The sequence below is a fragment of the Curvibacter gracilis ATCC BAA-807 genome (genome assembly GCF_000518645.1).
Classification (GTDB): Bacteria; Pseudomonadota; Gammaproteobacteria; order Burkholderiales; family Burkholderiaceae_C; genus Curvibacter; species Curvibacter gracilis.
In genome coordinates, this window is the sequence record NZ_JADZ01000006.1 from 396,781 (window position 1) to 443,766 (window position 46,986).

Here is a 46,986-nt window from a genome sequence, read left to right on the forward strand (position 1 = left end):
CACGGCCCGCCCGCCCTACGACTACGACAACCTGCGCGTGGCGGTGAACGACATGCCGCCCGTGATCCGCGCCTCGTGGCTGCGCGGCGTGTCGGCCCTGCCCAACTCCTTTGCCCACGAGAGCTACATCGACGAGCTGGCCACCGCGGCCGGTGTCGACCCGGTGGCCTTCCGCCTGCAGCACCTGAGCGACCCGCGCGCCATCGAACTGGTGCAGGCCACGGCGCAAAAAGCCGGCTGGCAGCCCCACACCGCCCCGCGCCTGCAGGCCGACCCCGAGCAGCCCGACTGGCTGCACGGCCAGGGCTTTGCCTACGCGCGCTATGTGCACAGCAAATGGCCCGGCTTCGGCGCCGCCTGGGCCGCCTGGGTGGCTGATGTGGACGTCAACCGCAAGACGGGCGAGGTGCATGTGCGCCGCGTGGTGGTGGGGCACGACGCGGGCCTCATGGTCAACCCCGCCGGCATCGAGCGCCAGGTGCATGGCAACGTGGTGCAGACCACCAGCCGGGCCCTCAAGGAGCAACTGCAGTTCGAGACCCCGACCGCCCCGCTGACCGGGCCAACACTTGCGCCGGCACCCGTGCTCTCCAGCCGCGACTGGGGCAGTTACCCCATCTTGAGCTTCCGCGAGGTGCCGGTGGTCGAGATCGTGCACATGCCGCGCCCCGGCGAGCCAGCACTGGGCGCGGGCGAGTCGTCCTCGGTGCCCGGCACGGCGGCCATCGCCAACGCCATCTTCGACGCCACCGGCGTGCGCTTCCGCGCGCCGCCTTTCACGCCCGAGGTGGTGCGCGCCGCGCTGAATCCCTTGCCCCCCGCCGCCCAGGGCGCAGACGCCGAAGCACCGCCCCAGGCCTTGCCGGCGCCCGTGCCCGCCGGCCTGCCGCCGGACGCGCTGCTGCCGCGCCAGCGCCGCCCCTGGGCCCGTGTCGGGGCGCTGCTGGCGGCGGGCGTTGGCATCGGCCTCGGTGTGCTGGGCTGGCGCCCCGCCATCGCGCCGGTTCAGAGCGCGGGCGGGGCATCGGTCTACAACGCCGCCACGCTGGAGCGTGGGCGGCTGTTGGCCGCAGCCGGCGACTGCGCGGTGTGCCACACCGCGCCCGGCGGGGCCGTCAACGCGGGCGGCCGCGCCATGGACACGCCCTTTGGCCGCCTCTACACCAGCAACCTCACGCCCGACCCCGAGACCGGTCTGGGCCGCTGGTCCTTCAGCGCCTTCCAGCGCGCCATGCGCGAGGGCCTGTCGCGCGACGGCCATCATCTGTACCCGGCCTTCCCCTACACCGCCTTCGCCAAGATGAGCGATGACGACCTCACCGCGCTCTACGCCTGGCTGATGTCGCAGCCCCCGGTGCGGGCCGAGACCCCGGCGCCCGAGATGCGCTTTCCCTTCAACCAGCGCTGGCTCATGGCGGGCTGGAACGCGCTCTACCACGACCCCCGGCCCTGGACCCCCGAGACCGGCCAGAGCCCCGAGTGGAACCGGGGCGCCTACCTGGTGCAGGGCCTGGGCCACTGCGGCGCCTGCCACACCCCGCGCAACGCGCTGGGCGCCGAGCAGGGCGGGGCGGCATTTTTATCCGGCGCGCTGATCGATGGCTGGGAGGCCCCGGCCCTCACCGGCCTGTCGCGCGCCCCCGTGCCCTGGACGGCCCAGGCCCTGTACCACTACCTGCGCCACGGCCACAGCGCCCAGCACGGCGCCGCCCTGGGCCCCATGGCCCCGGTGGTGCGCGAGCTGCAAGCCCTGCCCGACAGCGACATCCGTGCCATGGCCACCTACCTGGCCAGCTTCAACCTCTCCGTGCCCGATGCCCCCGAACAGGCGGCCCGACAGGTCGCCACCGCTGCCGCCCAGGCCCCCGCCCCGGGCCGCGTGCAGCGCCTGTTCGAAGGCGCCTGCGCCGCCTGCCACCACGACGGCGACGGCCCGCGCCTGCTGGGCGCCAACGTGCCCCTGGCCCTGAGCAGCAAGCTGCACAGCGAACACCCCGACAACCTGCTGCGCACCCTGCTGCACGGCGTGCGCGAGCCCGCCACGGCCGAGCTGGGCTTCATGCCCGCCTTCGACCAGGCCCTGAGCGACACCCAGCTCGTCGAGCTGGCCGGCTGGATGCGCCAGCGCTACGCCCCTGGCCAGCCCGCCTGGGCGGATCTGCCGGGGGCGCTGGCGCGGCTGAGGGCGGCGCCTGGGCATCCGTGACGGCTCAAGGCTTCTCCTCCACCGTCACCAGCACCGCCCCATAGGCATCCGAGCAGGCCTGGCCGGCCTGAGGCCGGCAGGCCCCTGCGGCGGCATGGCCCAGCAGGGCCCCCAGGCGGGCGCGGCCCTGCAGGTCATTGAGGCTGCGGGCAAAGGGGCTGCCGGGGTCTTTGGGCAGGGCTTTCCAGTGGCGTGGGGCGTCGGCCACCATCACCAGCAGGGTGTCGGTGCCGGCCGGACCGGCGGCCTTCACGGGCCAGTTTGGGCGGGGCAGCAGCAGCTGCTGGTCTTTCTCGATCCGGTTGTTGCTGTCGAGCTCGTTGGGGAACAGCAGGGTCAGTGACTGGTTGTCCGAACCCGCCAGCGCCACATAGACGTAGCCGCTGCGGTCGGACAGCACGGCCAGGTCCAGTGCGTCCTGGCCGATGCGCAGGGTGCCTTGTCCGAGGCGGGCCCGCACCTGGCGCTTGCCGTCGCGCTGTTCATACAGCTGGGCCAGCGCCTGGGCGCCGGTCAGGCGGACGGGGGCCGCGACCGGTGTCTGGGGCGGCGCCAGGGCGGCCGGGGGGAGTGCCGGGGTGGCCGCGGGCGGCGTCACGGGCGGGGTCTGAGCCACCGCATTGAGCACCCCGGTGGTGGGGGCACCGGGCACCTGCTGGGTGGGCAGGGCCTGGCTGAACCAGGCAGGCACGAACTTGCGGTTGCCCGACAGCAGCAGATGGTGCGGGGTGAACAGGCTGTCGTTCTTCAGGCGCTGGTTGATCTTGCTCTGGGCGCATTGCTGGATCTCGTCCATGCTGATGGCACCTGAGCCGTCGAGGTCGACCGCCTCGCGCAGCAGACAGTCGCGCACGAACTGGGTGGCCAGGCCGCCTTTCTTCTGGTCTTCCAGGCTGACCTCATCGGGCCGGGCCGCCGACAGGAACACCACGTCCTGCGGCAGGGCGCCCTGTGCGGTGGCCTCGTCGAGCAGGCTGCGCGTGCGCACATTGCTCGGCCGGGCGCAGCTCTCGCTGGTCTCGGCGAAACGGCCTCGCAGGGTGTTCTCCCCCGCAACCTCGCCCCGGTCCCCGCCCGTGCTGCGGGGCTTGGGCAACTGGCTCAGCAGGCCGCCGGAGTGGCAGGCGTCGTACATCACGAACAACTTGTCGGTCTTGCGCACGATGGGTTGCAGCAGCTGGGCCATCTCCTTGTGCAGCACGATGCCTTTCCAGGTGCCGCCGTCATGGGTGGACAAGGCCTCGGCGCAGCCACCGGTCTCGGGATCGGGGAAGCGGGTGCCGTGGCCCGAGTAGTGCACGAACACCCGATCGCCGTCCTGCACCCGGGTGTTGAGGGCCGCGAGGGCCCGGCGGATGTTGTCGCCGGTGGCCTGCTCGTCTTGCAGGTAGGTGATGTTGCTGTCGGGCACCTGCATGGCGCGGGCGATCTCGGTGGCCGATTTGCGGTCTTCGGCCGCCCCCGGCAGTGGCGACATGCGGGGGTCGGCAAAGCGGCTGATCGAGATGATCAGGGCGTGGCGGCTGCTGTTGCCGGCCAGGGCCCGAGGCTGTGCGGGCACCGTCTCGGACCCGGCATGGCCCAAGGGCAGCAGCGAGGCCAGCAGGCAGGCCCAAAGAGAAGGCAGTCTTCGAGGGGGCATGGGGTTTCCTTGGGCGGGCGCCCGGGCCGGGGGTCAGCGTTTGTCCGCCGTCTGGGCGCCGGCGATCTCGTAGCTGGTCAGCTCATTGCGCTTGAGCGTGGGCGCGTCTTTGCCCGAGCGCCAGGTTTCATCAAGCGCCACGTAGTAATGCAGTGACGGCACATACCAGTAGACGATTTCCTGGTGGGCTTGCCAGCTGTCGTTGCCATTGGTCTGGGTGCCTGTCACCGTGGCCACGCGCTCCACGCGGAATGCCGTGAACTCGCCCGCGGGCACCTTGATGCGTTCCTGACCCTTGACCTTGAGCGTGCCCTTGAACACCTGCTCGAACTCCTTGCCATCGGAGCGCCGCGAGCGCTCCTGGTAGCTGAAATCCTCCTGGTGGCCGGTCTCCATCTTTTTCGGGAACAGCACCTCCACCTCGGAGTAGACGCGGCTCGGAAAGCGGTTGTTGGTCAGCTGCCGCAGGTTGCCGTTGGGGCTCATCACGGTGGAGCCGCTCAGCAGGTCGCCATTGGGCAGGATGCGGCTGATCCGGCGGTTCCAGTTGGAGATCACCTCGCCCTTGTACTTGTCGATCTGCTGGTAGCTCCAGCGGTCGCCGACACTGAAGCCGAAGGGGTTGGCGCCGACCGCCAGGGAGGCTGGCTGGGCTGGCGGGGAGGGCTGGGTTGGCGGGGCTGTTGGGGCTGTTGGGGCTGTTGGGGGCGGTGCGGCGATCGCCGTTGGCGCTGGCGGGTTCTGTTTCAACCGGGCCAGGGCCTCGGCCGCGTGCACGCTGTTGGGAAAGCGGGCCACAAAGGTCTTCAGGTCCAGCGCATCGCCCGAGGCCCTCACCAGGGCCCACATCGATTCTTCCAGTGCGGCGTTGGCCGAGGGGGCGGTGTCGCTGGGGGCCGTGAAGTAGAAGTCGCCTTCCAGCGAAGTGGCTTCCCAGGGCACCTGCTTGTCTTTGGATTCACGACGCACGGCCGATCGCACGCGTTTGAACACGTCTTCGACCTTGGCACCGGGCTCTCGCATGGCGCTCAACAGGTGGTGGGTGTAGAGGCCGTTGCTGCCGCGACCGTCGCTGGCGACCGAACCCGGGGCGGTGGCAAACGCCACCAGGGTGCCCACCGGCGCGTCCATCTGGGCCAGGCCCTGCTGCGAGCTGCGGAAGCTGCGGGCAAACGGGTTGTTGCGGCACGCATCCAGAATCATGATGTTGGTGCCGTTGCCGGCGGCCTCCATCTTGTCCAGGACGGCCTGGGCATCCACCGCCTGGTAGGCCACCTCGTCTTCGCGCTGGATCACGCTGTTCACCGGGATCAGGTAATTGCGGCCCTTGATCTGCATGCCGTGGCCGGCGTAATAGAACACCCCGACCCCACCCTTGCGCAACTGGTCGCCAAAGCGGCGGATGCTGGTCAGCATGCCCTGGATGTCGGTGTCCACCTGCAGCGTGACGGCAAAGCCCGACTCCTTGAGGGCCTGGGCCATGGCCCGCGCATCGTTGGGCGGGTTGTTCAGGGGCGCGTCGCGGTAGGCCCCATTGCCGATCACCAGGGCCACCCGTTGCGAGGCGGTGGCCACCGCCGCCGCAGGTGCACCGATGACCAGGTTGCGCTCGTCCTTGTCCCGGGCCGCCAGCGCCGGCCCTGCGAGGGCGCCGACCAGTGCCAGGCCCATGGCCAGGCTTGTGCTCACCCGGGCCGCCGTTGCCGCGATCGAAGTGTCTTTTTTCATGTCTGTTGTTCTGATGGCTTGTCTCTGCCTGGGGCAAGGTGACTGGCCTCAAGGCCTCTTCGTTGTCCTCTCGAACACCACGCGCTCGATGAACACCTCGCCGCCCGCAGTCTTGTTCAGCACCAGCCTGGCCTGGTGGCCGCCCGCCGCCTGCAACACCTGGGAGTCTTTGATTTCGCCCCAGGTCTTGAGCGCTGACCACAGCCCGCTGACCAGGCCCAGCAGCAGCGCCGGGTTGCGTGGCGTCACATCACCGGGCGGGGGCGAGACGTCGAGGCGCCCACCGGACTGCTCGATCGCGGTCAGCCATTTCTGCAGTCGCACCGGCACATCGTTGGGCGTGACCTTGCCGTAGAAGCTCACCCCGACCTCGGCCTGGTCGGCTTGGAGGGCCTCGGCCAGCTCCTTGTCGAAGCGCGGCAGGTCCAGAAAGGGGATGGCGGGCCTGGCCACCGCGGAGGCCTCGGTCTGAGCCACGGCCTGTCCCAGGCCGCCCAGCAGGGCAGCAGCCACGATGACGGGTAGAAAGATTCGCATAGCCTCTGATTCTGCAACAGCGTCGCCGCCAGCAGCAGGATGTCAGGGGACGGTGCTTGGAATTGCGGCCGCTGGCCCGGCATGGAGGGGCTGCACCGTGGGGGATCCTTCTTGCAGCAGACGCTCAAGAAGAAGCAGAAGAGGGAACAAGGCAAAGGGCCGGCCCCTTGTCGGAGGCCGGCCCTTTGCAGGCGAGAGCCGCGAGCCGATCAGTTCAGCTGCAGCGCATTCGTCAGGTCACCCATGACGGAGGCGCCATTGGCCTTCAGGGCGGCGTCGCGCGAGGCCAGGCCGGGCAGGGTGTCCAGGCCGAAGGTGCGGGTGATCAGGCGCAGCACCGAGGCGGTGTCGTACTGGGTGTGGTCCACGGTGCCCTTCTTGGCCAGGGGCGAGATCACCAGGGCCGGGATGCGGGTGCCGGGGCCGATCAGGTCGCCCTTGGGCGGGGCCACGTGGTCCCAGGTGCCGCCGAACTCGTCATAGGTCACCACCACCACCATGTTGTTCCACTGCGGGCTGGCCTGCAGTTTGGTGATCAGGTCGGCGATCTTGCTGTCGGCGTCCTTGATGTTGGCGTAGCCCGGGTGTTGGTTGTACAGGCCTTCGGGCTTGTAGAAGGTCACGGCGGGCAGGGTGCCGGCGGCGGCGTCGGCCACCAGGTCGTTGTAGTCCTTCAGGTGGTTGGTGCGGTAGGCGGCGCCGGTCACCGGGTCGGCCTTGGCGTAGTAGTTGAAGGGCTGGTGGTGCGGCTGGAAGTCCATGTTGGCCGTGGTGGCCACGCCAAAGCTGTTGCCGGCGTAGATCACCGAGCGGGGGGCGGTCGGGTCTTGCACACCGTCGGCCAGGGCGCTGTTCCAGGCGCCGCTGTACCACTTCCAGCTCACGTTCTTGGCATCCAGCAGGTCGCCGATGTTCGTGGCGGTCTGCGGCGGCAGGGTGGTGGCCTTGGTGGCGTTGGCGTACAGGGCGTTGCTGCCGGTCACGTTGGCGGGGGCGTTGCCGCTGGGCTGGTAGGCCGGTTGCATGGTGTTCACGGCGTAGAACTTGCCGTCACCAAAGTAGTTGGCGGGCGTGATGTTGCCGCTCAGCACATAGCTGGGCGCGCCGTCCAGGGCCGAGGCTGGGCTGGTCGACTTGGTGGTCAGCGTGGAGGTGTACTTGCCGCTGGCGTCCTTGTTCAGCACCGCGATGGTGGGGGCGGCGGCGGCGGTGTCGGCGTTCGGGTACTCGGGGGCGCAGGCGCACACCAGGTACTGGTGGTTCAGGAAGGAGCCACCGAAGGCGCCCTGGAAGAAGTTGTCGGCCAGCACGTATTGCTGGGCCAGCTTGTACATGGCGCTGCCGCTGGTGTCGAAACGGCCCATGGTCAGGCCGCCCGCGTCGGACCAGGCGGCAAACATGTCGTTGGCGCCGCCGTTGATCTGCATCTGGTTCTCGAAGAAGCGGTGGTACAGGTCACGTGTCACGGTGGCCGTGGTCAGCACGGCGTTCGAGGCGGCCTGGAAGGCGGTTTCGATCGAGAACGGGGCGTTGGGCAGGCCTGCGCTTTGCGCCTGGGTCACCACCGGGGTCACGCCGCCGGCGGTCACACCGCCCCAGGTCTGGGGCAGGGTGGCCAGCACGTTGCCGTTGCGGTCTTTTTGCGGCACGTAGGCCGAGGTCAGCTTGCCATTGGCGTCGTACAGGCTGCTGATGCCGTTGGCGCCAGGGAAGTTGCCATACAGGCCGTCGAACGAGCGGTTTTCGGCATAGATGACGACCACGTTCTTCACCTTGGAGCGCAAGGCAGTGGTGGTGTCGACGCTGTCGTCGTTGCAGGCGCTCAGCGCGAGGGCGGCCAGCACGGTCAGGGGAAAGACAGCAAGGCCTTTCAGCGAGGGACGGTTTTTCATGGTGGAGTGATCCCGGTGGTTGGAAAGATGGGCAAGCCAGTGTTCCGAGCCGCTGTGACAGACCGTTTACATACCTCCGATCAGGCTTTTCTTTACCCAGTCTTTGCAATCGAAGCATGGGTGCTCGACCCGGTAGACGGTCAGGTGCCGGGCTGTCATCGCATTGCCATCAGGCGGCGGTACAAGGGCGGCCTCTGATGTTGAAAGCCGCGCCCGTGAGTCGTCTGTCTTCTGCTTTTTCTGCCGCCGTGCTGTCGTGGTGTGTGGTGGCCGGCCCGGTGTGGGCCGGGTCGCCACCGCCCGCTCAACCGGCGCAACCCGCCCAGCCCTTCTATGCCACCCGCTTCGAGCGCCAGCCCAAGCCGGCGGAGCTGACCGAGCTGGGGCGGCGCCTGTTCAACGAGCCGGCGCTGTCGGCCTCGGGCCGCATGAGCTGTGCCTCGTGCCACAGCCCGCAACATGCGTACGGGCCGGCCAATGCCTTGTCGGTGCAGTTGGGCGGGCCCGATGGGCGCCTGCAGGGCTTGCGTGCCGTGCCTTCATTGCGTTACCGGCAGGCCACGCCGCCTTTCAGCGAGCATTTCAATGACAGCGATGGCAACGACAGCATCGACCAGGGCCCCACCGGGGGGCGCACCTGGGACGGGCGCGCCAATTCGGCGCATGAGCAGGCCGAGATGCCCTTGCTGTCGCCGCTGGAGATGGCCAATCGCAGCCCGGCGGACGTGATTGCACGGCTGGCGGCCTCGCCCAGCGCCGGTGCTTTTCGCACCACCTTCGGGCCCCAGGCGCTGAGCCAGCCCGACACGGCCTGGAAAGGCCTGCTCTGGGCGCTGGAGGTGTTCCAGCAGAGCCCGGCTGATTTCTACCCCTACAACAGCCGTTACGACGCCTTTTTGCGCGGCCAGGCGCAGCTCAATGCGGCCGAGCGCCGTGGCATGGCGGTGTTCAATGACCCCAACAAAGGCAATTGCCTGCAGTGCCACCCGGGCGCGGTCAAGCGCGGCGCCTTTCCCGAGTTCACCGACCACGGCCTGATCGCGCTGGGCGTGCCGCGCAACAAGGCCATCACTGCCAATGCCGATCCGGCCTGGTTCGACCTGGGCCTCTGCGGCCCCCTGCGCACCGACCTGAAGGACCACCCCGAGTACTGTGGTCTGTTCAAGACCCCCAGCCTGCGCAACGTGGCCGTGCGCCAGGCCTTTTTCCACAACGGGGTCTACCACCGGCTGGAGGATGCGGTGCGCTTCTATGCCGAGCGCGACACCCGGCCTGAGCGGGTCTTCCCGCGCGGTCGCGATGGCCGCGTCAAAAAGTACGACGATCTGCCGGCCAAGTACCCATCCAATGTGAACACCGAGGCCCCCTTCGGCACCGACCCTGGCGGTCGGGCCCGCCTCAGCGAGGCCGATGTGCGCGATCTGGTGGCTTTCTTGCGCACCTTGACCGACAGCGATCTGCCGGCGGCACGGCGCTGAAGCCGGCGTTCCGTGCGGTTTGCGTCGATCTGGACACGTTCTCAGGCGCGGGCCGGGCTGGGCGTTCTGACCCCCAGCACTTTGCAAAGCGCCCGCTCTATCTCGGCCAGGTCATCGTTGGCCATGTCGGTGACGTAGCTAGGCGGGGCTTGGCGATGGACAGCACGGACGGTTATGGGGCAGCGCCTGCTCGATTCGCAAGGGCTTTGTGATATCCAGGACTTTCGCCGTGTTGGGAGGGCGGGAGAGGGCATTCCGTGGGGCAAAAGGCAAGACGTGACCCCCGGAGTTCAAGCGTGGGCTAAAGGTGCCGCTCAGCATCCTGCCATTGGTGCAGGAGTCACTGTGCCCTATGCCCGCTTGGCCAACATCACCTGCGGGAGGCTCAGGGCCACCCTGTGATTCAGGCCGTTGTGGAAGAAGTTCGAGGGCGTGGTGCCCGGCGCCTCAGCGCCGCACCACCAGGGGCCGGTACTGCGCGGCTTCGGCCAGGTGTTCGGCCTGCACGGTGTCCGAGTCGGCCAGGTCGGCCACGCTGCGGGCCACGCGCAGCACCCGGTGCACGCCGCGGGCCGACCAGGCCCATTGGCGGCTCATGGCCTGCAGCAGGCCGGCCACGCCCTCGCCCAGCTGCAGGTGCTTGTCCAGGGCCTGGCCTTGCAGATCGCGGTTGGGGCCGCCCTGGCGCCGCAGGGCGCGGGCCCGGGCGCGCGCCACACGCTCGCGCAGCTCGGCGCTGTCGGTGGTGAGCGGGCTGGGTGATGTGGGTGATGTGGGTGAGGGGGGGCTCATGCCGGGCAGCAACTCCAGGGCCGGCACGGCCGTCACCTCCAGGTGCAGGTCGATGCGGTCGAGCAGGGGGCCGCTGAGCCGGCCCTGGTAGCGCGCGATCTGCTCGGGCGAGCAGCGGCAGGCGCGCACGGTCGAGCCGTGGTAGCCGCAGGGGCAGGGGTTCATCGCACCCAGTAATAAGAAGCGGGCCGGGAAGTTGGCCCGTCGCCCGGCCCGAGAGATGGTGATTTCGCCGGTTTCCAGCGGCTCGCGCAGGGCCTCGAGGGCGGCACGGGGAAATTCGGGCATCTCATCGAGGAACAGCACGCCGTGGTGCGCCAGCGAGATTTCGCCGGGGCGCGGCGGCGAGCCACCCCCCACCAGGGCCACGGCGCTGGCCGTGTGGTGCGGCTGGCGGGTGGGGCGCCGGCCCCAGTCGCTGATGTTGAAGCGCCCCTCCAGGCTGGCCACGGCCGCGCTTTCCAGGGCCTCGTCCAGGCTCATCTCGGGCAGCAGGCCGGCAAAACGCTGGGCCAGCATCGACTTGCCCGAGCCCGGTGGGCCGCTCATCAGCAGGCTGTGGTGGCCGGCTGCGGCGATTTCCAGTGCGCGCTTGGCGGCGGCCTGGCCCCGCACCTCGCTGAGGTCCGGGCCGGTGAAGGCCGGGCTGCGGGCGGGCGCATGCACCCGCACCAGGCCGGTGCCAGGTTCGGGATCAGCTGCCGGGCCTTCGCTGGGTGTCCAGGCAAAGGCCTGCACCACATCCAGCAGGTGGTTGGCGCGCCAGACTGGCATGTCGGGCACCAGGGCGGCCTCTTCGGCGCTGCCGGGGGGCAGCACCAGTTGCACCGGCTGGCCGCCCTGGCGGTGCAGGGCCAGGCTCATGGCCAGTGCCCCGCTGACCGGGCGCAGCTCGCCAGACAGCGACAACTCGCCCGCGAACTCGTGGCCAGCCAGGCGGGCCGGGTCGATCTGTTCGCTGGCCGCCAGCAGGCCCAGGGCGATGGGCAGGTCAAAGCGGCCCGAATCCTTGGGCAGGTCGGCCGGCGCCAGATTGACGGTGATGCGCTTGTTGTGCGGGAACTCCAGACCGGCGTTCTGCAGCGCCGAGCGCACGCGCTCGCGCGCCTCCTTGACCTCGACCTCGGCCAAGCCCACCAGGGTGAAGCTGGGCAGGCCGTTGGCCAGATGCACCTCAACGGTCACCGGCAAGGCCTCGAAACCGAGCAAAACACGGCTTTGCACCAAAGAAAGACCCATTTTCATGCGCTCCTGTTCATCTGGTCACCAGAAGAGTGCATTGGGAGGCCGATCGGCGTAGGCTGCACGTGTTTGCACCAATTAGGTGCTTCTCTAACAAGTTTGAAACAAAAAACAGTGCGCTCTTCCTGGGCGTTCCGCTGGTGGCAACGGGGATTTGCGCAAAGGGCGGTAAAAGTTGGCACACAACCTGCATAAGTGCAGCGTCAACCCGATGATTTTTTTTAACAGGAGAACTCCGTGAAATTCGACGTCAAAAAAACAATGATCCTGGCTGCTCTGACCCTGGCTGCCTCGTCCTCGTTTGCCCAGACTGCTGCCCCGGCTGAAGCTCCGGCCGCCGCACCTGAAAACACGCTGGCCTTCAATGCCAGCCTGGCCTCCGAATACCGCTACCGCGGCATTTCGCAGTCGCGCTTCCTGCCGGCTGTGCAAGGCGGCGTCGATTTCACCCACACCAGCGGCTTCTACGTCGGTGCCTGGGCTTCCACCATCAAGTGGATCAAGGACGGCGGCACCGTGGCCGGCGTCAATGCCAAGGGCCCGGTCGAGCTCGACCTGTACGGCGGCTACCGCGGTGAAGTGGTCAAGGATGTGGCCTACGACGTGGGCTACCTGCGCTACGAATACGTGGGCAACAGCTACAAGAACGTGTCTGGCGTCAATGCCAACACCGATGAAATCTATGGCGCCCTGACCTACAGCGTGGTCACCGCCAAGTATTCGCACAGCGTGTCTGATCTGTTCGGCACCCCCAACAGCAAGAACAGCGGCTACCTCGACGTGTCGGCCACCTTCGACCTGGGCAATGGCCTGAGCCTGGTGCCTCACGTGGGCCGTCAACTGGTCAAGAACAACGGTCTGTACAGCTACACCGATTACGCCCTGACCCTGAACAAGGACCTGGGCAATGGTTTCGTCGTGTCGGGCGCCGTGCTCGGTACGGACGCCAAGAGCGGCGCTTATGTGTCCCCGTCCAACAAGAACCTCGGTCGTGACGGTGTGGTCCTGAGCGTCAAGTACAACTTCTGATCAGCGGCCCTGGCCCCTAGGAGAACGCATGAAACTCGTAACTGCCATCATCAAACCCTTCAAGCTGGACGAAGTGCGTGAAGCACTGTCCGCCATGGGTGTGCAAGGCATCACCGTCACGGAAGTGAAGGGCTTCGGTCGCCAGAAGGGCCACACCGAGCTCTACCGCGGCGCCGAATATGTCGTCGACTTCCTGCCCAAGGTGAAGATCGAAGCGGCTGTGGCCGACGACCTGGTCGAACGCGTCATCGAAGCTGTCGAGTCCGCAGCCCGCACCGGCAAGATCGGCGACGGGAAGATCTTTGTGTACGACCTCGAGCAGGTGGTCCGCATCCGTACCGGCGAGACCGGTAAAGAGGCCCTGTAAACGAGCCCTCGGTCACGTCCGAAAGAAAGTCACAACCATGAAAAAGCTATTCGCAACGATTGCACTGGGTTTCAGTCTGATGTTTGCCGGCGGCGCCGTGCTGGCTCAGACCCCCGCAGCGCCTGCTGCCGAAGCACCGGCCGCTGCAGCGCCTGCTGCCGAGGCCAAGGCCGCTGACGCCAAGCCGGCCGATGCCGCAGCGCCTGCTGCCGCTGCCGCCGCACCGGCCGACGCCGCTGCTGCCGCTGCACCGCAGCCGGTTCCCAACAAGGGCGACACCGCCTGGATGATGGTCTCCACCCTGCTGGTGATCCTGATGACCGTGCCCGGCCTGGCCCTGTTCTACGGCGGCCTGGTGCGCAGCAAGAACATGCTGTCCGTGCTGATGCAGGTGATGGTCACGTTCTCGCTGATCGTCGTGCTGTGGTTCATCTACGGCTACAGCCTGGCCTTCACCGAGGGCGGCTCCTTCATCGGCGGCTTCGACCGGCTGTTCATGAAGGGCATCTGGGACAACGCCGCAGGCACTTTCGTGAATGCCGCCACCTTCAGCAAGGGTGTCGTGATTCCTGAAATCGTGTTTGCCGCCTTCCAGGCCACCTTCGCCGGCATCACCTGCACGCTGATCGTGGGCGCCTTCGCTGAGCGCATCAAGTTCTCCGCCGTGCTGATGTTCATGGTGCTGTGGTTCACCTTCAGCTACGCACCGATCGCCCACATGGTCTGGTTCTGGATGGGCCCGGACGCCTACACCGGCAAGGACGTTGTGGATGCCATGAACGGCAAGGCCGGCATGATCTGGCAATGGGGCGCGCTGGACTTCGCCGGCGGTACCGTGGTGCACATCAACGCCGCTGTGGCTGGCCTGGTGGGTGCTTTCATGGTCGGCAAGCGCATCGGCTACGGCAAGGAATCGATGGCGCCTCACAGCCTGACCCTGACCATGGTCGGCGCCTCGCTGCTGTGGGTGGGCTGGTTCGGCTTCAACGCCGGCTCCGCTCTGGAAGCCAACGGTTTCGCCGCCCTGGCCTTCATCAACACCTTTGGTGCCACCGCCGCCGCCGTGCTGGCCTGGTCCGTGGGTGAAGCCCTGCACAAGGGCAAGGCCTCGATGCTGGGTGCTGCTTCTGGTGCCGTCGCCGGCCTGGTGGCCATCACCCCGGCTGCCGGCAACGTCGGTATCGGCGGTGCCCTGGTGATCGGCCTGCTGGCTGGCTTCGTCTGCCTGTGGGGCGTGACCGGTCTGAAGAAGATCCTCGGCGCTGACGACACCCTGGACGTGTTCGGCGTGCACGGCGTGGGCGGCATCCTGGGTGCCATCCTGACCGGCGTGTTCAACTCGCCTTCCCTGGGCGGCCCCGGCTTCGTGGCTGACTGGGTCACGGCCACCGGCATCACCGCTGCTGACTACTCCATCGCTTCCCAAGTCTGGATCCAGACCAAGGCTGTCCTGGTCACCGTGGTCTGGTCGGGCGTGGTCTCGTTCGTGTCCTACAAGGTGGTCGACCTGACCATCGGCCTGCGCGTCAGCGAAGAAGACGAGCGCGAAGGTCTGGACATCACCTCGCACGGCGAAACGGCTTACAACCGTTAAAGGCCATGCCGGAGGGGCCGTAGCTGCCCTGCGACCCCTCCGAGGTTTTTTTCATTGAGAGTCTCCCTTGGATATTGGGCCCGCTTCGGCGGGCCCTTTTTTTTGTGCGGGGCATGGCGGGCCGAGGGCACAATCCGGGGTTCCGTTTTTCGCTGCCTCGGCCGCCAAGGTGAATGCCATGCCCCATGCCCCCGCCCTGATCCTGGACAACACCGCCGCCGGCGGTGATCTGCGTTGTGCGGTGCGCCCCGACCTGGGCGGCTGCCTGGCCGGTCTGTGGTGGCGAGGTGAGCCCGTGCTGCGCCTGCCGCCACCCGAGGGCCTGGCCCAGGCGCGCCAATCCGGCAGCTACCCGCTGGTGCCGTATTCCAACCGCATCGGCCATGCCGTGCTGCACTGGCAGGGCACCGGCCATCCCCTGGTGAACAACAACGCGCCCGAGCCACACGCCATCCACGGCGTGGGCTGGCAGGCCCCGTGGCAGGTGCTGGAGCAGGGCCCCGAGCACCTGCTCATGGCCTTCGAGCATGCCGCCGATGGCGCCTGGCCCTTTGCCTTTGACGCCTCCCAGACCCTGCGCCTGCGCGGCAACACCCTGGAGCTGACGCTCGGCATGACCAACCAGTCGCCCCACCCCGTGCCCGCGGGCCTGGGCTGGCACCCCTGGTTCGTCAAGCGCGCCGGCGCCCACCTGGCCTTCGAGGCCACCGCTCGCTGGGAAATGGGCCCCGACAAGCTGCCCACCCACCGCACCCCATCCACCGGGCTGCACGCCGATGCCAAACTGCTGGACCTGGACCACTGTTTCGAGGGCTGGAGCGGCCTGGTCACCCTGCGCGATCCGGTCATGACCGTGCGCGTTCGCAGCAACACCCCCTACCTGGTGGTGTGCACCCAGCCTCAACGAGACAGCGTGGCCATCGAGCCGGTCAGCCATGCCAACAACGCCATCAACCTGCAGCACGCGCAGGGCCGCGCCCCGGCCGAGCTCGGGGTGCGCACGCTGGCCCCTGGCGAGTCGCTGACCCTGCAGATGAGCATTGAAATCAGCCATGACGAAGGAGACCCCGCATGAGCACCACCCTCCACCTGAACTGGCAGGCCATCAGCCCCGAGCGCAGCAAACTCGGGGAGTCGCCGTTCTGGCACCCGCACGAGCAGATGCTGTACTGGGTCGACATCCCCGGGCGCGAACTGCTGCGCTGCAACGTCTTCACCGGCCACATCGAGCACTGGGCCCTGCCCAGCGAGCCCGGCTGTGTGGCGCCGGCCCGCGCTGGCGGCCTGGTGCTGGCGCTGCGTGATGGCGTGTACCGGGCCCGCGACTGGGGTGGCGCGCTGCAGCGCCTCGCCGGCTTCAGCCACGACCCGCGCACCACCCGCTTCAATGACGGCCGCTGCGACCCGCAGGGCCGCTTCTGGGCCGGCACCATCTATGAGCCCCGCGACCGCCGCCTGGGCGAGCTGTTCAGCGTCGATGCCCGCGAGGGCGGCAAGCCCACGCTGGCCTTGCGGGCCATCAACAACGTGGTGTCCAACGGGCTGGCCTGGTCGCCCGATGGCCGCACCCTGTACTGGGCCGACACCCAGGACCACCGCATCGACGCCTGGACCTTCGACCCCACCAGCGGTGCCCTGCGGCGGCACCGCCTGTTTGCCCAGCTGCCCCCCAAGCCCGAGGGCTTCCGGTCCGACGACATGGCCGCTGCAGCCGCCTATGGCGGCCGCCCTGACGGCGCCGCAGTCGATGTGGAGGGCAACTACTGGAGCGCCCAGTTCGAAGGGGGTCGCCTGCTCAAGTTCTCGCCCGCGGGCGAGCTGCTGGCCGAGGTGCCGCTGCCGGCCCGCTGCCCCACCATGCCCTGCTTCGGGGGCGATGATGGCCGCACCCTGTATGTGACCACCGCGTCCAACGGCCGCCCGGCGGCCGAGGCCGAGCGCTGGCCCGACAACGGCCGTGTGCTCGCGGCCCGGGTCGATGTGCCGGGCCTGCCGGTGAATTTCTTCGCCGAGGGCTGAGCGCCGGCCTGGCTCCAGCCCTGGCGGGTCGGTCGTCCGGGCCCGCCAGGGTGGCCTGAAATTGCCCTGGCTCAATTTTCTGCATGCCGGGCGTTCAAAAAAATCACGGGGCCGCCTATCGCACCGGTCGGGCCCTGGGCGTACCATTTGCGCCCATGGAGACCGCCTTGCAAACCCTCATCGAGCGCATTCGCGCCGCCGCCGCCGCTGCCACGCCCTTGCGCATCCGCGGGGGTGGCACCAAGGATTTCTATGGCCAGAGCCTGCACGGGCAGGTCCTGGACACCCGCAGCCTGTCGGGCATCAGTGCCTACGAACCCAGTGAGCTGGTGATCACCGCCGGTGCCGGCACCCCGCTGGTCGAGCTGGAGGCCGCGCTGGCGGCCCAGGGCCAATGCCTGCCCTTCGAGCCCCCGCATTTCGGCCCCGGCGCCACGGTGGGCGGCATGGTGGCCGCCGGCCTGGCCGGCCCGGCCCGGGCCGCCGTGGGCAATGTGCGTGATTACGTGCTGGGGTTGGAGCTGGTCAACGGCCGCGCCGAGCACCTCACCTTTGGCGGCCAGGTCATGAAGAACGTGGCCGGCTACGACGTCTCGCGCCTGCTGGCGGGCTCGCTGGGCACGCTGGGGCTGATCACCTCGGTCTCGCTCAAGGTGCTGCCGGTACCGGTGGCCGAGGCCACGCTGCGCTTTGAATTCGACGAGCCCACCGCGCTGGCCCGCCTCAATGCCTGGGGGGGCCAGCCCCTGCCCGTGAACGCCTCGTGCTGGCTGGCCGGCGTGCTCCACCTGCGGCTGCGCGGCGCCCAAGCGGCGGTGCAGGCCGCCTGCCAGCGCCTGGGTGGCGAGCTGTTGGCGCCCGAGCCGGCGCAGGCCTTCTGGCAGTCGCTGCGCGAGCAGACCCACCCCTTCTTCCAGCCCCAGGCCGATTTCAGCCTGTGGCGCCTGGCGGTGCCCGACACCGCGGTGCCCCTGCAACTGGGCCCCACCCTGATCGAGTGGGGCGGCGCCCAGCGCTGGCTGCACGCGCCGTCCGAGCAGGCCAAGCGGCTGCGCCACCACGCGGTCAGCGTGGGCGGGCATGCCACCCGCTTTCGTGGGCCCGATGCCGCGCTCGACGTGTTCACGCCCCTGTCGCCCGCACTCGATCGCATCCAGCGCGGCCTCAAGCAGCAGTTCGACCCGGCCGGCGTGTTCGGCCACGGCCGGCTGTACCGCGGCTGGTAAGCCCGCATCAGCGCCTCGACCGCCGCCTGCCCATGCGCCGCCTGCGACACCTCACCGGCCTGCACCGCACCCCGGCCACCAACCGGCTGCTGGGCTTTTTGCTGGCCTTCAATGCCGGCGCCATCAACGCCGGCGGCTTTCTGGTGGTGGGCATGTACACCTCGCACATGTCGGGCTTTGTGTCCATGCTGGCCGACAACCTGGTGCTGGGCAATGTGCTGCTGGTGGCCTCGGCCTGCGGTGCCTTGCTGTCCTTCACGGCGGGTGCGGCCCTGACGGCGGTGCTGGTCAACTGGGGGCGGGTGCATCATCTGCGCAGTGGCTATGCGCTGCCCTTGCTGCTGGAGGCCGTGCTGATGCTGCTGTTCGGCCTGATCGGCAGCACCTTCAATCGCCAGACCCCGTTTGCCGTGCCCTTCACCGTGCTGTTGCTGGCCTTCATCATGGGCCTGCAGAATGCCCTGGTGACCAAGATCTCCTCGGCCCAGATCCGCACCACGCACATGACCGGCATCGTCACCGACCTGGGCATCGAACTGGGCAAGATGCTCTACTGGAACGGTGCCGCCACCGGTGCCACCCCCCAGGTGCGCGCCAACCGTGCGCGGCTCAAGCTGTTTGCCTCGCTGCTGGGCCTGTTCACCGTGGGCGGCATCGTGGGGGCGGCCGGCTTCAAGCACATCGGCTTCATCTGGGTGCTGCCCCTGGCCACGCTGCTGCTGTCCCTGTCGCTGCCGCCGCTGTTGGGCGATCTGCGGCGCCTGGGACGCATGCTCGAACGCGAGCCGGCTGCCGATTGACTCCACCCACCTGACCGACCCGACAGATCCATCCAGGCGGCTGGCCGCCGTGACGCATTTCACCTTCGCTTTCAACCATGCAAACCCATCTCGCCCCCCAGTACCAGGACAGCGCGGCCGGCCGTGAGGCCGAGGCCATTTTGCGCAAATGCGTGCACTGCGGCTTTTGCACCGCCACCTGCCCCACCTACCAGTTGCTGGGCGATGAGCTCGACGGGCCGCGCGGCCGCATCTACCTGATCAAGCAGGTGCTCGAGGGCGAGGCCCCCACCCGCAAGACCCAGATGCACCTGGACCGCTGCCTGACCTGCCGCAACTGCGAAAGCACCTGCCCCAGCGGCGTGCAGTACGGCCACCTGGTGGACATCGGGCGCCAGATCGTGGATGAGCAGGTGCCCCGCCCCGCTTCTGAGAAGGCCGTGCGCTGGCTGCTCAAGGAAGGCCTGCCCTCGCCCTTGTTCGCCCCCGCCCTCAAGCTGGGCCAGATGGTGCGCGGGGCCCTGCCGCCCACGCTGCGTGCCAAGGTGCCGCTGCCCCAGTCGGCGGGCCGCTGGCCCAGCGCCAGCCATGCCCGCAAGGTGCTCACCCTGGCCGGCTGCGTGCAACCGGCCCTGTCGCCCAACATCAACAGCGCCACCGCCCGGGTGCTCGATGCGGCCGGCATCGAATGCGTCACCGCGCCCCAGGCCGGCTGCTGCGGGGCGGTCAAGTTCCACCTCAACGACCAGAGCGGCGGCCTGGGCCAGATGCGCGCCAACATCGACGCCTGGTGGCCCCTGCTCAGCAGCGACCAGGTCGAGGCACTGGTGATCAATGCCTCGGGTTGCGGTGCCACCATCAAGGATTATGGCCACCTGCTGCGTGACGACCCGGCCTACGCCGAGAAGGCCGCCCTGGTGAGTGCCAAGACCCGCGATCTGAGCGAGCTGCTGCCCGATCTGGTGCCCCTGCTCAAGCCGCGCCTGAAAAGCGCCCCCCAGGGCGTGGTGGCCTTCCACCCGCCTTGCACCCTGCAGCACGGCCAGAAGCTGCGCGGCGGCGTCGAGACCCACCTGGGCGAGCTGGGCTTCACCGTGCAGGTGGCGCGCAACGAGGCCCATCTGTGCTGCGGCTCGGCCGGCACGTATTCGGTGCTCAACCCCGACATCGCCTACGAGTTGCGCGACCGCAAGGTGGGCCACCTGGAGGCCCTGCAGCCCGAGGTCATCGTCAGCGCCAACATCGGTTGCATCACCCACCTGCAAAGCGGCACGGCGACGCCGGTCAAGCATTGGGTGGAGGTGCTCGATGAGGCCTTGCAAGCCTGAGCCGGCCAAGGGCTGGCATGATGGCGGGTTTGTCCCTTTTGCGAAATCCGTTCTGTCATGACTGAATCCGTGTCCGAAACCGCTGGCGTACCTCCCTTGGCCGATGCCGCGTCGGCGTTGCCGCAGGCCGCCGCATCCGACGTTCCGACCGGTGCCGTCACCGCGCAGGAACCCGCTGGCGAGGCTGGCACCCCGACCGAGCGCGGCGCGCGACGCGGCCGACGTGGTGGCCGTGGGCGCTCGCGCCCCGAGGGGGGGGAGGGCACGGCCCTTGCCGCCCAGCCGCCAGCCGCTGGCCGCGGTGGTCGTGACGGAGGCCGCCAAAATGGTCGCGATGGTGGCCGTGATGGTGGCCGCCGCCCGCAGCGCCAGCCCGGCGCCGAGCGTGCCGAGCGCAGCGCTGCAGCCCCCCAGTCGCCCAAGCCCGCCCGTCCGGCGCGCAGCCACCCGGTGCTCGATCAACTGGCCGCGCTGTACCCGGCCCTGTTCGGCGAGCAGCCGCTGCCGCTCAAGCGCGGCATCTTCCAGGACCTGCAGGACGCCCACCCCGAGGTGTTCGAGCGCGAAGCCCTGAAGGCCGCGCTGGCCCTGCACACCCGCTCCAGCCGCTACCTGACGGCCGTGGCCGCAGGTCAGCAGCGCCATGACCTGCAGGGCCAGCCGGTCGAGGCCATGGCGCCTGAGCACGTGCACCACGCCTTGCTGGAGGTGTTCCGCCGCCGCCAGCAGCGCCCGGGCGCCGAAGACCTGCGCCCCAAGCTGCGCCGGCGCATCGTGCAGGCCTTCGAGGCCTCGGGCCTGAGCTCCGAAGCCTATGCGGCCCGTGTGATCGGCCGTGACGAAGCCGCCAACGCCGTGCTCGACGAAGCCCTGGCCGAGGCCGCCGAAGCCGCCGCCCGCGACGAGGCCCGCCTGCGCGCCTTCGAAGCCAGCGGCCAGACCGTGCAGGCCTTTGCCGACATGTACGGCTTTGACCCGCGCGACGCCGCCCGCACCGTGGAGCGCGCCCAGCGCCGCCGCCAACTGGCGGCCGATGCCGCTGCCGCTGCTGCTGCCTCCGCAGCGGCCGAGGTGGCCCCGCCTGAGGTGGCTGACGACGTGCCCGCAGCGTCCGAGCTGCCCGAAACCCCCGCCGCCTGAGCCGGCCCGCTGCGGCCCCGCGCCGCAGGCTGCTGACACCCCGTTGTCAGCAGCCCCCCCGCACCATGGCGTCCTTCACCCACTTTCTTGAAGGACAAGACCATGAACACCTCCACTGCCACCCCCAGCCGCCACGCGATCACCTGGTTCGAGATCCCCTGCGCCGAGCTGGACCGCGCCCAGGCCTTCTATCAGGCCGTGCTGGCCCGCCCCATGCACCGCGAAGACTTTGGCGGCGGCCCCATGGCCGTGTTCTGCCACGACAAGCCCGCCCCGGGCGGCTGCCTGGTGGCCGGCCGCCCTGTGGCCCCCGGCGCCGGGGTGCGCCCTTACCTGGATTGCGCCCCCTCGCTGGGCGCGGCCGTGGCCCGTGTGGCGGCGGCCGGCGGCCAGGTGATCGATGCCTGCATCGAGCTGCCGCACGGCATCGGCTTCATCGCCCATGTGCACGATACCGAGGGCAACCTGGTGGGCCTGCACAGCGTGCAGCGCTGAGCCGGGGCACGCCATGCAGGCCTTGTCACTGTTCCCGGACGATCCCTCGCCACCGACCCGCCCGCCGCGCCACTGGATGGCCGTGGCCAGCGCCGAGCATGCCCGCCGCGGGCGCGACCAGGCCCCGCAGGGCTTCATGCAGGTCTGCCACGGCAAGCGCGGCCCGCTGGCGCGCCTGCAGCCCGGTGACTGGGTGGCCTATTACGCGCCCAGCACCCGCATGGGCGGCTCCGACCGGCTGCAAAGCCTGGTCTCGATCGGCCGGGTGGCGCCAGGGCTGCCTTATGCCTTCGACATGGGCGGCGGCTTTGTGCCCTTCCGGCGCGATGTGCACTACCTGCAACAAGCCCGCGAAGTGCCCATTCATCCCTTGCTGGACCACTTCGAGTTCGTCGAAGACCGCCAGCGCTGGGGGGCGCGGTTCCGCTTCGGCCTGTTCGAGCTCAGCGCCCACGACATGGGCCTGATCGCCCGCGCCATGGGCGTGGCGGGGCCGGTCTGAGCCCTTCAGGCCGAAAAGTCGATGTCGGCGCTGGCCAGCACCCGCACCCGGGGCCCGAAGCTGGTGATCTGGCTCAGCGTGATGTTGTGGTGCGTCACCACCTGCTCCGCGCTCAGCGCGGCATTGCCGGCCGAGCCATGGCCATCGGCCGGCAGCGTCACCGGGTAGCCCAGGGCCAGGGCGCGCCGGGCCGTGGTGTCCACGCAGAACTCGGTGTGCATGCCGCACAGCACCAGGGCCTCGATGCCCAGCGCGTCCAGGCGCAGCTTGAGCCCGGTGCCATGGAACGAGTCGGCGGTGCTCTTGCCCACCCGCAGGTCCAGCGCGGTGGTGTGCAGCCCGTCGGCCAGCTGCCAGCCGCGCGAGCCGTGCGCCAGGGGGCTGCCCGGGCTTTCGTGCTGCACGAACAGCACCGGCACCCCGGCCTGCCGGGCCCGCGCCGTCAGAGCGTTGATGCGATCGATCAGGGCCGGGGCCTGCCAGACGGCGCCTTCGCCCTCGCACAGGGCTTGTTGCACATCGATCACGATCAGGGCGGTTTTCATGGGGGCGCTTCCGGGCAGGGATGGAACTGGCATCATCGCCGATCCGGGGCCCGGCCCGCCTGGCCCTGATCCTCCGCCCCTGTCAACCGACTCCACCCACACCCATGCGCCGCGCCGACCGCCTGTTCCACATCGTCCAGCTGATCCGCGGGCGCCGCCTCAGCACGGCCGCCTTCCTGGCCGAGCGGCTGGAGGTGTCCGAGCGCACCATCTACCGCGACGTGGCCGACCTGCAGCACCAGGGCGTGCCCATCGAGGGCGAGGCCGGCGTGGGCTACCGCATGGGCGCGGGCTTTGAGTTGCCGCCCCTGATGTTCACCCAGGCCGAGGCCGGGGCCCTGCTGGCGGCGGTGCGTCTGGCCCAGGCCTGGTTCGACCCGGCGCTGGCGCGCGAGGCCGAGCAGGCCCTGGGCAAGATCCTGTCGGTGCTGCCGGCCGGCGCCCGCGCAGCGGCCGAGTCGCAGGCCGTCTACGCCCCCACCCTGGGGCAGGACCCCCAGGTGCAGCAGCACCTGCAGCAACTGCGCGAGGCGGCCCAGACGCGCCACAAGGTGCGGCTGCGCTACCACGCGCTGTCGGACGAGCACAGCGAGCGCACGCTGCGCCCCCTGGGCTGCTTTTTCTGGGGCCAGGTCTGGACGCTGGCGGCCTGGTGCGAAACCCGGCAGGCCTTCCGCAGCTTCCGGCTGGACCGGATGACGCAGCTCGAACGCCTGGACGAGCGCTTTCGCGATGAAGCCGGCAAGACCCTGGCCGACCTGCTGCGCGAGGTGGGGGCGCAGGCCCGCCGCGCGCGCGCCTGATGCACTTGGGGCAGGCGGGGTTTTTGTTCATATTTCACAAAGTGCAAAGCAGCTTGTCGCACACTGAGGGCTTTGCAATCTGGCGCCCTGGCGCAGTTTCCCCATGACCACCTTGTCTCCTGCGAAAAACGTGCTGGGCACGGAGCTGATGGCCTGCTCCTACGACCCCTTGACCGGTTATTTCCGTGACGGCTGCTGCCAGACCGACGCCAGCGATGCCGGCAGCCACCTGATCTGTGCCCGTGTGACGGCCGACTTCCTGGCCTTCTCGCTGAGCGTGGGCAATGACCTCAGCACCCCCCGCCCCGAATACCGATTCACCGGGCTCAAGCCGGGCGACCGCTGGTGCCTGTGCGCGCTGCGCTGGCGCGAGGCACTGGAGGCCGGCGTGGCCCCGCCCGTGGTGCTGGAGGCCACCCATGAAAGCGCGCTGCAGTTCGTCACCCTCGAATCGCTGCAGCAGCACGCCTGGCGCCAGTCCAGCCGGTCCTGAGCCTTGTCCAACCCGCCTGCCTCCATGGTCGATGCCGGCCTGCTGGATCGCCCCAGTGGCGTGCCGCAGGCCTTTGACTCGCCGCGCGACCGCGCCCTGTACCGGCGTGTGCCGCACCGGGCCGGGGTGGAGTTGTACCGGGCCGAGATCGTGGACCACGCTTTCGCCCCGCATGCCCACGATGCCTTTGGCATCGGCGCCGTCGAGTGGGGGGTGGAGCGCTTTCGCTACCGTGGCAGCGATCACCTGGCCGGCCCGGGTTCGCTGGTGTTGATGGACGACGACGAGCTGCACACCGGCCGGGCCGACACGGCCCAGGGCTGGCGCTACCGCATGGTCTACCTCGATGCCCCGCTGCTGGCCGAGCTGTGTGGCCAGCCCGTGCAGCGCTTTGCCCAGCCTGCGGTGGACGACCCGGCCCTGGGCCAGCGCGTCACCGCCGCGCTCGATGGGCTGTGGGCCTGCGCCGACCAGCCGCTGGCCTTTGACAGCCTGCTGGCCACGCTGGCCAGCGAACTGGTGCAGCGCCACGGCCGGGGCCGGGCGGCTGAGGCCCCAACGGCCGGCCTGGCGCCGCCGGTGCTGGCGCGGGTGCGTGATTACCTCGAGGCCCATCTGCACCAGACCTTGCGGCTGGAAGACCTGGCCCGCGAGGCCGGGCTGTCGCCCTTTCATTTTCTGCGCCGCTTCCGGCAAAGCACCGGCCACACGCCCCAGGTCTTCCTGCAGGCCCGCCGAGGCGCCCGCGCCAAGGCCTTGCTGGCCCAGGGCGAGGCGCCGGCCGAGGTGGCGGCCAGCGTGGGGCTGGTGGACCAGTCGCACCTGAACCGGCTGATGCGCCGCCTGTACGGCATCACGCCCGGGGCCTACCAGCGGCAACTGGGCCGGGTGCCATTGCGTTCCTGAAAGGCGCAATCCGGTACAAGACCGGTCAGCCCCCCTGGGGCACACTGCAGGCCTCCTCCACCCCCGAAGTCACCCGCTTTCACGTTCCATGGCCGCAGCAGATCTGTTCCGAGGGGTGGCCTATGCCCTGGCCGCCGGCCTCATGTGGGGGCTGGTGTTCGTGGCCCCGGCCCTGCTGCCCGACTACCCGCCGGCCGCCCTGGCCTTCGGGCGCTACATCGCCTTTGGCGGCGTGGCCTTGCTGCTGGCCTGGCCCGACCGCAGCCGCCTGGCGGCGCTGCGCCGGGCTGACTGGGTGGAGGCCTTCAAGCTCTCCCTGGTGGGCAACATCCTGTACTACCTGTTCCTGTCGGCCGGCATCCAGGCGGCGGGCGTGCCCCTGGCCAGCGTGCTGATCGGCACCCTGCCGGTGGTGATCGCGGTGTGCGCCAACTGGCACGACCGCTCACTGCCCTGGGCCCGGCTGATGCCCTCGCTGGGCCTGATCGCGGGCGGCATTGCCTGCGTCAACCAGTCGGAGATGGCCCGCCTGGGCGGGGGCGAGGGCCACGCCTACGGGCTGGGCGCCGCCCTCACCGTGGTGGCGGTGGCCGCCTGGACCTGGTACCCCATCCGCAACGCCCGCTGGCTCAAGGCGCACCCAGGCCTGTCGGCCACCACCTGGACCACCGCGCAAGGCCTGACCACGCTGCCGCTGGCGGCGCTGGGCTGGCTGCTCTGGGGCCTGTGGCAGGGTCGCCTGCCTGGGCACAGTTGGTGGATGGGCCTGGGCGCGCAGCCAGGGCGCTTTGTGTTGCTGATGCTGGCCATGGGCCTGTTTGCCTCCTGGGCCGGCACCCTGGCCTGGAGCCGCGCCAGCAAGCTGCTGCCCACCTCGCTGACCGGCCAGCTGATCGTGTTCGAGACCCTGTCGGCCCTGGCCTACGGCTTTCTGCACCGCGGCCAGTGGCCCGGCTGGCTCACCGGGGCCGGCATCGGCTTGCTGATGGGCGGGGTGATGATGGGCGTGCGGGCGTTCCAGCGGCCCGCGCCGCACTGAGGCCCTAGGCCGCCAGGGCCTGTTCAATGTCGCCCGCCAGCTTGGCGGGGGCATCCTGCGGTGCGTAGCGGCGGAGCACGCGGCCATCCTTGCCCACCAGGAACTTGGTGAAATTCCACTTGATCATCTTGCTGCCCAGCAGGCCCGGGGCTTCGGCGGTCAGCCAGCGGTACAGCGGGTGGGCGTCGGCGCCGTTGACCTCGATCTTGCTCATCATCGGAAAGCTCACGCCGTAGTTGAGCTGGCAGAAGCTGGCGATCTGCTCGTCGCTGCCCGGGTCCTGGTGGCCGAACTGGTTGCACGGAAAGCCCAGCACCACCAGGCCGCGCGCGCCGTAGCTCTGGTGCAGCGCCTCCAGCCCGGCAAACTGCGGCGTGAAACCACAGGCGCTGGCGGTGTTCACGATCAGCAGCACCTGCCCCTCGAATTGTTTCAAGGGCACGGTCTGGCCGTCGATCTGCTGGGCTTCGAAATCGTAAACGCTGGGCATGCAGGGCTCCGCTGGATGGTTGTGGGGTGGGCCATGCTAACGAGGAGGCAGAAGCCACACCGTCAGAAGTGCGACATTCCGGGCACCCGGCCACGGCGTCGGCACCACCGGGCGGGAGGGGCGGGGCCGGCGTGGGGCCAGGTTGGGATTCAGTGGCCGGATCCGTCTGCGTCGGCACCCGGCGTCAGCGCCTGCCAGGCCGCCGCCGCCAAGATCAAGGCGCCGCCCAGCCACACCCGCAGCGGCAGTTCGGCCGCCCCCAGCAGCACCGAAGAGGCGCTGGCAAACAGCACCTCCGACAGCATCACCAGCGAGGTGGTGCTGGCCGCCAGGCGCGAGGCGCCGTACTGCAGGGCCACATTGCCCAGCAGGTAGGCCAGGCTCAGGCCCGCAGCCAGCAGCAGCCAGCCGGGCGCCGCAGCGGGCAGGGGGCTGATGTGGCCCTGGGCCACCCCCAGCGCCGCCGTGGCACACGAGAGCACCGAGCCGCCGCCGAACATGGCCAGCACCCGCGATTCGGCCGGGGCGCCGCTGTTGCGCTTGAGCAGCACATTGGTCAGGGCAAAACTCGCGCCACCGCCCAGGGCCAGCCAGTCGGCCATCGATTCGGGCACCGGCCAGTCCACGCCCGGCGCCTTCAGCACCACCGCCACCCCGGCCAGGGCCAAGGCCATGCGCAGCAGCGAGGCCAGGCGCGGGCGCTCGCCCAGCAGCCACCACGCCAGCAGGGCGGACCACACCGGCATCAGGTAGAACAGCAGCACCACGCGCACCACATCGCCCACCGTCACGGCCCAGTTGAAGCACACATTGGTCATGCCCGCCCCCAGCGACAGCAGCCACAGCCCGCGGTGGCGCAGCAGCCCGCCGAGTGCCCCGGGCTTCAGTGCCAGGGTCACCGACAGCGAGAGCAGATAGATCAGGGCCGTGGCCCACAGCGGGTGCAAGCCGGCCTGCTCCAGCTGGCGCAGCGGCCACCACGACACGCCCCAGACGAAGGCGTTGAACATCAGGGCCAGCACGCAGGGCAGGGCTTGCAGAGGGGCGTGGTTCAGGGGGCTGTGCAGGGCAGGTCGGTTCATGGGCTGGGTCAGGGCCAGTGGCGGGCCGTGTGCACCAGGGCCAGAATCCAGACCGTGTCGCTGTGCACCTCGTAGACCAGGCGGTAGTTTTCGTGGGGGATCAATTCACGCGTGCCCGGTATCTTGCCCGACTTGCCCAGCAGCGGGTGTTCGGCCAGTCGGTCAGCCCACTGGGCAAAGAACTCATCCATGCGGATGGCCGCCAGCGGGTTGTCCTGGCCGATGTGCTCAATGATGTTGTTCCGGTCCTGTTCGGCGGAAGAGGTCCAGAAGACCCTCATGTGCCAGCGCGCCCGGCTCTGGCCTGCAAGGCAGCTCGCCGCGCCGCAAACCGGGCTTCCACTTCACTGGCGGGATGGTACTGGCCTGTGCGCACCTGCTCTCTGGCCGTGGTGACTTTGTCATGCAGATAGGTCTCGTACTCGCGCGTCTGTTGCTGACGTTGTACAAATCCTTGCACCAAGTCTTGCAGGATCTGTTCGGCCGGCTGATGGCTTGCTTTGGCCGCTGCGATGAAAGCATCACGCAGTGCTGGCTCCAGTTTCAGGGTCAGTTCAGCGTTCTTGGGCATGAGGTGGCTCCCGCTGTTGAGGCAGTGCAGCAGGTTATACACCGACCCTGCGATCCTCTTGTCGCCGTTCGCTTCATCGCCATGCTCGGGCAGAAGATCAATGCCCCTGATCGTTGCGTGCCAGGGTGATCAGCTCGTGAAGCTCGTCGGCGTGCTGCACGCAGTTGTGTTGGTGCCAGCGCTTGATCAGCCACATGGCCACCGCCACCACCAGACCGAAGGCGGTGATGGCGCCGAAGGCCGACAGGCCGAACTTGGTCGACAGGCTGTAGAAGGCGCCCAGGGCCAGGATGCAGGCCTGTTCGTTGAAGTTCTGCACCGCAATCGAGCGGCCCGCGCCCATCAGGTTGTGGCCGCGGTGCTGCAGCAGCGCATTCATGGGCACCACCAGGAAGCCACCCAGGCCCCCCAGCAGGATCAGGAAGGGCGCAGCCAGCCACACGTTGTCGATGAAATTCATCAGCACGACCAGCACGCCCATGGCGATGCCCAGGGGCATGACGCGGGTGGCGTGCTCCAGGCGCATGCGCATCGAGGCCACCACGGCTCCCACCGCCGTGCCGATGGCCACCACCCCGACCAGGGACGAGGCCTGGGTGGTGCTGTAGCCCAGGGCGGCGGCGCTCCAGGCCAGCACGATGTAGCGCAGGTTGCCGCTGACACCCCAGAACAAGGTGGTGGTGGCCAGCGAGATCTGGCCCAGCCGGTCGTGCCACAGGCGCGAGTTGCAGGTCCAGAAATCAGGCACCAGGTTCAAGGCGTTGCGCAGCACGCTCTGCTCGGGGTTCTGGCGCAGCGGGCGCATGGTCACGCCGGTGTGCGGGATGCGGGTGTTGAACCAGGCGGCCAGTGCGTAGACGAAGATCAGCACGAAGATGGCGGCCTCGGGCGGCGTGTCCACCCCGGTCTCGAACACCGGGAAGTCAAACGACAGCAGCAGGCCCGACACCGAATGCCCCACCAATTGGCCACCCACCAGCACGCCCAGGATGATGGAGGCGATCGTCAGCCCCTCGATCCAGCCATTGGCCTTGACCAGTTGCGAGGCCGGCAGCAGCTCGGTGAGGATGCCGTACTTGGCCGGAGAGTAGGCCGCCGCGCCCAGACCGATCACGGCGTAGGCCATCAGCGGGTGGGTGCCGAACAGCATCAGCAGACAACCCAGCACCTTGATGGCATTGCTGATGAACATCACCTTGCCCTTGGGTTGGGCGTCGGCGAAGGCCCCGACAAAGGGGGCCAGGATCACGTAGAACAGGGCGAACATGGGCACCAGGGCCGCGCGCTGCCACTCGGGGGCGCCTTCGCTCTTGAGCAGTTCAACCGCAGCCACGAATATGGCGTTGTCGGCCAGCGAGCTGAAAAACTGCGCCGACATGATGGTGTAGAAACCGCGCTTCATGGAGTGGCTGATTCGTGCATCAGCAAAACTGATACTTTTGTAATGTTGAACGGCGCCTCGAAAAGGCAAACGGTTATATCACGTGCCCCCCGGGCTGAAATGCCAAAATCCCCTTACTTCGACTTCAGCTTCCAGCCATGCCGCGTCCGATCCAAGCCACTGTTCATACTGCTGCATTGCAGCAAAATCTGGCGCAGGTGCGTCGTCGGGTCCCGGACGCCCGGGTGTGGGCCGTGGTCAAGGCCAATGCCTACGGCCACGGCATCGAGCGGGCCTTCGAAGGCCTGCGCGGCGCCGACGGCTTCGCCCTGCTGGACCTGGCCGAGGCCGAGCGCGTGCGCCGGCTGGGCTGGCGCGGCCCCATCCTGCTGCTGGAAGGGGTGTTCGAGGCACGCGATCTGGAGCTGTGCTCGCGCCTGGACCTGTGGCACGCGGTGCACTGCGACGAGCAGATCGACATGCTGGCCGCGCACAAGACCCAGGTGCCGCATCGGGTGTTCCTGAAGATGAACTCGGGCATGAACCGCCTGGGCTTCACCCCCGAACGCTACCGTTCGGCCTGGACCCGGCTCAACGCCCTGCCCCAGGTGGACGAGATTTCGCTGATGACCCACTTCAGCGACGCCGACGGGCCGCGCGGCATCGCCCATCAAGAAGAGGCCTTTCTGGCCGCCACCGCCGACCTGCCCGGCGAGCGCAGCCTGGCCAACAGCGCGGCCACGCTGCGCCACAGCGCCCAGCCCCGCGTCAAGAGCGACTGGGCCCGCCCCGGCATCGTGCTGTATGGCAGCGCGCCTGATTTTCCGGAACACAGCGCGGCCCACTGGGGCCTGCAACCCACGATGAGCCTGAACACCCGATTGCTGGCGGTGCAGGACCTGGCGCCCGGCGCCACCGTGGGCTATGGCTCGCGCTTCCAGGCCGAGGTGCCCATGCGCGTGGGCATCGCCGCCTGCGGCTATGCCGATGGCTACCCGCGGCATGCCGACACCGGCACCCCCATCCTGGTCAACGGCGTGCGAACCCGCCTGGTGGGCCGCGTCAGCATGGACATGCTGATGCTCGACCTGACGCCCCTGGAGCAGGCCGGCGTGCCCTTCGGCTTCGGCTCCGAGGTCACGCTCTGGGGCCGCTCGTCCAAAGGTGCCGTGCTGCCCGTCGACGAGGTGGCCCATGCCGCCGGCACTGTGGGTTATGAGCTGATGTGCGCGGTGGCACCTCGGGTGGCCATGGCTGTGGACATCGGTTGACGTCCGGTACCCCCGACATCAAGGCGCCACTTGAGCCGCCTTATTTCGCTGCCGGGACAAACTCGGATCTCGCTGCCGCTCAGCGCCATCGCTGAATGGCGAACGGTACCTGTGTACACGCGCCCGGCTTCGATGGAAGGTGTTGGGCGTTCAGACCTCCTCGATCTGGTTTGACCCATGCAGCCACGCGGCAGCCGTGCTGATTGGATCGACGCCATCACAGGGCCTCCGAGCACATGCCGTTGGGCCCTCGCCTTTGCGTTTTCAAGGGGCACTGGAGCAAAGACCCAGAATGTCAGCCACACTCAGGCGAGAGAAACAGGGTGTCGATTCTGATCCGCGCTTGGCCCATTCTTGGGCTCTGCGACGGCTCTGGCCGTGATGCCAGTTTGAACCCGTCAAACTTTCGAAAAGAAAAATCGGTCTCGTTGGCAAGGTTCTGCCCAGGCCCACAAGTAGCAGACATTCAGACTGTCTTGGTCGAACAGAGCCTACCGCCTGGGTACGGGCCACTGGGCTGATGAGAATAGTACTTTGCAACCTGCTAGACTGGGGTGCGCATTTTTAGTAACAAGGTGTTGAAATATTGGTTTTTAATATGCCTCCGAATGGTCTGTTGCCATCGACGGTCAGGGCGCTTCCGGATCAATTTTGTGAGATTGTGTGCCTTTTTCAGCCTCTGAATTTTGATAAACCATTTCTAGACCGTTTCCTCGGGGGGAGGTAGCCAGATGAGCAATGATCGTTCCATGTTGTGCAAGCTTATGGTTGTACGTTGGAGGGGCGAATGCTCCTGTGCTCTTGGCTTGTTTTTCTCTTTTTTATTCTCCTGCGGTGATATGGAATGAAGCCGATACAGCAAGCTAGTTCGTTGCCAGAACCGGAGAAGAGGGCGGAAAATTTCTGGGGTCTATGGTCTGTTGCTCTTTGTGCTTTGCCGCTTATTAGTTTTGGGTTGAGCCTGATTTCTTGGCTTTCCAATGGCGTTGACCTTCCAAATTATGATGATTGGCGTTTTCTCGATAATGAAAACCTCGGCAAGTTCAGCCTGTCTCGATTTTTAACAATCGGTGGCGGAACTCTTGCACCGGTAGGTTATTTTTTGGATGATGTGGCACAAAAGTTTCTGCATGGAAATTCGGTTGCCTATCAGGTGCTCAGCTATTTGGTTGTGATGGGGTCGCTGCTGTCGCTGCAGTGGGTTATTTTGCGACGAGTCCTGCGGGATTTTGTTTTGTGCGCTGCATGCTTTTCTTTGACTCTGTTCATGCTGCAGCCAGGATCCTATTGGGGCTCGCAGAACTTGGCTTACCATCAGGCGCTGCCGTTGGTATTTATCCTCGGTATTATTCGCTTGATGCTGGCGGATTCTCTACTGGATCGCTACCGACAGCCTCTTGTTTTTATTTTGGGCTTGCTTGCCGGAATCGCCTACATCTCGGGTGCCTTTGCGATATTGGCGACAGGTATTTTCTTTCTTTGCTTTTCATGGGCGTTGCTTCATAAGTCCAACAAAGCTGGAGTCTCTCTGAGGCGGGCTGGAGCAATCCTGACGTTGATCGGGTTGATAACTGCTTTTGAGCATTGTTACTGGGCATTGATTCCGCGCAATGGCGTAGATCCTCATCCAGTGCCTAAAGCTTGGCCCTACGAACCAGATTTCTGGTGGTATTTGCTTGGCAAGCTGGGGCGAGCCTTGTTGCTGCCGGGCGGGTCGCCTGGTTTTTCTCTTGCCTTGTCATTGTTCGTGGGTTGCGCAATCGTCCTTTCCATGTGCTGGGGCGTGTGGCATCTGATGCGTTCAGACCAAGTCGATCAGCCATCGATTCATTTGATGAGCGTCATCGGGCCTTTGTTTTTTGGCGTCTCTGTTTACTTGTTGATGGTGGCTGTTGGTCGCACCCATTGGCGACCGGCTGAAATCCAGTTACCTCTGGAGATCTTCGGCTTTGGCATGCAGCGATTTCATTATTTCTGGGTCACATTGTGGTGGCCCTGGTGTGCTGGCGTTGCCTGCTTTCTTATCTTGCGGTCTCGGCCAATGTCAATGACATGGCTGCGACGAATCAGCCTACCCCTGGCGACTCTTTTCGTGGTTTATGCGATCCACGCTGGCGCATTGGAGCATGATCGATATTTTCGGGATGTCACTGGATCTCAATTGGCACTTCGTGAGTGTCTGATCAAGCGGCTTCAAGAGGGCCGTCCACTGCAATGCCCACAGGTTGATTTTCTGCCTGACCTTTCTCGCTCCTATGCCTATGCCCGAGGAATTCAGGCATCGTTTGTCCGTTCTGTGCCTATCCTGCCAACGCCTGACGAATCCACTTTGGCGCCCAGCTGGTACAAATTCTCCAGGGACAAGGCTCTGGTACAGGCCTCATGGCGAAATGCGACGTCACAGCGCGGGGAACAGGATTTTGAAACTATCCATGGTCAGAACCCCCAGCTATGGCTGCATATGCCTGCGGTGCTGCCAATGACCACCTGCAGAGTTTTGGAAATCGCTGTTCAGATGCAGAGTCGTCAAGATGATGTGGTGCGGGTCTATTCCCCCATAGGACCAGAAGATGAGTTCCAGATGGCCCGGTCGCTGGCGCTCCCTGTCCATGCGCTGCAAGACGAGAAGTTCGAGACATTGAACTTTATTTTGGAAAGTTCAGTGGGTTTTGGTCATAGAGTACGCATTGACTTGGCGGCGGCAAGCCCATCGATTCGCTTAAAAGACGTCGACCTGCGCTGCAAACTCAAAGTGCTTCCTTGACGGCCTCACTTTTCACGATTTCTTGACCGATCTGCTCACATGCGGGTCATTTATTTTATTGAGTTGTGCAAAAGATCAACAATCTTGCGATCCGATTGGCCCGCTATCGACCTTTGCTGGAGGAGGCGACCCAACGTGTCTTAGCCAGTGGATGGCTGGTACTGGGACCTGAGACTGCTGCGTTTGAAAAAGAATTTGCAGCCTATGTGGGTGTGGACTTCGCCGTAGGGGTGGCCAATGGCTCCGATGCAATTGAATTGGCATTGCGTGCGCTCGGGGTCGAGCCTGGCGATGTCGTGGCAACGGTGGCCAATGCGGGCATGTACACCTGTGGCAGCATTCTTCATCTTGGGGCCCAGCCCTTCTTCATGGACGTTGATTTGCAGACCCAGTGCGCATCGATTGCTGAAGTTGAAGCCGCGCTGCATTCAGGGGTCAGGGCAGTTGTCGTCACCCACTTGTACGGTCGGGCTGTACCGGGCATTGAGTTGATGGCCAAGCTCTGCGCTGACCGCGGCGTTCCCTTGATCGAGGACTGTGCGCAGGCCCATGGGGCCTGTGTTGACGGTCGTCGGGTGGGGGCGTTTGGCGATGCCGCCTGCTTCAGCTTTTACCCTACCAAAAATCTAGGTGGGCTAGGCGACGGCGGCGCCGTGGTTTGCCGCGATCAGAAAACCGAGCTGGCTTTGCGCCAGTTGCGCCAGTATGGCTGGAGCCAGAAATACAAAGTGACCTGTCCCGGGGGCAGGAACAGCCGCCTGGATGAATTGCAGTCTGCGTATTTGAGGGTCTTTCTGCCTCATCTGGACAGGGACAATGCAAGTCGGCGTCATTGGGGCCATTGCTATGAACGCGGTTTGAAAAATCCGTGGGTCAAGGTGCCGACAGATCTTGGCGAGAATCACGTCGTGCATCTGTTCGTCGTGCTGGTCGAGGCACGAGAATCCTTGGCGGCGCACCTGCACCAATGCGGCGTCGCAACAGATGTCCACTATCCGATCCCTGATCATCAGCAACCCATTTTGGCGGGCAACACCGTCAGGGCCCTGCCTTGCACAGAACTGCTGGCCAAGCAGGTTCTGACCCTTCCTTGTTATCCAGAAATGACGGAGCAAGAGGTGGCCCATGTTGTTGAATCAGTGAACAGTTGGCGACCATGAAATATTCAGTCGTGATACCGATCTATGGCAATGAGGAGTCATTGCCTGATTTGTTCAAGGTTTTATCGGACCTGAATACTGCGTTGGATGGTTTGTTGGAAGCAGTGTTTGTCATCGATGGCAGTCCTGATCGCAGCTTTGAACGAGTGCGGGAGGCCTTGCCCCACTTCACTTTCGCGGCTCAGTTGCTCGTTCACTCGCGGAACTTCGGCTCCTTTGCTGCCATCCGCACAGGCTTGGCGACAGCACGGGGCACTTACTTTGGAGTCATGGCGGCCGACCTCCAGGAACCGCCGCAATTGCTGCTTGAATTCTTCGATCTGCTTGACCGTGACGTCTGCGACGTGGTTCTAGGCACGCGTATTTCCCGCAAGGATCCCTTGCTGAGTCGCATGACCTCTGGCCTTTTTTGGGCTTTGTACCGGCGCTGGATCGTGCCTGAAATGCCCCCAGGAGGAGTTGATATTTTTGGCTGCAATCGCGAATTCAAAGAGCAGATTCTGAAACTGGAGGAGTCCCGGTCCTCGTTGATTGCTTTGATCTTTTGGCTTGGATTTCGACGCGAACTCATCGGTTACGAGCGGAGAGCACGAGTTCATGGTAAATCGGCCTGGAGTTTCCGTAAAAAGGCTGAATACATGCTGGACAGCGTTTTTGCATTCACTGATTACCCAATCAGATTGCTGATCCGTCTGGGGAGCGTGGGGGTTCTTGTTTCATTGTTGCTCAGTGTCTTTGTGGTGGTTGCCAAGATATCCGGCCTGATTCCGGTGCCGGGTTACGCAGCAACAATGCTGACAGTGCTTTTTTTAGGCGGCCTCAATCTCCTGGGTATTGGGGTTGTCGGTAATTATGCTTGGCGCACCTATGAGAATACAAAACAGAGGCCATTGTCGATCGTAGCCAGAAAATTCAAAAATGATCTCTGATTCAGGTGTGGCCCTCAGAGCATTCCATCATCAATCAAATAAATATGCCGACGATTCATTCAACAGCTGATGTCCAATCTTTGAAAATAGGATCGAGGACCCGTATTTGGCAGTATGTTGTGGTGTTGCCTGGGGCCGTGATGGGCGAGGATTGCAACATTTGCTCGCATTGTTTCATCGAAAATGATGTCGAGTTGGGGCATCGCGTCACTGTCAAATCGGGTGTTCAGTTGTGGGATGGACTGCGTGTGGCGGATGATGTTTTCATTGGCCCCAACGCCAGCTTTTCAAATGACAAGTTTCCTCGCTCCCGTCAGCAACCGGAGAAGTTTTTAAAAACGATCATCGAAAAGGGCGCTTCCATCGGTGCTGGTGCCAGTATCCTGCCCGGGATTGTGATCGGCCAAGGGGCCATGGTTGGTGCTGGCGCGGTGGTGACCAAGTCGGTCCCTCCGAATGCCATAGTGATGGGTAATCCTGCGAGAATTACCGGATATTCAAATGCTCAGACACCTGTCCGTGATGGCGTAGAGCAGGTTTTGTCGGCTCCATTATTTTCTGACTCCGATCCAAAAGAAAAGCCCGCTTCCTATTCTCTGACGGTGCGTGGCGTCACCATGCATCACCTGAGACTGGTTAAGGATATGCGTGGTGATTTGTCAGTTGGTGATTTTGAGTCGCAAATTCCATTTGCGCCGAAGCGCTACTTTTTGGTATTCAACGTTCCAAGCGAAAAGACCAGAGGCGAGCATGCGCATCGAGAATGCCATCAATTCCTCATCTGTGTGAGAGGCCGCTGTTCGGTCATGGTGGACGATGGCCAGCAGCGCATGGAGGTGATGCTGGACAACCCTGCGGCAGGTCTCTATCTGCCGCCCATGGTCTGGGGGACCCAATACAAATACTCACAAGATGCCATCTTGTTGGTTTTTGCATCGCACTCCTATGATCCAGCAGACTATGTCAGGGATTACACGGAGTTCATGGCATTGACCTCCCTGACGAGCACCCGATGAAGGCATCCTGGCGAGAGCGCTTGGGACGTGTGATTCGCTTTGTGTTGAGCGGAGTCGCCAATACAGGCTTGTCATGGATGATCTATTTGGCGCTCAAGAACTGGATGCATTACCAACTTGCCTTCGCCATAGCCTACGCATCAGGCATCTTGATCTCATACTGCTTGAATGCTCTCTGGGTATTCAAGGTAGGGCTCTCCTGGCGAGGCGTTTTTTCCTATCCCTGGATCTATCTTGTTCAATATGCTTTATCGGCCCCCCTGTTGTCCGTTTTGATCGAGGGCTTTCAGCAGAGCCGAGTTTGGGCGCCACTTGAGGTCACAGCCATGATGGTTCCACTCAATTATTTTTTGGGCAAGGGGGTGCTGATGCTTGCCAAGCCTAAGGATCGAGCGTGAGAGGAGAGGGGTCTCACCAAAGAAGGCTGGTTTGGACTGCATTCAATTGCCCGGTGGTCGCGTCTGTCGCCGAGGATTTCACACGGCGCCGCGGGTCAGCTTTGCGGTGGACGACCGGGCTCAGTCCGCATAAAGCTGCAGCAAGGCCACACCAGCCATGATCAGGCCCAGGCCGAGCAGGCTGGGCCAGTTCAGGCGCTGGCCATGCACTGCCCAGGCGATCACGGTGATGAGCGCGATGCCCACCCCCGACCACACCGCGTAGGCCACGCCCACCGGCATCACCTTGAGCGTGAGCGACAGCAGGTAAAAGGCCAGGCCATAGCCCAGCACCACGGCCAGCGAGGGGCCAAGCCGGGTGAAGCCCTCGGACGACTTCATGAAGCTGGTGCCGATCACCTCGGCCACGATGGCGGTGCCCAGCAGCAGCCAGCGGTTGACCGAGGCCAGTTCGGGGAGGTCATTCATCGGTTGTTCCAGCGCGCCCGTGTCGCGCCGCCTCCAAGGGGGGCAGCAGTCGACACGGGACAGCCTCTTCAGGCGCCGGTCGCCAAAGCCTGTTGCACGCCGGGCCGTTGCAGCAGGCGCTCGCGGTGGGCCACCACCTTGGGGAACTGGGCAATGTCCACGCCGTCGCTGGCCAGCCAGGTGGAGACGGTGTACAGGTAGGCATCGGCCACCGAGTAGGTGTCGCCCAGCACCCAGGGGCCTTGCAGGTAGTGTTTTTCGATCAGCTGGAAGTTCTCGGTCATGTTGGCGGCCACCTTGCGCTGCATGCCGGCAATGGCTTCGGGCTCGTCGGCCCAGCGCGAGGCGCGCGGCCGGTGCGCATGGTTGATGTGCACGGTCGAGCACAGGTAGCTGTTCACCTCCTGCATGCGGGCCAGCAGGAAGGGGTTGTCAAGCGGGGCCAGGCCTGCGTCGGGGAAGCGCTGGGCCACGTACAGCAGCAGGGCCGGGGTCTCGGTCAGCACGCCTTGTTCGGTGACCAGGGCTGGCACGCGCCCCTTGGGGTTGACCGCCAGGTATTCGGGCGAGCGCTGCTGGGCCTCGGCGAAATTGACGCGCAGCAGTTCATGGCCGGCCTGGGCTTCGGTCAGGGCGATGTGGACGGCCAGGGCGCAGGTGCCTGGGGCGAAATAAAGCTGCAGACGGGACATGAGGGCTCCGGTGAGGGGTTCGATGAGGCAATCGGTGGCGGCACCTCAGCCGGCCGGGCCAGGGTTCAGGCGAACAGGCTGAGGCGGTTGTCGGTGTCCGAACCCGAGTTTACCGAGCGGTAGGCGGCCGTGCCGCGCCGCGCCTGGGGGTTGTTGCTTTCTGTGGCCTGCTGCTGGCGCTGGGCGTTGAGTTCGCTCTGGCCGTCGGCCACCAGCTTGGCGCCCACGGCGGCCACGCGGCGGTCTTGCGGGCTGGGGTCGGCCGGGGCCAGGGCGGCCGACTGGATGCGCTGGCCTTTGTCGATGTTGGCCTCGGGCTTTTGCTCGCGCGAGGTGTCGATGCCCACCTCGCCCGCCACCGCATAGCGCACACCGTCGGGTCCGGTGGTGTAGGTGTACTGGGCGCCGGTGGTGACCACGCCCTGGCCGGCCGAGATGTGGGCCTGCTCGTGGTTGCGCACGCGCAGGTCGGTGGCCTTGAGCGCCGCGACCTGGCGCTGCTGTTCGGGGCTCAGTTCGGTGCGCGCCGCCGCACTGCTGCGGCTGGCAGTGGCCGGCAGTGGGGGGATGGCAGCGGCAGAGGTGGATGATCCGATCGAGGCCATGGCGGGGGCGAGCGCCAGCCAGGGCGCAGACCCGCTGGAAGTGAAGCACAGAAGTGCCCGGGTTTCAAGCCGGACGCGTGCTGCGTTTCAGGGCGCCTTGCAGCGCGCCCAGGCCTCGGGCGCGTCGAACAGCGCGGCCTGGCCACAGGCCGAGCCCAGCATGGCGTCGCCGTCGTGGCCCACGCCGGGCACGTCGAAGGGGCGCTGGGCCAGGCCGGGGTGGCGCTGGCGCAAGTCGTCCACATAGGCGTGGCCGCGGGCGTAGCGGTAGGGCCCCTGGGCCTCGGCGGCGCAGCTCTTGTCCAGGGCCGGGTGCTGCGGGTTGGTGTCGGCGCTGCCCAGCAGGTAGAGCACATCGCGCTGCAGGTAGCGGGCCTCGTAGGCGGCGGGGCTGAGCTGGCGCGCATAGCCCGGGGCGTCGGTCCAGCCGTATTTCCAGTGGTCCACCCCAGGGCAGGTGGCGGCCACGGCTGGCCGCGGGCGCTCGGGGTGGAAGTACAGGTAGGACGAGGGGTTGGCCACCACGTAGCGCACGGCCACGCCGGGCAGCCGGCCTTCGCCCTGGCCCACCACCGCGTAGCGCTGCACCACCTGGGCGCCGCCCGAGTGGCCCGCCACCACCACCTGGGTGAGCTTGGGAAAGCGTTGCCGGTCGGCCAGCAGGGCCAGCAGCGCGTCAATCGCCTCGAAAGAGCTGAGCGCGGCGGGCGCGGTGGCGGCCTCGCCGCCCATCCAGCCCTCCAGGCTCCAGCGCAGGGTGTCGGCCGGCAGGGCATGGGCGGCCACGTCGCGCTCGGCCAGGAACTGCGGCACCAGCAGCAGGCTGTGCGTGGCGGCGGCACCTGCCGCCTGGGCGGCTTTGCGTGCCGAGGCCCAATAGACGTTGGCGTCGCGCAGGCGGCCGTGGAACACCAGCACGGCCCGTTCGACATCGGCGAGCGCGGCCGGGTCTTGCAGATCACGCGAGGCGTACAGGCGCAGCGCGCCCTGGCCGGCCGGGCCGCTCACGCTCAGGGTGCTGGGCGCCACCACTTTGACCGGGGCCTTGTTGCCGGCGTTCTCGTCCACGGCCCAGGCGCTGGGGGCGGCGAGCAAGCCGGCGGCCAGCAGCCAGGGCAGGAGTGCATGCGGGGTTTTCATCGCGGTCATCGCGGACATTGCGGTCATCGCGGGTAGAGGCCCAGGGTCTGCGCCTGCAGCCGGGCCAGGCCCAGCAGGGCGTCGGTGAAGGGGGTGGCCACGCCGGCCAGCTGGCCCAGCTCGCGCACCGCGCCCACCAGGGCGTCGAGCTCGACGCTGCGCCGTGCCTCCACGTCCTGCAGCATCGAGGTCTTGAAGGCGCCCAGCTTCAGGGTGACCTGGTGCCGGTCTTCGGGCTGCTGGTCGATGGGGATGCCGATGTGCTCGCCGATCGCCTTGGCCTCGCGCATCACCGCCGAGATGAAGTCGCGCACCTGGGGGTCGCCCAGGATCAGGTCGGTGGTGGCGCCGGTCAGGGCGCTGACCGGGTTGACCGTCATGTTGCCCCACAGCTTGTACCAGACGTCGCGCTGGATCTGGGCCGAGGCGCTGGCCTGGAAGCCCGCCTTCAGCAGCAGGGCCAGCAAGGCTTCGCTGCGCGGGCTGCTGCCGCCGGCGGGCTCGCCGATGATCAGGCCGTTGCCGAAGTGGTGCTTCACGTGGCCCGGGCCGTTGAGTGAGCAGCTGGCATGCACCACGCAGCCGATCACCTGGGCAGCGGGGATGGCGGCCGTGATCTCGCCGGTGGGGTCGACCGACTGCAGCTGCCGGCCCGCCAGGGCCCCGCCAAAGCCTTGCAGAAACCACCAGGGCACGCCGTTCATGGCCGTCAGCACCACCGTGTCGGGCCCGATCAGGGGGGCGATCTGGCGGGCCACCTCGATCAGGGCCGGGGCCTTGACGGCGATCACCACCAGGTCCTGCACGCCCAGCTCGGCCGGGTGGGCACTGGCCTGCACTGCCACGCTGCGTTGCTGGCCGCCTTGTTCAAGGCGCAGGCCATGCGCCTGCAGGGCCTCCAGTGTGGCGCCCCGGGCCACCACGCTGAGGGTGGCGCCCGCGCCGGCCAGGCCGGCACCGATCCAGCCGCCGATGGCACCGGCGCCGTAAATGCATGCTTTCATGAGATGTCCAAGGCCTCCCGCGGAGGCAAAAGATGAGCGAGTCTGCGATTGTGGCGCGCGGCCGGGTTCAATGCTGGTAGCTGCTGTCCAGCCGTTCCACCTGGCGCACCAGGGCGTCGAACACGTCCTGGCCGGCGCCATGGGTGGGGCTGAACTGCAGGGCGTCGCGGCTGCTCTTGATGGCGGCCTCTTCGGTCACGGGAATGGCTGGGCCCATGGACAGGGTGGCCAGCTGGATCTCGCAGGCGCGCTGCAGCGTCCACAGGATGGCGAAGGTCTGGGGCAAGGTCTGCCCATAGGCCAGCAGGCCGTGGTTGCGCAGGATCACGGCCGGCTTGCCGCGGATGTTGTTGACCAGGCGCGGGCCTTCTTCGGCATGCACGGTAATGCCCTCGAAGTCGTGGTAGCCCACCATGTTGTGCAGCTGCGCGGAGTAGAAATTGCTCTGCTGCAGCCCGCCCTGCACGCAGGCCACGGCCACGCCGGCCGTGGTGTGGGTGTGCATCACGCAGTGGGCCTCGGGCAGGCCTTCGTGGATGGCGCCATGCACCACGAAGCCGGCCGGGTTGACCGGGTAGCGCGAGCCGTCCAGCACCCGGCCCTGCAGGTCGATCTTGACCAGGTTGCTGGCCGTGACCTCGCTGTAGTGCAGGCCGAAGGGGTTGATCAGGAACTGCTTCTCGCCCCCGCTCACGCTGTCGCTCAGGCGCAGCGTGATGTGGTTGTAGATCATCTCCGTCCAGCCCAGCAGCGCGAACACGCGGTAGCAGGCCGCCAGTTGCTGGCGCTGGGCCCATTCGTCCGGGTGCATGCCCGTGGGCGGGGCGGGTGCTTGCAGGCGCTGAGGCGAGAGGGGGGCGTTCATGATCAAGTCTCCTGGGGAGGCGCCCTCTGAGGGGCGCGGGTTCACGCTCTAGGCGTCGGCACTGAAGCCGATGGTCTTCACCAGCGGGCCCCAGCGTTCGAAATCGGTTTTCAGCAGCGCCGCCAGCTCGGCCGGGGTGGAGGACTTGGCCTCCAGGCCCATGGCCGCCAGGCCGTCGACCACCTCGGGGGTGGCCAGGGCGGCGCGCAAGGCGGTGTTCAGGCGCTGCACCAGCTCACGCGGGGCCTTGGCCGGCAGGTAGAAGCCGAACCACTCGCCGAACACCATGTCTTTCAGGCCCTGCTCGGCCATGGTCTGGGTGTTGGGCGTGAACTTGCTGCGCTGCGCGCCGGTCGAGGCCAGCAGCCGGCACTTGCCCGCCGCCACGTGCTGGGAGAACTCGCCCAGCGGGCCCGACACCGCGGGCAACTGGCCGCCGATCATGTCGAGAATCGCCGGCTGGGTGCCGCGGAAGGCGATGTGCTTGAGGTCGATGCCGGCGTGGTGGCCCAGCAGCGAGCCCACGAAGTGCGGCACCGAGCCGGCGGCCGGCGAGCCGAAGTTGGCCTCTTTGGGGTTGGCCTTGCACCAGGCCAGGAAGTCGGGCACGGTCTTCACGCTGGCCGGCACCGAGGGGCCCACGGCAAAGCCGAAGTCGAACACGCAGGCCAGCGACACCGGGCTCAGGTCGGCCACCGGGTCGTAGGCCAGCTTTTTGTAGATGTGCGGGTAGATGCCCAGCATCGACATGGGGGTCTGCAGCAGGGTCAGGCCGTCGGGGTTCTGCGACTTCACGAACTGGATCGCGATCTGCCCGCCCGCGCCGGTCTTGTTCTCGACATAGGCCGTCTTGGTGTAGCCGGTGCCGGGCAGCTTGTCGGCCACGCGCCGGCACAGGGTGTCCGAGGTGCCGCCCGCCGCAAAGCCGGTGATGATCTTCACCGATTCGAAGGCGCTGGTCTGGGCCAGTGCAGAGGGGCCCAGGGCGGCCAGCAGGGCGCCGGCGCCGGTGCTTTGCAGCCATTGGCGGCGGTTCGGGTGCAGGGTGTCGGGGTAGGTCATGTCAGTCTCCGGAAAATGAGGTGTCGCTCAGCGGCGACGCCCGGTTGGCGTCACGGTCTGTGCCTTGATTTTTCCAGCCGACGAGCGGTGCGACCACCCGTGTTTACCTGCAGTTTTTGATTCCTTTTCATAACGGTTTCAGGCCGGGTCAGCCCGCATTCAGGTGCAGACCGTTGTCCATCAGCAGCACCGAGCCGGTCATGCCGGGCGAGCGTGCCGCCACAAACCAGGCCAGCGCGGCCACCTCGTCGGGCTGCGACACGCGCTGCAGCACCGAGGCCTGGCGCTGGCGGGCCAGCACCTCGGCGTGCTCGGCCTCGCCCAGCACCCGGCTGGGCAGGCCGTCCGCCACAAAGCCCGGCGCAATCGCGTTCACGCGGATGGCCGGGGCCAGCGCCCGGGCCAGGCCCAGCGTGAGGGTGTTCAGCGCCCCCTTGCTGGCCGCGTAGGCCAGTGAAGAGCCGCGCCCCAGCACGCCGCCCACTGACGAGATGTTGACCACGGCGCCCTGGCCCGAGGTCGCCAGCGCGCTGCGGCAGGCGCGCGTCATCTGCCAGGGGCCGACCAGGTTCACCTCGTTCAAGCGCTGGAAGTCGAGGCCGTCCAGCCCCTCCAACTCGGCATGGGGCACAAAGCGGGTGCTGCCTGCCGAATTGACCAGGGCCTGCAGACCGCCGAAATGGGCCTGCACCTGCGCCGCCACCGCGCGGCACTGCGCGTCATCGCGCACATCCAGCGCCAGCGCCAGCACCCGTGCCCCCAGGGCCGCGCAATCGCGGGCCACCGCCTGCGCCTCGGTCACCGTGGGTTCGAAATAGGCCAGGGCCACATCCCAGCCCTGGCGCGCAAACTCGCGCGCGCAGGCCGCCCCGATGCCGGTGGCGGCACCGGTGATCAGGCAGACCGGGCGGGTGGCGGTGTCCATGGTGGCCTGCATCAGACGAATCTGAAGGAGATGGAGCCGAGCGGGCCGTAATCCGCATGAAGGGTGTCGCCCGGCACGGCCGGCGTGGGCCGCGTGAACGAGCCGCCCAGCACCACCTCGCCGGCCTGCAGGCTTTCGCCCCAGGGCGCCAGCTTGTTGGCCAGCCAGGCCACGCCCTGGGCCGGGTGGTTGAGGACGGCCGCGGCCACACCCGACTCTTCGATCACGCCGTTCTTGAACAGCAGTGCGCTCACCCAGCGCAGGTCCACCGCGTCCGGGCGCACCGGACGCCCGCCCAGCACGATGCCGGCATTGGCCGCGTTGTCGGCAATGGTGTCGAACACCTTGCGCGGCGCCTTGGTGTGGCGGTCGAACTGCTCGATGCGGGCGTCGATGATCTCGATGGCCGGCACCACCCAGTCGGTGGCGGCCAGCACGTCGTACAGGGTGATGCCGGGGCCGCGCAGCGGCTTGCCCAGGATGAAGGCCAGCTCAACCTCGATGCGGGGTGCAATGAAGCGCTCGAACGGGATGTCGCCGCCTTCGGCAAAGAACATGTCGTCGAGCAGGGTGCCGTAGTCGGGCTCCGTGATCTGGCTGGAGAGCTGCATGGCGCGCGAGGTCAGGCCGATCTTGTGGCCGCGCACGGTGCGGCCGGCGGCGATCTTCTGGCGCACCCACTCGCGCGAGATGGCGTAGCCGTCTTCGATGCGCATGTCGGGGTAGCGCTTGGAGAAATGCTCGACCTGTTGGCGGCTCTTCTCGGCCTGGTCCAGTTCGGCGGCCAAGGCCGCGATCTGCTCGGATGTGAACATGGGGGGCTCGCTTTCTGGGCGGATCAGACCGTCTTGTTGAACAGGGGGTGCAGGTTGCTGTACTTGCCGTCGAAGGAGGGCGCGCCCTCGTCCACCTGCAGCGTGATGCCGATGTGGCGCTGCGCCAGCAGGGGCTCGAAGTGCTGTTTGACCACGCCCAGCAAGGCCTCGCCCACGGCCTGGACCACGCTGGGGGGGCGGCCCGCGCCCATGCGCAGGTTCAGGTAGACAAAGGCGTAGTCGCCGCTGCCACCGGCCGCCCGGCCCGCAGCGCCGCCATCCGACACCGCGTGGTGCGCGGCCGGGAAGGCCAGTACCCGGGTGCCGCCCGGTGGAAACACGGCTTTGCCGGCTTCGTCGCGGTGGGCCAGCATGGTGTCGGCCAGGCTGCGGCACAGGGCGCTGAGGTCGGTCTCGGCCTCGATGTTGGGGGTGTAGAGGATGACGAGGTGGGGCATGGTGTTTTGTCGGGGTGTCCGATGAAGATCACAGGCGCGGGAAGGCCTGGTAGCCGCTGGCGGCCGAGGCCTGGGCGGCGGGAATGGCGCGGCCGTCCTGCGGCGTGACGGGGAACACGGCATTGATCTGGCCCGTGCCCGAGGCGCCGAAGTAGGGCGTGACGATGTCGGCTTGGCCGTCGTAGGCCGACCAGCCCAAGGCGCCCAGCAGCATGGCGGTGTCGTGCATGAAGCCCTCGCCATGGCCCTTGGTGGCGTACTCGGGCAGCATCTCGCAGAAGGCGGGCCAGTCGCCGCGCTGCCACAGCGCGATCACCTCGTGGTCCATCATCTCCAGGAAAGGGCTCCAGACCTTGAAGGCGTACTGCGGCGCCAGCCCGTTCTGGGCAAAGCGGTGGCTCAGCGAGCCGCTGGCCAGAAAGGCCACGGTGCCGTCGTAGTGGTCTTCCACCGCGCGGCGCATGGCCCAGCCCAGGCGGGCGCTGTCGTTCAGGTAGTGGCCGGTGCACAGGGCCGACACCGACACCACCTTGAAGTGCTGGTCGGCATTCATGTAGCGCAGCGGCACCAGGGTGCCGTACTCGGGGTTCAGCGTGGTGGCGTCGTGGGCCAGGGTCTCCACATCCAGCTCGTTGCACGAGCGGGCCAGCAGCCGGCCCAGCTCGGGGTTGCCCGGGCATTCGAAGGGCAGGTTGCTGATGAAGTGTGGCAGCTCGTTGCTGGTGTAGACGCCCTTGAAGTGCGCGCCACAGTTGACGTGGTAGTTGGCGTTGACCAGCCAGTGGGTGTCGAACACCACCAGCGTGTCCACGCCGAGTTCGCGGCAGCGCCGGCCGATCTCGTGGTGGCCGTCGATGGCGTCCTGCCGCGTGCCGTGGCGCGGGCCCGGCAGCTCGCTGAGGTACAGCGAGGGCACGTGGGTGATCTTGGCGGCCAGTGCGAGTTTGCCCATGGCGGTCTCCTGTGGGTGAGGGCTGTGGGTGGGTCAGCTCTCGGCGCTGATGTGGGCGCTGCGGATCACCTGGGCATAGCGGGCGACTTCGCTGCGGATGAACTGGCCGAACTGCTCGGGCGTGCCCGCCAGCGAGCGGATGCTGCCCTTGGCAAAGGCCTCGCGCACGGCCGCTGTCTCCAGGGCCTGGCGCAGTGCGGCATTGAGCCGGGCCACCACCGCATCGGGCGTGGACGTGGGCACCAGCAGGCCGTTCCAGGAGTTGGATTCCACGGCCACACCTTGTTCGGCCAGCGTGGGGATGTCGGGCGCATACGCCGAGCGCTGCGCCGTGGCCATGCCCACGGCGACCAGCTTGCCCGTCTGCACATGGGCCCGGAACTCGGGCCAGTTGCCGAACATCAGCGTCACCTGGCCTCCCAGCAAATCGTTCAGGGCCGGGGCCTGGCCTTTGTAGGGGATGTGGGTCAGCTCGATGCCCATCTGCTCACGCAGCATCTCGCCGGCCAGGTGGGCCGAGGTGCCGCTGCCGAACGAGGCATAGCTGAGCCGTGCACCCGGCTGGCGCGCGGCGGCGCGCAGATCGGCGAGGGAGCGGATGCCGCTGCCCGGGTGGCTGACCAGCACATGCTCCGACAGGCCCATCAAGCCCACCGGGCGCAGGTCGCGCAGGCCGTCATAAGGCAGGTTCTTCACCAGGGTCTGGTTGACGCAAAAGCTGTTGGCCACGCAGGTCAGCGTCAGTCCGTCGGGCGCGGCCTTGGCGCCTGCATCCACCCCGATCACCGTGCCGGCCCCGGGCTTGTTGTCGACCACCACGGGCTGACCCAGTGTGGCCGTCATCTGGGTGGCCACCAGGCGCGCCACCAGATCGGTGGTGCCCCCGGGCGGGAAGGGCACGATCAGCTTGAGCGGCCGGGCCGGCCAGGCGGGCGCCTGGGCCTGTGCCCAGCCGGGCAGCAGCGTGGCGCCCAGGGCGCTCAGAAGGTGACGTCGGTTCATGTTAGTCATCCATGAAGGGGGTATTTCGCCAGAGGCTCTTTGTGCGGCACAGTTCGGATGGCTGCGGAGCAAGCCATGCCAGCAGACACCGTGGAGCGGGCTTGGCCCGGCCACGGGTGTCGTCCCCCTCCGGGGGAAGGCGCCGCAGGCGACT

At 67.0% G+C, this 46,986-nt stretch carries 46 protein-coding genes (1 of these 46 only partly in view); 23 read left to right on the top strand and 23 right to left on the bottom strand.

Annotated elements, in window-relative coordinates:
- Positions 1-2,206 carry the 3' portion of a molybdopterin cofactor-binding domain-containing protein gene (locus tag L880_RS0106445; protein ID WP_027474972.1) on the top strand. 1,508 nt of this gene lie to the left of the window's left edge, so the window shows 2,206 of its 3,714 coding nt (coding positions 1,509-3,714); its start codon lies beyond the left edge, outside the window; its stop codon occupies positions 2,204-2,206.
- Between the two features lie 4 nt (positions 2,207-2,210).
- Here L880_RS0106445 and L880_RS0106450 read toward each other — a convergent pair whose 3' ends face one another.
- From L880_RS0106450 to acpA, 4 genes are all read right to left on the bottom strand, one after another.
- Positions 2,211-3,848: a caspase family protein gene (locus L880_RS0106450; protein WP_027474973.1), complete on the bottom strand. Its 1,638-nt coding sequence runs from the start codon at positions 3,846-3,848 to the stop codon at positions 2,211-2,213.
- Between the two features lie 33 nt (positions 3,849-3,881).
- The gene (locus L880_RS34270; protein ID WP_051443113.1) at positions 3,882-5,576 is read right to left on the bottom strand and encodes a caspase family protein; all 1,695 of its coding nucleotides are present in this window, start codon (positions 5,574-5,576) and stop codon (positions 3,882-3,884) included.
- Positions 5,577-5,624: 48 nt separating this feature from the next.
- Complete coding sequence (locus L880_RS0106460; RefSeq protein WP_027474974.1) at positions 5,625-6,113, bottom strand: hypothetical protein; 489 nt, start codon at positions 6,111-6,113, stop codon at positions 5,625-5,627.
- A gap of 209 nt (positions 6,114-6,322) precedes the next feature.
- Positions 6,323-8,005: an acid phosphatase gene (gene acpA / locus L880_RS0106465; protein WP_027474975.1), complete on the bottom strand. Its 1,683-nt coding sequence runs from the start codon at positions 8,003-8,005 to the stop codon at positions 6,323-6,325.
- A gap of 215 nt (positions 8,006-8,220) precedes the next feature.
- Between acpA and L880_RS0106470 the strand changes: the two genes are divergently transcribed.
- Positions 8,221-9,483, top strand: a complete 1,263-nt coding sequence (locus L880_RS0106470) for a cytochrome-c peroxidase (RefSeq protein ID WP_425389171.1) — start codon at positions 8,221-8,223, stop codon at positions 9,481-9,483.
- Positions 9,484-9,930: 447 nt separating this feature from the next.
- On the opposite strand, the gene L880_RS0106475 is transcribed toward L880_RS0106470, so the two are convergent.
- The gene (locus L880_RS0106475; RefSeq protein WP_027474977.1) at positions 9,931-11,514 is read right to left on the bottom strand and encodes a YifB family Mg chelatase-like AAA ATPase; all 1,584 of its coding nucleotides are present in this window, start codon (positions 11,512-11,514) and stop codon (positions 9,931-9,933) included.
- 240 nt (positions 11,515-11,754) lie between these two features.
- Between L880_RS0106475 and L880_RS0106480 the strand changes: the two genes are divergently transcribed.
- From L880_RS0106480 to L880_RS0106530, 11 genes are all read left to right on the top strand, one after another.
- A complete protein-coding gene (locus L880_RS0106480) occupies positions 11,755-12,546 on the top strand; it encodes a TorF family putative porin (RefSeq protein WP_027474978.1) in 792 nt (263 codons plus the stop codon).
- Between the two features lie 28 nt (positions 12,547-12,574).
- Positions 12,575-12,913: a P-II family nitrogen regulator gene (glnK, locus tag L880_RS0106485; protein ID WP_019573583.1), complete on the top strand. Its 339-nt coding sequence runs from the start codon at positions 12,575-12,577 to the stop codon at positions 12,911-12,913.
- Between the two features lie 37 nt (positions 12,914-12,950).
- On the top strand, positions 12,951-14,507 hold the full coding sequence (locus tag L880_RS0106490; protein ID WP_027474979.1) for an ammonium transporter: 1,557 nt from the start codon (positions 12,951-12,953) through the stop codon (positions 14,505-14,507).
- A 178-nt stretch (positions 14,508-14,685) separates the two neighbouring features.
- On the top strand, positions 14,686-15,582 hold the full coding sequence (locus L880_RS0106495; protein WP_051443114.1) for an aldose 1-epimerase: 897 nt from the start codon (positions 14,686-14,688) through the stop codon (positions 15,580-15,582).
- Entirely contained in the window at positions 15,579-16,526 is a 948-nt protein-coding gene (locus L880_RS0106500) for an SMP-30/gluconolactonase/LRE family protein (protein WP_051443115.1), read from the top strand. The genes L880_RS0106495 and L880_RS0106500 overlap by 4 nt, the downstream gene beginning before the upstream one ends.
- 155 nt (positions 16,527-16,681) lie before the next feature.
- Positions 16,682-17,752 (top strand): glycolate oxidase subunit GlcE, encoded by a 1,071-nt coding sequence (glcE, locus tag L880_RS0106505; protein ID WP_027474982.1) that lies wholly within the window; start codon positions 16,682-16,684, stop codon positions 17,750-17,752.
- Positions 17,753-17,784: 32 nt separating this feature from the next.
- On the top strand, positions 17,785-18,552 hold the full coding sequence (locus L880_RS0106510) for a YoaK family protein (RefSeq protein WP_027474983.1): 768 nt from the start codon (positions 17,785-17,787) through the stop codon (positions 18,550-18,552).
- 77 nt (positions 18,553-18,629) lie between these two features.
- Entirely contained in the window at positions 18,630-19,859 is a 1,230-nt protein-coding gene (glcF, locus tag L880_RS0106515; RefSeq protein ID WP_027474984.1) for a glycolate oxidase subunit GlcF, read from the top strand.
- Between the two features lie 57 nt (positions 19,860-19,916).
- Positions 19,917-20,999 (top strand): ProQ/FinO family protein, encoded by a 1,083-nt coding sequence (locus L880_RS0106520; RefSeq protein ID WP_027474985.1) that lies wholly within the window; start codon positions 19,917-19,919, stop codon positions 20,997-20,999.
- A 102-nt stretch (positions 21,000-21,101) separates the two neighbouring features.
- A complete protein-coding gene (locus L880_RS0106525; protein WP_027474986.1) occupies positions 21,102-21,494 on the top strand; it encodes a VOC family protein in 393 nt (130 codons plus the stop codon).
- Positions 21,495-21,507: 13 nt separating this feature from the next.
- Positions 21,508-21,996, top strand: a complete 489-nt coding sequence (locus tag L880_RS0106530) for an EVE domain-containing protein (RefSeq protein WP_051443116.1) — start codon at positions 21,508-21,510, stop codon at positions 21,994-21,996.
- Positions 21,997-22,001: 5 nt separating this feature from the next.
- Here the strand turns inward: L880_RS0106530 and L880_RS0106535 are convergent, their stop codons facing one another.
- Complete coding sequence (locus tag L880_RS0106535) at positions 22,002-22,541, bottom strand: cysteine hydrolase family protein (RefSeq protein WP_027474988.1); 540 nt, start codon at positions 22,539-22,541, stop codon at positions 22,002-22,004.
- Positions 22,542-22,645: 104 nt separating this feature from the next.
- Between L880_RS0106535 and L880_RS0106540 the strand changes: the two genes are divergently transcribed.
- The 4 genes from L880_RS0106540 to L880_RS0106555 all read left to right on the top strand — a co-directional run bounded on the left by L880_RS0106540 (position 22,646) and on the right by L880_RS0106555 (position 25,782).
- Complete coding sequence (locus L880_RS0106540) at positions 22,646-23,344, top strand: helix-turn-helix transcriptional regulator (protein ID WP_027474989.1); 699 nt, start codon at positions 22,646-22,648, stop codon at positions 23,342-23,344.
- 103 nt (positions 23,345-23,447) lie between these two features.
- On the top strand, positions 23,448-23,837 hold the full coding sequence (locus L880_RS0106545) for a DUF2237 family protein (protein ID WP_211245280.1): 390 nt from the start codon (positions 23,448-23,450) through the stop codon (positions 23,835-23,837).
- A gap of 3 nt (positions 23,838-23,840) precedes the next feature.
- A complete protein-coding gene (locus L880_RS0106550; protein WP_342669162.1) occupies positions 23,841-24,743 on the top strand; it encodes an AraC family transcriptional regulator in 903 nt (300 codons plus the stop codon).
- 88 nt (positions 24,744-24,831) lie between these two features.
- Positions 24,832-25,782: a DMT family transporter gene (locus L880_RS0106555; protein WP_211245281.1), complete on the top strand. Its 951-nt coding sequence runs from the start codon at positions 24,832-24,834 to the stop codon at positions 25,780-25,782.
- Between the two features lie 4 nt (positions 25,783-25,786).
- Here the strand turns inward: L880_RS0106555 and L880_RS0106560 are convergent, their stop codons facing one another.
- The 5 genes from L880_RS0106560 to lplT form a co-directional block, all read right to left on the bottom strand.
- Complete coding sequence (locus L880_RS0106560; protein WP_027474993.1) at positions 25,787-26,272, bottom strand: glutathione peroxidase; 486 nt, start codon at positions 26,270-26,272, stop codon at positions 25,787-25,789.
- Between the two features lie 149 nt (positions 26,273-26,421).
- Positions 26,422-27,354, bottom strand: a complete 933-nt coding sequence (locus L880_RS0106565) for a DMT family transporter (RefSeq protein WP_027474994.1) — start codon at positions 27,352-27,354, stop codon at positions 26,422-26,424.
- A gap of 8 nt (positions 27,355-27,362) precedes the next feature.
- A complete protein-coding gene (locus L880_RS0106570) occupies positions 27,363-27,635 on the bottom strand; it encodes a type II toxin-antitoxin system RelE/ParE family toxin (RefSeq protein ID WP_027474995.1) in 273 nt (90 codons plus the stop codon).
- Complete coding sequence (locus L880_RS0106575; RefSeq protein ID WP_019573565.1) at positions 27,632-27,925, bottom strand: hypothetical protein; 294 nt, start codon at positions 27,923-27,925, stop codon at positions 27,632-27,634. Before L880_RS0106575 ends, L880_RS0106570 begins: the two co-directional genes overlap by 4 nt.
- A gap of 97 nt (positions 27,926-28,022) precedes the next feature.
- Entirely contained in the window at positions 28,023-29,327 is a 1,305-nt protein-coding gene (gene lplT, locus L880_RS0106580) for a lysophospholipid transporter LplT (protein WP_027474996.1), read from the bottom strand.
- A gap of 137 nt (positions 29,328-29,464) precedes the next feature.
- On the opposite strand from lplT, the gene alr reads away from it, so the two are divergent.
- From alr to L880_RS0106615, 6 genes are all read left to right on the top strand, one after another.
- Positions 29,465-30,577, top strand: coding sequence for an alanine racemase (gene alr, locus L880_RS0106585; protein WP_027474997.1), 1,113 nt, complete (start codon positions 29,465-29,467; stop codon positions 30,575-30,577).
- A gap of 844 nt (positions 30,578-31,421) precedes the next feature.
- Positions 31,422-33,341, top strand: a complete 1,920-nt coding sequence (locus L880_RS0106590; protein WP_157462643.1) for a hypothetical protein — start codon at positions 31,422-31,424, stop codon at positions 33,339-33,341.
- Positions 33,342-33,406: 65 nt separating this feature from the next.
- Entirely contained in the window at positions 33,407-34,501 is a 1,095-nt protein-coding gene (locus tag L880_RS34850; RefSeq protein WP_084461066.1) for a DegT/DnrJ/EryC1/StrS family aminotransferase, read from the top strand.
- Positions 34,498-35,430, top strand: a complete 933-nt coding sequence (locus tag L880_RS0106605) for a glycosyltransferase (protein ID WP_027475001.1) — start codon at positions 34,498-34,500, stop codon at positions 35,428-35,430. The genes L880_RS34850 and L880_RS0106605 overlap by 4 nt, the downstream gene beginning before the upstream one ends.
- 44 nt (positions 35,431-35,474) lie before the next feature.
- Entirely contained in the window at positions 35,475-36,446 is a 972-nt protein-coding gene (locus L880_RS31805) for a WxcM-like domain-containing protein (RefSeq protein ID WP_043328646.1), read from the top strand.
- Complete coding sequence (locus tag L880_RS0106615) at positions 36,443-36,844, top strand: GtrA family protein (RefSeq protein WP_084461068.1); 402 nt, start codon at positions 36,443-36,445, stop codon at positions 36,842-36,844. Before L880_RS31805 ends, L880_RS0106615 begins: the two co-directional genes overlap by 4 nt.
- 120 nt (positions 36,845-36,964) lie before the next feature.
- Here the strand turns inward: L880_RS0106615 and L880_RS0106620 are convergent, their stop codons facing one another.
- From L880_RS0106620 to L880_RS0106675, 12 genes are all read right to left on the bottom strand, one after another.
- The gene (locus tag L880_RS0106620) at positions 36,965-37,312 is read right to left on the bottom strand and encodes a DMT family transporter (protein ID WP_043328648.1); all 348 of its coding nucleotides are present in this window, start codon (positions 37,310-37,312) and stop codon (positions 36,965-36,967) included.
- 68 nt (positions 37,313-37,380) lie between these two features.
- Complete coding sequence (locus L880_RS0106625; RefSeq protein ID WP_027475005.1) at positions 37,381-38,004, bottom strand: glutathione S-transferase family protein; 624 nt, start codon at positions 38,002-38,004, stop codon at positions 37,381-37,383.
- 65 nt (positions 38,005-38,069) lie between these two features.
- On the bottom strand, positions 38,070-38,609 hold the full coding sequence (locus L880_RS31810) for a putative metalloprotease CJM1_0395 family protein (RefSeq protein WP_051443118.1): 540 nt from the start codon (positions 38,607-38,609) through the stop codon (positions 38,070-38,072).
- An 87-nt stretch (positions 38,610-38,696) separates the two neighbouring features.
- A complete protein-coding gene (locus tag L880_RS0106635) occupies positions 38,697-39,758 on the bottom strand; it encodes an alpha/beta hydrolase (protein WP_245614983.1) in 1,062 nt (353 codons plus the stop codon).
- 14 nt (positions 39,759-39,772) lie between these two features.
- On the bottom strand, positions 39,773-40,753 hold the full coding sequence (locus tag L880_RS0106640) for a 2-dehydropantoate 2-reductase (RefSeq protein WP_027475007.1): 981 nt from the start codon (positions 40,751-40,753) through the stop codon (positions 39,773-39,775).
- Between the two features lie 67 nt (positions 40,754-40,820).
- Complete coding sequence (locus tag L880_RS0106645; RefSeq protein WP_051443119.1) at positions 40,821-41,618, bottom strand: class II aldolase/adducin family protein; 798 nt, start codon at positions 41,616-41,618, stop codon at positions 40,821-40,823.
- A 48-nt stretch (positions 41,619-41,666) separates the two neighbouring features.
- Positions 41,667-42,680 (bottom strand): Bug family tripartite tricarboxylate transporter substrate binding protein, encoded by a 1,014-nt coding sequence (locus tag L880_RS0106650; protein ID WP_245614985.1) that lies wholly within the window; start codon positions 42,678-42,680, stop codon positions 41,667-41,669.
- Between the two features lie 148 nt (positions 42,681-42,828).
- Positions 42,829-43,605, bottom strand: coding sequence for an SDR family NAD(P)-dependent oxidoreductase (locus L880_RS0106655; protein WP_027475010.1), 777 nt, complete (start codon positions 43,603-43,605; stop codon positions 42,829-42,831).
- An 11-nt stretch (positions 43,606-43,616) separates the two neighbouring features.
- Positions 43,617-44,420 (bottom strand): 2-oxo-hept-4-ene-1,7-dioate hydratase, encoded by an 804-nt coding sequence (gene hpaH, locus L880_RS0106660; protein WP_027475011.1) that lies wholly within the window; start codon positions 44,418-44,420, stop codon positions 43,617-43,619.
- 23 nt (positions 44,421-44,443) lie between these two features.
- Positions 44,444-44,878, bottom strand: coding sequence for a 5-carboxymethyl-2-hydroxymuconate Delta-isomerase (locus L880_RS0106665; RefSeq protein WP_027475012.1), 435 nt, complete (start codon positions 44,876-44,878; stop codon positions 44,444-44,446).
- 28 nt (positions 44,879-44,906) lie between these two features.
- The gene (gene hpaD, locus L880_RS0106670) at positions 44,907-45,830 is read right to left on the bottom strand and encodes a 3,4-dihydroxyphenylacetate 2,3-dioxygenase (RefSeq protein ID WP_027475013.1); all 924 of its coding nucleotides are present in this window, start codon (positions 45,828-45,830) and stop codon (positions 44,907-44,909) included.
- Between the two features lie 33 nt (positions 45,831-45,863).
- Positions 45,864-46,832: a tripartite tricarboxylate transporter substrate binding protein gene (locus tag L880_RS0106675; RefSeq protein ID WP_027475014.1), complete on the bottom strand. Its 969-nt coding sequence runs from the start codon at positions 46,830-46,832 to the stop codon at positions 45,864-45,866.
- Positions 46,833-46,986: the final 154 nt, after the last annotated feature.

Excerpts from the sequence above, each read along its gene's own strand:
- L880_RS0106450 (WP_027474973.1), bottom strand. The coding sequence starts at position 3,848 with ATGCCCCCTCGAAGACTGCCTTCTCTTTGGGCCTGCCTGCTGGCCTCG.
- L880_RS34270 (WP_051443113.1), bottom strand. The coding sequence starts at position 5,576 with ATGAAAAAAGACACTTCGATCGCGGCAACGGCGGCCCGGGTGAGCACA.
- L880_RS0106460 (WP_027474974.1), bottom strand. The coding sequence starts at position 6,113 with ATGCGAATCTTTCTACCCGTCATCGTGGCTGCTGCCCTGCTGGGCGGC.
- acpA (WP_027474975.1), bottom strand. The coding sequence starts at position 8,005 with ATGAAAAACCGTCCCTCGCTGAAAGGCCTTGCTGTCTTTCCCCTGACC.
- L880_RS0106475 (WP_027474977.1), bottom strand. The coding sequence starts at position 11,514 with ATGGGTCTTTCTTTGGTGCAAAGCCGTGTTTTGCTCGGTTTCGAGGCC.
- glnK (WP_019573583.1), top strand. The coding sequence starts at position 12,575 with ATGAAACTCGTAACTGCCATCATCAAACCCTTCAAGCTGGACGAAGTG.
- L880_RS0106490 (WP_027474979.1), top strand. The coding sequence starts at position 12,951 with ATGAAAAAGCTATTCGCAACGATTGCACTGGGTTTCAGTCTGATGTTT.
- L880_RS0106495 (WP_051443114.1), top strand. The coding sequence starts at position 14,686 with ATGCCCCATGCCCCCGCCCTGATCCTGGACAACACCGCCGCCGGCGGT.
- L880_RS0106500 (WP_051443115.1), top strand. The coding sequence starts at position 15,579 with ATGAGCACCACCCTCCACCTGAACTGGCAGGCCATCAGCCCCGAGCGC.
- glcE (WP_027474982.1), top strand. The coding sequence starts at position 16,682 with ATGGAGACCGCCTTGCAAACCCTCATCGAGCGCATTCGCGCCGCCGCC.
- L880_RS0106510 (WP_027474983.1), top strand. The coding sequence starts at position 17,785 with ATGCGCCGCCTGCGACACCTCACCGGCCTGCACCGCACCCCGGCCACC.
- glcF (WP_027474984.1), top strand. The coding sequence starts at position 18,630 with ATGCAAACCCATCTCGCCCCCCAGTACCAGGACAGCGCGGCCGGCCGT.
- L880_RS0106520 (WP_027474985.1), top strand. The coding sequence starts at position 19,917 with ATGACTGAATCCGTGTCCGAAACCGCTGGCGTACCTCCCTTGGCCGAT.
- L880_RS0106525 (WP_027474986.1), top strand. The coding sequence starts at position 21,102 with ATGAACACCTCCACTGCCACCCCCAGCCGCCACGCGATCACCTGGTTC.
- L880_RS0106530 (WP_051443116.1), top strand. The coding sequence starts at position 21,508 with ATGCAGGCCTTGTCACTGTTCCCGGACGATCCCTCGCCACCGACCCGC.
- L880_RS0106535 (WP_027474988.1), bottom strand. The coding sequence starts at position 22,541 with ATGAAAACCGCCCTGATCGTGATCGATGTGCAACAAGCCCTGTGCGAG.
- L880_RS0106540 (WP_027474989.1), top strand. The coding sequence starts at position 22,646 with ATGCGCCGCGCCGACCGCCTGTTCCACATCGTCCAGCTGATCCGCGGG.
- L880_RS0106545 (WP_211245280.1), top strand. The coding sequence starts at position 23,448 with ATGACCACCTTGTCTCCTGCGAAAAACGTGCTGGGCACGGAGCTGATG.
- L880_RS0106555 (WP_211245281.1), top strand. The coding sequence starts at position 24,832 with ATGGCCGCAGCAGATCTGTTCCGAGGGGTGGCCTATGCCCTGGCCGCC.
- L880_RS0106560 (WP_027474993.1), bottom strand. The coding sequence starts at position 26,272 with ATGCCCAGCGTTTACGATTTCGAAGCCCAGCAGATCGACGGCCAGACC.
- L880_RS0106565 (WP_027474994.1), bottom strand. The coding sequence starts at position 27,354 with ATGAACCGACCTGCCCTGCACAGCCCCCTGAACCACGCCCCTCTGCAA.
- L880_RS0106570 (WP_027474995.1), bottom strand. The coding sequence starts at position 27,635 with ATGAGGGTCTTCTGGACCTCTTCCGCCGAACAGGACCGGAACAACATC.
- L880_RS0106575 (WP_019573565.1), bottom strand. The coding sequence starts at position 27,925 with ATGCCCAAGAACGCTGAACTGACCCTGAAACTGGAGCCAGCACTGCGT.
- lplT (WP_027474996.1), bottom strand. The coding sequence starts at position 29,327 with ATGAAGCGCGGTTTCTACACCATCATGTCGGCGCAGTTTTTCAGCTCG.
- alr (WP_027474997.1), top strand. The coding sequence starts at position 29,465 with ATGCCGCGTCCGATCCAAGCCACTGTTCATACTGCTGCATTGCAGCAA.
- L880_RS0106590 (WP_157462643.1), top strand. The coding sequence starts at position 31,422 with ATGAAGCCGATACAGCAAGCTAGTTCGTTGCCAGAACCGGAGAAGAGG.
- L880_RS0106605 (WP_027475001.1), top strand. The coding sequence starts at position 34,498 with ATGAAATATTCAGTCGTGATACCGATCTATGGCAATGAGGAGTCATTG.
- L880_RS31805 (WP_043328646.1), top strand. The coding sequence starts at position 35,475 with ATGCCGACGATTCATTCAACAGCTGATGTCCAATCTTTGAAAATAGGA.
- L880_RS0106615 (WP_084461068.1), top strand. The coding sequence starts at position 36,443 with ATGAAGGCATCCTGGCGAGAGCGCTTGGGACGTGTGATTCGCTTTGTG.
- L880_RS0106620 (WP_043328648.1), bottom strand. The coding sequence starts at position 37,312 with ATGAATGACCTCCCCGAACTGGCCTCGGTCAACCGCTGGCTGCTGCTG.
- L880_RS0106625 (WP_027475005.1), bottom strand. The coding sequence starts at position 38,004 with ATGTCCCGTCTGCAGCTTTATTTCGCCCCAGGCACCTGCGCCCTGGCC.
- L880_RS31810 (WP_051443118.1), bottom strand. The coding sequence starts at position 38,609 with ATGGCCTCGATCGGATCATCCACCTCTGCCGCTGCCATCCCCCCACTG.
- L880_RS0106635 (WP_245614983.1), bottom strand. The coding sequence starts at position 39,758 with ATGACCGCGATGAAAACCCCGCATGCACTCCTGCCCTGGCTGCTGGCC.
- L880_RS0106640 (WP_027475007.1), bottom strand. The coding sequence starts at position 40,753 with ATGAAAGCATGCATTTACGGCGCCGGTGCCATCGGCGGCTGGATCGGT.
- L880_RS0106645 (WP_051443119.1), bottom strand. The coding sequence starts at position 41,618 with ATGAACGCCCCCCTCTCGCCTCAGCGCCTGCAAGCACCCGCCCCGCCC.
- L880_RS0106650 (WP_245614985.1), bottom strand. The coding sequence starts at position 42,680 with ATGACCTACCCCGACACCCTGCACCCGAACCGCCGCCAATGGCTGCAA.
- L880_RS0106655 (WP_027475010.1), bottom strand. The coding sequence starts at position 43,605 with ATGGACACCGCCACCCGCCCGGTCTGCCTGATCACCGGTGCCGCCACC.
- hpaH (WP_027475011.1), bottom strand. The coding sequence starts at position 44,420 with ATGTTCACATCCGAGCAGATCGCGGCCTTGGCCGCCGAACTGGACCAG.
- L880_RS0106665 (WP_027475012.1), bottom strand. The coding sequence starts at position 44,878 with ATGCCCCACCTCGTCATCCTCTACACCCCCAACATCGAGGCCGAGACC.
- hpaD (WP_027475013.1), bottom strand. The coding sequence starts at position 45,830 with ATGGGCAAACTCGCACTGGCCGCCAAGATCACCCACGTGCCCTCGCTG.
- L880_RS0106675 (WP_027475014.1), bottom strand. The coding sequence starts at position 46,832 with ATGAACCGACGTCACCTTCTGAGCGCCCTGGGCGCCACGCTGCTGCCC.